At 78.4% G+C, this 57,436-nt stretch carries 45 protein-coding genes and 4 pseudogenes (1 of these 49 cut by a window edge); 25 read left to right on the top strand and 24 right to left on the bottom strand.

Annotated features, from left to right (window positions below; translation table 11 throughout):
- The 4 genes from ACFY07_RS16680 to ACFY07_RS16665 all read left to right on the top strand — a co-directional run.
- A protein-coding gene (locus ACFY07_RS16680) for an ATP-binding protein (protein ID WP_390869415.1) crosses the window boundary here: on the top strand, positions 1-331 show its final stretch. Its footprint begins 2,576 nt before the window's first position; 331 of the gene's 2,907 nt are visible here — the last part of the coding sequence; its start codon lies beyond the left edge, outside the window; the stop codon is at positions 329-331.
- A 234-nt stretch (positions 332-565) separates the two neighbouring features.
- Entirely contained in the window at positions 566-1,453 is an 888-nt protein-coding gene (locus ACFY07_RS16675; RefSeq protein WP_390869316.1) for an ABC transporter permease, read from the top strand.
- The gene (locus ACFY07_RS16670; RefSeq protein ID WP_390869315.1) at positions 1,443-2,636 is read left to right on the top strand and encodes an ABC transporter ATP-binding protein; all 1,194 of its coding nucleotides are present in this window, start codon (positions 1,443-1,445) and stop codon (positions 2,634-2,636) included. The genes ACFY07_RS16675 and ACFY07_RS16670 overlap by 11 nt, the downstream gene beginning before the upstream one ends.
- A 1-nt stretch (position 2,637) precedes the next feature.
- On the top strand, positions 2,638-3,867 hold the full coding sequence (locus ACFY07_RS16665) for a glycosyltransferase family 4 protein (RefSeq protein ID WP_390869314.1): 1,230 nt from the start codon (positions 2,638-2,640) through the stop codon (positions 3,865-3,867).
- A gap of 34 nt (positions 3,868-3,901) precedes the next feature.
- On the opposite strand, the gene ACFY07_RS16660 is transcribed toward ACFY07_RS16665, so the two are convergent.
- On the bottom strand, positions 3,902-5,080 hold the full coding sequence (locus ACFY07_RS16660) for a glycosyltransferase (RefSeq protein WP_390869313.1): 1,179 nt from the start codon (positions 5,078-5,080) through the stop codon (positions 3,902-3,904).
- A 134-nt stretch (positions 5,081-5,214) separates the two neighbouring features.
- Here ACFY07_RS16660 and ACFY07_RS16655 point away from each other — a divergent pair, with 134 nt between their 5' ends.
- Positions 5,215-6,006, top strand: a complete 792-nt coding sequence (locus ACFY07_RS16655) for a glutamate racemase (RefSeq protein WP_390869312.1) — start codon at positions 5,215-5,217, stop codon at positions 6,004-6,006.
- A gap of 102 nt (positions 6,007-6,108) precedes the next feature.
- Here the strand turns inward: ACFY07_RS16655 and ACFY07_RS16650 are convergent, their stop codons facing one another.
- Entirely contained in the window at positions 6,109-7,110 is a 1,002-nt protein-coding gene (locus ACFY07_RS16650) for a polysaccharide deacetylase family protein (protein WP_390869311.1), read from the bottom strand.
- Positions 7,111-7,441: 331 nt separating this feature from the next.
- Here ACFY07_RS16650 and ACFY07_RS16645 point away from each other — a divergent pair, with 331 nt between their 5' ends.
- From ACFY07_RS16645 to ACFY07_RS16630, 4 genes are all read left to right on the top strand, one after another.
- Entirely contained in the window at positions 7,442-8,053 is a 612-nt protein-coding gene (locus ACFY07_RS16645; RefSeq protein WP_390869310.1) for a hypothetical protein, read from the top strand.
- A 171-nt stretch (positions 8,054-8,224) separates the two neighbouring features.
- On the top strand, positions 8,225-9,058 hold the full coding sequence (locus ACFY07_RS16640; protein WP_230652703.1) for a polysaccharide deacetylase family protein: 834 nt from the start codon (positions 8,225-8,227) through the stop codon (positions 9,056-9,058).
- Entirely contained in the window at positions 9,051-10,499 is a 1,449-nt protein-coding gene (locus ACFY07_RS16635) for a glycosyltransferase (RefSeq protein WP_390869309.1), read from the top strand. The genes ACFY07_RS16640 and ACFY07_RS16635 overlap by 8 nt, the downstream gene beginning before the upstream one ends.
- A 6-nt stretch (positions 10,500-10,505) precedes the next feature.
- Entirely contained in the window at positions 10,506-11,270 is a 765-nt protein-coding gene (locus ACFY07_RS16630; RefSeq protein WP_390869308.1) for a sugar transferase, read from the top strand.
- A 207-nt stretch (positions 11,271-11,477) separates the two neighbouring features.
- Here the strand turns inward: ACFY07_RS16630 and ACFY07_RS16625 are convergent, their stop codons facing one another.
- Positions 11,478-12,569: an O-antigen ligase family protein gene (locus ACFY07_RS16625; RefSeq protein WP_390869307.1), complete on the bottom strand. Its 1,092-nt coding sequence runs from the start codon at positions 12,567-12,569 to the stop codon at positions 11,478-11,480.
- Positions 12,570-12,708: 139 nt separating this feature from the next.
- On the opposite strand from ACFY07_RS16625, the gene ACFY07_RS16620 reads away from it, so the two are divergent.
- The gene (locus ACFY07_RS16620) at positions 12,709-13,407 is read left to right on the top strand and encodes an acetyltransferase (protein WP_390869306.1); all 699 of its coding nucleotides are present in this window, start codon (positions 12,709-12,711) and stop codon (positions 13,405-13,407) included.
- A gap of 523 nt (positions 13,408-13,930) precedes the next feature.
- On the top strand, positions 13,931-14,515 hold the full coding sequence (locus ACFY07_RS16615; protein WP_390869305.1) for an NUDIX domain-containing protein: 585 nt from the start codon (positions 13,931-13,933) through the stop codon (positions 14,513-14,515).
- 42 nt (positions 14,516-14,557) lie between these two features.
- On the opposite strand, the gene ACFY07_RS16610 is transcribed toward ACFY07_RS16615, so the two are convergent.
- From ACFY07_RS16610 to dhaK, 4 genes are all read right to left on the bottom strand, one after another.
- Complete coding sequence (locus ACFY07_RS16610) at positions 14,558-15,487, bottom strand: NAD-dependent epimerase/dehydratase family protein (protein WP_390869304.1); 930 nt, start codon at positions 15,485-15,487, stop codon at positions 14,558-14,560.
- A 170-nt stretch (positions 15,488-15,657) separates the two neighbouring features.
- Entirely contained in the window at positions 15,658-16,056 is a 399-nt protein-coding gene (locus ACFY07_RS16605) for a PTS-dependent dihydroxyacetone kinase phosphotransferase subunit DhaM (RefSeq protein ID WP_230652923.1), read from the bottom strand.
- A 200-nt stretch (positions 16,057-16,256) separates the two neighbouring features.
- Positions 16,257-16,979 (bottom strand): dihydroxyacetone kinase subunit DhaL, encoded by a 723-nt coding sequence (dhaL, locus tag ACFY07_RS16600; RefSeq protein ID WP_390869303.1) that lies wholly within the window; start codon positions 16,977-16,979, stop codon positions 16,257-16,259.
- Between the two features lie 203 nt (positions 16,980-17,182).
- Positions 17,183-18,175 carry a dihydroxyacetone kinase subunit DhaK gene (gene dhaK / locus ACFY07_RS16595; protein ID WP_390869302.1) on the bottom strand — a complete coding sequence of 331 codons (993 nt, stop codon included), beginning with the start codon at positions 18,173-18,175 and terminating at the stop codon, positions 17,183-17,185.
- A gap of 361 nt (positions 18,176-18,536) precedes the next feature.
- Between dhaK and ACFY07_RS16590 the strand changes: the two genes are divergently transcribed.
- On the top strand, positions 18,537-18,788 hold the full coding sequence (locus tag ACFY07_RS16590) for a DUF397 domain-containing protein (RefSeq protein ID WP_390869301.1): 252 nt from the start codon (positions 18,537-18,539) through the stop codon (positions 18,786-18,788).
- Positions 18,789-18,908: 120 nt separating this feature from the next.
- On the top strand, positions 18,909-19,403 hold the full coding sequence (locus ACFY07_RS16585; protein ID WP_230652683.1) for a hypothetical protein: 495 nt from the start codon (positions 18,909-18,911) through the stop codon (positions 19,401-19,403).
- Between the two features lie 137 nt (positions 19,404-19,540).
- Here the strand turns inward: ACFY07_RS16585 and ACFY07_RS16580 are convergent, their stop codons facing one another.
- Positions 19,541-20,713: a phosphotransferase family protein gene (locus tag ACFY07_RS16580; RefSeq protein WP_390869300.1), complete on the bottom strand. Its 1,173-nt coding sequence runs from the start codon at positions 20,711-20,713 to the stop codon at positions 19,541-19,543.
- A gap of 429 nt (positions 20,714-21,142) precedes the next feature.
- Here ACFY07_RS16580 and ACFY07_RS16575 point away from each other — a divergent pair, with 429 nt between their 5' ends.
- On the top strand, positions 21,143-22,612 hold the full coding sequence (locus ACFY07_RS16575; RefSeq protein WP_390869299.1) for a hypothetical protein: 1,470 nt from the start codon (positions 21,143-21,145) through the stop codon (positions 22,610-22,612).
- 244 nt (positions 22,613-22,856) lie between these two features.
- Here ACFY07_RS16575 and ACFY07_RS16570 read toward each other — a convergent pair whose 3' ends face one another.
- Positions 22,857-24,014 (bottom strand): SpoIIE family protein phosphatase, encoded by a 1,158-nt coding sequence (locus tag ACFY07_RS16570; protein ID WP_390869298.1) that lies wholly within the window; start codon positions 24,012-24,014, stop codon positions 22,857-22,859.
- A gap of 348 nt (positions 24,015-24,362) precedes the next feature.
- On the opposite strand from ACFY07_RS16570, the gene ACFY07_RS16565 reads away from it, so the two are divergent.
- On the top strand, positions 24,363-25,853 hold the full coding sequence (locus tag ACFY07_RS16565; RefSeq protein WP_390869297.1) for a HEAT repeat domain-containing protein: 1,491 nt from the start codon (positions 24,363-24,365) through the stop codon (positions 25,851-25,853).
- 1,358 nt (positions 25,854-27,211) lie between these two features.
- On the opposite strand, the gene ACFY07_RS16560 is transcribed toward ACFY07_RS16565, so the two are convergent.
- Positions 27,212-28,765: a TerD family protein gene (locus tag ACFY07_RS16560; RefSeq protein WP_390869296.1), complete on the bottom strand. Its 1,554-nt coding sequence runs from the start codon at positions 28,763-28,765 to the stop codon at positions 27,212-27,214.
- Positions 28,766-28,960: 195 nt separating this feature from the next.
- On the opposite strand from ACFY07_RS16560, the pseudogene ACFY07_RS16555 reads away from it, so the two are divergent.
- Positions 28,961-30,070, top strand: a pseudogene (locus tag ACFY07_RS16555) (glycosyltransferase family 4 protein); the annotation flags it as partial.
- Positions 30,071-30,390: 320 nt separating this feature from the next.
- A complete protein-coding gene (locus tag ACFY07_RS16550) occupies positions 30,391-30,546 on the top strand; it encodes a hypothetical protein (protein WP_390869295.1) in 156 nt (51 codons plus the stop codon).
- 151 nt (positions 30,547-30,697) lie between these two features.
- Here ACFY07_RS16550 and ACFY07_RS16545 read toward each other — a convergent pair whose 3' ends face one another.
- The 4 genes from ACFY07_RS16545 to ACFY07_RS16530 all read right to left on the bottom strand — a co-directional run bounded on the left by ACFY07_RS16545 (position 30,698) and on the right by ACFY07_RS16530 (position 34,567).
- Positions 30,698-31,792, bottom strand: a complete 1,095-nt coding sequence (locus ACFY07_RS16545; RefSeq protein WP_390869294.1) for a WD40/YVTN/BNR-like repeat-containing protein — start codon at positions 31,790-31,792, stop codon at positions 30,698-30,700.
- A 183-nt stretch (positions 31,793-31,975) separates the two neighbouring features.
- Positions 31,976-32,854 (bottom strand): biotin-dependent carboxyltransferase family protein, encoded by an 879-nt coding sequence (locus tag ACFY07_RS16540; protein WP_230652921.1) that lies wholly within the window; start codon positions 32,852-32,854, stop codon positions 31,976-31,978.
- Between the two features lie 95 nt (positions 32,855-32,949).
- A complete protein-coding gene (locus tag ACFY07_RS16535) occupies positions 32,950-33,618 on the bottom strand; it encodes an allophanate hydrolase subunit 1 (RefSeq protein WP_390869414.1) in 669 nt (222 codons plus the stop codon).
- A 172-nt stretch (positions 33,619-33,790) separates the two neighbouring features.
- Positions 33,791-34,567, bottom strand: a complete 777-nt coding sequence (locus ACFY07_RS16530; protein ID WP_390869293.1) for a LamB/YcsF family protein — start codon at positions 34,565-34,567, stop codon at positions 33,791-33,793.
- Between the two features lie 158 nt (positions 34,568-34,725).
- Between ACFY07_RS16530 and ACFY07_RS16525 the strand changes: the two genes are divergently transcribed.
- Both ACFY07_RS16525 and ACFY07_RS16520 read left to right on the top strand, forming a co-directional pair.
- Complete coding sequence (locus tag ACFY07_RS16525; protein WP_230652659.1) at positions 34,726-34,959, top strand: hypothetical protein; 234 nt, start codon at positions 34,726-34,728, stop codon at positions 34,957-34,959.
- Positions 34,960-34,974: 15 nt separating this feature from the next.
- Positions 34,975-35,559 (top strand): annotated as a pseudogene (locus tag ACFY07_RS16520) (hypothetical protein); the annotation flags it as partial.
- A 476-nt stretch (positions 35,560-36,035) separates the two neighbouring features.
- Here the strand turns inward: ACFY07_RS16520 and ACFY07_RS16515 are convergent.
- Positions 36,036-36,398 (bottom strand): four-helix bundle copper-binding protein, encoded by a 363-nt coding sequence (locus ACFY07_RS16515; protein WP_230652657.1) that lies wholly within the window; start codon positions 36,396-36,398, stop codon positions 36,036-36,038.
- A 327-nt stretch (positions 36,399-36,725) separates the two neighbouring features.
- On the opposite strand from ACFY07_RS16515, the gene ACFY07_RS16510 reads away from it, so the two are divergent.
- The 3 genes from ACFY07_RS16510 to ACFY07_RS16500 all read left to right on the top strand — a co-directional run bounded on the left by ACFY07_RS16510 (position 36,726) and on the right by ACFY07_RS16500 (position 44,167).
- On the top strand, positions 36,726-38,243 hold the full coding sequence (locus tag ACFY07_RS16510) for a hypothetical protein (RefSeq protein WP_390869413.1): 1,518 nt from the start codon (positions 36,726-36,728) through the stop codon (positions 38,241-38,243).
- A gap of 148 nt (positions 38,244-38,391) precedes the next feature.
- On the top strand, positions 38,392-39,294 hold the full coding sequence (locus tag ACFY07_RS16505; protein ID WP_390869292.1) for a hypothetical protein: 903 nt from the start codon (positions 38,392-38,394) through the stop codon (positions 39,292-39,294).
- Between the two features lie 118 nt (positions 39,295-39,412).
- Positions 39,413-44,167, top strand: a complete 4,755-nt coding sequence (locus ACFY07_RS16500) for a hypothetical protein (RefSeq protein WP_390869291.1) — start codon at positions 39,413-39,415, stop codon at positions 44,165-44,167.
- 79 nt (positions 44,168-44,246) lie between these two features.
- On the opposite strand, the gene gndA is transcribed toward ACFY07_RS16500, so the two are convergent.
- From gndA to mmuM, 7 genes are all read right to left on the bottom strand, one after another.
- A complete protein-coding gene (gene gndA / locus ACFY07_RS16495) occupies positions 44,247-45,683 on the bottom strand; it encodes an NADP-dependent phosphogluconate dehydrogenase (protein WP_230652652.1) in 1,437 nt (478 codons plus the stop codon).
- A gap of 202 nt (positions 45,684-45,885) precedes the next feature.
- Positions 45,886-46,260 carry an LMBR1 domain-containing protein gene (locus tag ACFY07_RS16490; protein WP_230652650.1) on the bottom strand — a complete coding sequence of 125 codons (375 nt, stop codon included), beginning with the start codon at positions 46,258-46,260 and terminating at the stop codon, positions 45,886-45,888.
- A gap of 428 nt (positions 46,261-46,688) precedes the next feature.
- Complete coding sequence (locus ACFY07_RS16485) at positions 46,689-48,275, bottom strand: glycerol-3-phosphate dehydrogenase/oxidase (protein WP_230652648.1); 1,587 nt, start codon at positions 48,273-48,275, stop codon at positions 46,689-46,691.
- Between the two features lie 193 nt (positions 48,276-48,468).
- Entirely contained in the window at positions 48,469-50,025 is a 1,557-nt protein-coding gene (gene glpK / locus ACFY07_RS16480) for a glycerol kinase GlpK (protein WP_390869412.1), read from the bottom strand.
- A 135-nt stretch (positions 50,026-50,160) separates the two neighbouring features.
- Positions 50,161-50,373: a hypothetical protein gene (locus tag ACFY07_RS16475; protein ID WP_390869290.1), complete on the bottom strand. Its 213-nt coding sequence runs from the start codon at positions 50,371-50,373 to the stop codon at positions 50,161-50,163.
- A 693-nt stretch (positions 50,374-51,066) separates the two neighbouring features.
- Positions 51,067-51,831, bottom strand: a complete 765-nt coding sequence (locus ACFY07_RS16470; protein ID WP_390869289.1) for an IclR family transcriptional regulator — start codon at positions 51,829-51,831, stop codon at positions 51,067-51,069.
- 236 nt (positions 51,832-52,067) lie between these two features.
- The gene (mmuM, locus tag ACFY07_RS16465) at positions 52,068-53,024 is read right to left on the bottom strand and encodes a homocysteine S-methyltransferase (protein WP_390869288.1); all 957 of its coding nucleotides are present in this window, start codon (positions 53,022-53,024) and stop codon (positions 52,068-52,070) included.
- A 123-nt stretch (positions 53,025-53,147) separates the two neighbouring features.
- On the opposite strand from mmuM, the gene ACFY07_RS16460 reads away from it, so the two are divergent.
- Together ACFY07_RS16460 and ACFY07_RS16455 are read left to right on the top strand one after the other, a co-directional pair.
- Entirely contained in the window at positions 53,148-53,690 is a 543-nt protein-coding gene (locus ACFY07_RS16460; RefSeq protein WP_390869287.1) for an NUDIX domain-containing protein, read from the top strand.
- Between the two features lie 165 nt (positions 53,691-53,855).
- Positions 53,856-55,922, top strand: a complete 2,067-nt coding sequence (locus ACFY07_RS16455) for an acetoacetate--CoA ligase (protein ID WP_390869286.1) — start codon at positions 53,856-53,858, stop codon at positions 55,920-55,922.
- 126 nt (positions 55,923-56,048) lie between these two features.
- Here the strand turns inward: ACFY07_RS16455 and ACFY07_RS16450 are convergent.
- Together ACFY07_RS16450 and ACFY07_RS16445 are read right to left on the bottom strand one after the other, a co-directional pair.
- Positions 56,049-56,548: pseudogene (locus ACFY07_RS16450) on the bottom strand (transposase family protein); the annotation flags it as partial.
- Between the two features lie 92 nt (positions 56,549-56,640).
- Positions 56,641-56,925, bottom strand: a pseudogene (locus ACFY07_RS16445) (transposase); the annotation flags it as partial.
- Positions 56,926-57,182: 257 nt separating this feature from the next.
- Between ACFY07_RS16445 and ACFY07_RS16440 the strand changes: the two are divergent.
- Positions 57,183-57,436, top strand: a 254-nt coding sequence (locus ACFY07_RS16440; RefSeq protein WP_390869285.1) for a transposase family protein, incomplete at its 3' end; no start/stop codon positions are given.

Genomic DNA, 57,436 nt, shown 5'->3' with positions numbered 1-57,436 from the left:
CGTGGCCGCCGACGACCGGGAGGCCGCCGTGCTGCTGGAGGAGGCCGTGGCCCACCTCCGGCGCTCGCCCGACCTCCACGGGTACGCGGAGGCGCTGGTGGACCTTGCGCGGGCGCGGCGCCTGGCCGGCCGCCCCGGCGAGGCCGCGGAGCCCCTGTACCTGGGGGCCGACCTGGCGGTGCGGTGCGGCGCGGACGGCCTGGCGGAGCGCGCGCGGGCCGAACTCGCCGCTGCCGGCCTGCCGCCGCGCCTCCTGCGCGTCGTGGGCGGGCCGCCGGCCCCGTCCGGTCCGCCCGCCCCGTCCGGCCGGCGGGAGCCGGAGCGGCGCTGAGGCCCCGCCCTGCCCCGTCCCGGCCCGACCCGCCCTGCCCCGCCCCGTCCCGCCCCGGCCCCACCCGGCCCGGACGGTCCGCCGCACCCCGGCCCCGCCGGCCGGGCGGTCCGCACCGAGTGTCGATCACGTTCACCGAACCGCCTTCGGTCGCGCACACTCTGTGCCACAGTGGACCCGGAACCGCAGACCCGGGTCCGGGGGGACCGCCGGGGGACGGAAAGGCGGAGGTCCGTGGGGGGACGCAACGCACAGGTCGCCGACGTGCGCGCCGGGGGAGGCGCCGCGGCCGCCGACGGGCCGCTGCCCGGCACGGTGTTCAGACGCCGCCTGCGGCCGGCCACGGTGGCCCGCGAGCTGTGGGCGTCGCGCGAACTGGTCCGCGCCCTGGCCGAGCGGGACCTCAGGGCCCGCTACAAGCAGGCGGTGCTCGGCTTCGCCTGGGCGGTGCTGACGCCGCTCGCGCTCTGCGCCATCTTCACCCTGGTCTTCCACCGCGCCGTCAGGATCGACACCGGGACGGCCCCCTACGCGCTCTTCGCCTACGTCGGCCTGATCGTCTGGCAGTTCTTCAGCAACACCATGAACCAGGGCGCGCTCTCCCTGGCCAACAACCTCAGCCTGCTCAACAAGGTCTACTGCCCGCGCGAGGTCTTCCCGCTGGCGACCATGCTGGTGGCCGCCGTCGACATGCTGATCGGCGTCGGCGTCCTCGGCGTGATGTTCCTGGCCTTCTGGACGGCGCCCGCCGCCACCGCCGCCTGGGTCCTGCCGCTGCTGGCGGTCCAGTTCGCCTTCACCTACGGCGTGGCGCTGGTCCTCTCCGTCGCCGTGGTCTACCTGCGGGACGTCCGGCACCTGCTGCCGATCATCACGCAGATGGGCGTCTTCGCCACCCCGGTCGCCTACCCCCTCGCCAAGATCCCGCACCGCCTCCAGGAGCTCTACGTCGCCCTCAACCCGCTGGGCGCGGTCATCGAGGGCTACCGCCGGGCGCTGCTGTACGGCGACGCGCCCGACGCCCGGCTGACCCTCGTCGCGGCCGCCAGCTCGGTGGTCTTCCTGGTGGGCGGCTACCTCATCTTCAAGAAGCTCGAGACGGGGATCGCCGATGTCGCGTGAGCTGCCCGACGGGACCATCCGCACCGAGCACGTCTGGAAGCGCTTCCGCGCCGACCAGCAGCGCATGCTGCTCCGCGACCGGGTCGAGGCGGTGGGCCGCCGCCTGCGCGGGCGGCGCGGCGAGGACTGGCGCTGGGCGCTGCGGGACGTCAACCTGCACATCGGGCCCGGCGAGTCCGTCGGCCTGATCGGCTCCAACGGCTCGGGCAAGTCCACCCTGCTGAAGATGCTGACCCGGGTCATGTACCCGTACGCGGGCGGCATCGACGTGCGCGGCCGCATCGGCGCCCTGATCGAGATCCGGGCCGGCATCCACCCCGACCTGACGGGGCGGGAGAACATCTACCTCTTCGGCGCCCTGCTCGGCCTGCGGCGCCGCGAGGTCGCCGGGCGGTTCGACGACATCGTGGAGTTCGCCCGGCTCGGCGGCGCCATCGACCGGCAGGTGAAGTTCTACTCCTCCGGCATGCAGATGCGGCTCGGCTTCGCCGTCGCCGCCTACCTGGAGCCGCACGTCCTCCTCGTCGACGAGGTGCTGGCGGTCGGCGACGCCGTCTTCCAGCAGCGCTGCCTGGACCGCATGCGCGAGGTCCTCGACCAGGGCACCACCCTGGTCTTCGTCTCCCACGACCTGCCCGCCGTGGAGTCCGTCTGCACCCGCGGCGTCTGGCTGGAGCAGGGCACCGTCCGGGTCGACGCGGGCATCCGCGACGCCATGGCCGGCTACCGCGACTCCATCGAGGCCCAGTCGGAGGCGGGTGCCCGCGCCGGCGAGCCGCTGCAGCTGCTCAAGTACGAGATCCGCGGCGCCGGCCGGGAGAACCTCCTCACCGACGAGCCGATGACCGTCGACCTGCACCTCGGCGGCGACTACCGCGGCGACGCCACCCTCCACCTCGGGGTCAGCGAGGGCACCGCCAGCCCGGTCTTCCAGATCAGCCACGAGGTGCGGCTCACCGGCGAGGACCGCACCGTCACCTGCACCATCCCCCGGCTGCCGCTGCCGCGCGGCCGGTACACGCTGTGGACCGGCGTCTACGGCATCGGCCGCACCGACGGCGGCACCCTGATGAGCTGGCACTCCGCGGGCCAGTTCGACGTCTTCGGGCCGGTGCTGGACACCCCGCCGCGCGCCGTGGTGCTGGCCGCGCCCGTCTTCGTCCCCCACCACTGGGAGGACTGACGTGCCGTCACGCGCCGGGGCGGCGCCGCGCGACGGCCTGCGCGTCCTCGTCCACCTCAACAACCTCGCCCTCGGCGGCGCCCAGATCAACGCCGTCGACATCGCCCGCACCCTGCGCGGCCGCGGGCACCACCCGGTGCTCTTCGCCCAGGGGGTCGACGGACCGGCGCCGCTCGTCGACCGGGCCGCCGCCCACGGCCTCGACCTCGTCGTCGCCGGCGGACCGGACACCCCGCACCGGGCCGTCCGGGCCCGGCTGGAGCGGCTCGCCCGCGACCACGGCAGCGACCTGGTGCACGCCTGGGAGGTGCGCGCCGCCCGCAACGCCTACTTCGGCCCCGGCCGGTTCGGCCGCCTCCCCGTCCTCACCACCTTCTACGGCGTCCGGATGCTCCGCGGCATGCCCCGCCACCAGCCGCTCGTCCTCGGCCTGGGCGCCCTCACCGCCGAGGGCCGCGCCTTCGGCCACCGCGACCTGCACCTCGTCGAGCCGCCCGTCGACACCGGCGCCGACGCGCCCGGCGCCGTCGACGGCGCCGCCTTCCGCGCCGCGCACGGCATCGGCGCGGACGAGCACCTGCTCGTCATCGTCACCCGGCTGGTGCCCGACCTGGGCAAGGACGCCGGCGCCGAGCTCACCGTCGAGGCCGTCCGGCTCCTCGCCGACCCCCGCGTCCGGCTCGCCGTCGTCGGCGAGGGGCCCAGCCGCGGCCGGCTGCGCGCCGCCGCCGCCGCGGCCAACGCCGGGCTCGGCCGCGAGGCCGTCCTCGTCCCCGGCCAGATGCCCGACCCGCGCACCGCCTACGCCGCCGCCGACGTCGTCCTCGGCATGGGCAGCTCCGCGCTGCGCGGCCTCGCCCACGGCAAGCCCGTCGTGGTCCACGGCGCCGGCGGCTACACCGCCGTCCACGAGCCCGGCCCGCTCGCCGAGGAGCACGCCTCGCGCTGCATGTACGGACTCGGCACCGGCGCGCCCTCCGCCGCGGCGCTCGCCGCCCAGGTGCGCGGCCTGCTCGACGACCCCGGCCGCCGGGCCCGGCTGTCCGCCTGGGGCCGGGAGTGGGTCGTCGGCCGCTTCTCGCTGGAGAGCGTCACCACCGCCTTCGAGGGCCTGTACCGGGCCGCCCTCGCCGACCCGCCCGGCCTCGCGGGCTGGCTGCGCGACGCGGAGCAGATGGCCCGCTACGAGTACCTCAAGCCCGCCGGGCTGCGCCTGCTGCGCCGCGGCTGAACCGCCCCGCCCCGCCCCGGCCCCCGGTCCGCCCTCACCCGGCCTCCCCGGGGCGCGGCGCCGGGTACGTGCGGCCCTTCCACGCCGCGCCCCGGCCGCGCCGGTGCTGCACCGCCGAGTCGACCGTCATCAGCAGGTACAGCGACGCCGTGAACGGCAGCAGCACGGCCGCCGCCGCCGGCTGCCCGTAGTACCGCAGCATCGGCGCGTACGTCGCCGCCATCAGCGCCCACGCGGCCAGGCCGAGCAGCGCCGCCGGGCCGCCCCCCGCCCCCGCGGCCGCACCCGCCGCCCCGGCCGCGGCCGCCGCCGGCGGCACCAGGTACACCAGCCCCAGCCCCAGCACCGTCCCCGCCAGCAGCAGCGGCGAGTACCGCAGCTGGGCGTACGCGCTGCGGGAGACCATCCGCCACAGCTGCGCCAGCCCCGGGTACGGCCGCACGCTGTCCACGTGCTCCGCGAGGCCCAGCCAGGTCCGGCCGCCCGACCGCTTCACGGCCCGCGCCAGCGACACGTCGTCGATCACCGCGCCCCGGACCGCCGCCACCCCGCCCGCCCGCTCCAGGGCCTCCCGCCGCACCAGCGAGCAGCCGCCGGCCGCCGCCGCCGTTCGGCCGGACGGCCGGTTGGACCACCGGAACGGGTACAGCTGCGCGAAGAAGTACACGAACGCCGGCACGACCAGCCGCTCCCAGCCCGTGCGCACCCGCAGCCGCGCCATCTGCGACACCAGGTCCAGCCCGCCGGCCTCGGCCGCCGCGACCAGCCGGGCCAGCGAGTCCGGCCCGTGGGCGATGTCGGCGTCGGTCAGCAGCAGGTACTCGGCGTCCCCGGCCTCCTCCACGCCCCGGCGCAGCGCCCACAGCTTGCCGGTCCAGCCCGCCGGGGGCTCCCCGGGCGACACCACCGCCAGCGGCAGCCCGCCCGCCGCGCCCAGCTCCGCGGCGAGCGCGCCGGTGCCGTCCGACGACCCGTCGTCGACCAGCACCACCCGCGCCCCGCCCGGATAGCGCTGCGCCAGCAGGCCCGGCAGGCTCAGCGGCAGTACCTCCGCCTCGTCCCGGGCGGGCACCACCGCCACCACCGACGGCCAGCGGGCCGGGGCGGGCCGCTCCGGCAGCCGCACGTCGGTCCGCCAGAAGAAGCCGCGGCCGAGCGCCAGCCACACCCAGGACGCCAGGGACACCGCGGAGACCCACCCGAGCACCGTCACGCCCCGCAGTCTGCCGCACACCCGGCCCCGCAGGGAGCACCCGCGGCCCGGCGCCGCCCGCGGCGCCGCGGCCGGGCCCGTCCCGGCGGCCCGCCCGGGCGCCGCCGCGCGGCCATCGTCTATGGTCGGTGGTCGTGAAGATCGCACTGATGGACTCCGGTACCGGCCTGCTCCCCGCCGCGGCGGCCCTGCGGCGGCTGCGCCCCGACGCCGACCTCGTGCTCTCCTCCGACCCCGACGGCATGCCGTGGGGCCCCCGCACCCCCGAGGAGATCGCCGAGCGCGCCCTGGTCTGCGCACGCGCCGCCGCCGCCCTGCGCCCGGACGCCCTGATCGTGGCCTGCAACACCGCCTCGGTCCACGCCCTGGAGGCCCTGCGCGCGGAGCTGGAGCCCGGCCTGCCCGTCGTCGGGACCGTCCCCGCGATCAAGCCCGCCGCCGCGACCGGCGGACCGGTGGCGATCTGGGCCACGCCCGCCACCACCGGCAGCCCCTACCAGCGCGGCCTGATCCGCGCGTTCGCGGACGGCGCCGAGGTCGCGGAGGTGCCCTGCCCCGGGCTCGCCGACGCCGTCGAGCACGCCGACGAGCAGGCCGTCGAGGCCGCCGTCGCCGACGCCGCGGCCCGCACCCCCCGGGGCGTCCGCGCCCTGGTCCTCGGCTGCACCCACTACGAGCTGGTCGCCGACCGGATCCGCGCCGCCGTCGCCCCCGCCGCCGACCCCGGCCTGGTCCTCCTCGGCTCCGCCGAGGCCGTGGCGGCCCAGGCGCTGCGCCGCGTCGAGGCCGCGGCCCCGCACCGGCACGCGGCCGCGGGCGGCGGCACCCTGACCGTCCTGGCGAGCGGGCGGGAGGGCGTGCTGCCCCCGGAGGCGCTGGCCTTCGCCGAGGGCCGCCTCGTCGCGGGGGCCGCCGTCCCGAACTGACCGGACCGGCGCGCACCGGATCCGCCTCCGGGCGGGCCCGGCGTCCGCGCCCCCGGCCGCCCCGGAGGGCGCGCCCCGGGGCGCGTCCCCCGCAGGCGCCGCTCAGCGGCCGCCCCGCAGCCGGTGCACCGCGGGGTGCAGCCCCGACAGGATGGTGTCGAACCGGTCGCGGCTCGTGGAGCTGTTCACCCGCAGCCGGCTGATCCGCAGCGGGTCGCGTGGCAGCAGCGCGTCGTGCCGGTGGTCGAAGAGGAAGCCCAGCCGGTACCCCAGGTCGCGCAGGACCCGGTCGGCCCGCGGGTCCGTGCCGCCGTTCGGGTAGGCGAACGCCGTCGGGGCCTCGCCCAGCCACCGCTCCAGCGCCCGGTGCGCCTCGGTGACCTCCGCGCGCAGGGTCTGGTCGTCGCAGCGGTCCAGGCAGGGGTGGCCCGCCGTGTGGTTGCCGATCCGCACGCCGGCCCCGCGCAGGGTGTGCAGGTCCTCCACCGACAGCTGCTCCTGCCGGGGAGCCCGCCGGGAGGCGCTCACCCGCATCTCGGCGAGGCTGCGCCTGCGGTCCGGGTCGGGCATGGCCTTCATCCTCCGCACCGCGGCGCCCGGCCCGGTGCCGGGCGGCAGGGAGCGGGCCGTGCCGCCGTGCCGGGCCAGGAACTCCGCCTCCCGCCACCAGAACGGCTGGTCCCCGCCGACGAGGCCGGCCACCACGAACGCGACCCCGGGGACGCCGTGGCGGGCGAGGACCGGCAGGCCCTCGGTGACGACGGACCGGTCCCCGTCGTCGAAGGTCACGAGCACGCTGCGCGGCGGCAGCGGCCGCCCCTCGGCCACTGCCCGCTCCACCTCCCCCACGGTCACCGGGGACGCCGTGCGCCGCAGCCGCTCCATCTGGGCGGCGAAGGCCTGCGGGTCGTCGATGCCGTGGTAGGCGAGCACGGCGAGGCGGCGGGCGGCCCGCGCCCGGAAGAGCGGCTGGGCGGGCGAGCGCCGCAGCAGGGCGTCGACGCGCCGGCGGTGGGCGGCCGCCAGTCCGGCCGCCCCCGGTGCGCGCCCGGGTCCTCCCGCGGCGGTGGCCGACGGTCTCGTGGTGGTCTCCGGCTGAGGCACGGCTCCCCCTTCCACGCCCGGGGCGCGGCGGATCCTCCGGACGGGCGGACGACCGCCCGACCGGTGCTGGTGGTGCTGGTGGTGCTGGTGGTGCGGGCGGGACGGAGGGTCCCGTCCCGGGGCGGCGGCGGCCCCGGGGCGGCTCCCGACCGCCCCGGGCCGCTCAACGTAGTACAGACGACGGAGTACAGACACGGACGGACCGCGGATGGTTGTAGCCGGTCCGGCCGGAACCCGCGCACGGTGCCGCCGGGGCCGGCCGCGGGGGCCGCTGCGGCCCCTCATGCGCTTGACCGTGCCCGGCGCGGGCAGGCGGTATACCGTGAGGCCCATGGAGGATGCGGAGAGCGATCGTGAAGGCCGTCCGCACGGCGCCCCAGCGCCCGGTCCGGCCGCCCCCTCCGGCCCCGGCCTCCCGCCCGGGCCGGCCCTCCCGCACGGCCCCGCCCTGTGGACCGGTTCGGCCCGCAACCCCCACCAGTGGCTGCTGGCCGCCGTGGGCGCGGCCTGCCTGGCGCTCGGCGTGCTGGTCGCCGTCACCGTCCCGGACACCGACGGCCCCGCGGCCTGGGTCATGACCGTCGCCGGATGCCTCGCGGTGGGCGTGCTGCTGCTGGCCGGGACCCTCGCCTTCGTGCACGTCGACGTCCGGATCGACCAGGACGCGCTGGAGGTCCGCTGCGGCCACGTGGGCCTGCCCCGCCGCCGCATCCCCCTGGACCAGGTGGTCGACGCGACGTACCAGCCCTGCGCCCCGATGCACTGGGGCGGCTGGGGCTACCGCTACCGGCAGAGCCACGGCGCCGCCGTGGTGGTGCGCAAGGGGCCCGCCCTGGTCCTGGAACTGGGCGGGGGCCGCCGCTTCACCGTCACCGTCGACCACCCGGAGGACGCGGTGCGGGTGATCCGCGACCACCTGCCGCCGCGCCCCCGCGCGGCGTAGCGCACAGAGGGCGCACACGGGCGCCCTCCCGCCCCTCCTCCGCCCCTCCTCCTCGGTTCTTTCACATTTCCCGGGCGGCGGCCCCGGGACTCCCCCTATCGTGGTCCACGTCCGGCGCGGGGGACAGGCGCCGGGACGCGGCCTCGGGGAGGGGCCGCAGAGGGGGGAACGATGACCCGCACCACCGCCCCGGCGCCCTCCGCCGGAGCCAGGGCCCGGATCAAGCACCTGCTCGCCCGCACCGCCGGAGACCGCCCCGCCCGGGGCGCCACGCTGCTCATCTACCACCGCGTCGGCGGCGGCTCGCCCGACGAGCTCGACGTCTCCGCCGCGGACTTCACCGCCCAGATGGACCTGCTCGCCGGGCTCCCGGGCCGGCCGGTGGTGCCGCTGGACGAGGCCGTCGACCGCCTGGAGCGCGGCGACCGCGCCGGCACGGTCGTCCTGACCTTCGACGACGGCTTCGCCGACGTGCACCGCAACGCCTGGCCGGTCCTGCGCGAACGCGGCCTCCCCTTCACCGTCTACCTCGCCAGCGGCCACGTCGGCGGGGAGATGCGGTGGGAGGGGTCCACCGCCAAGGCCGCCGGCGCCCCCGCCCTCACCTGGGCGCAGCTCGCCGAGATGACCGCGAGCGGCCTGTGCACCGTCGCCAACCACACCCGCAGCCACGCCCGCCCCGAACTGCTCTCCACCGCCGAGCTCGACGCCTGCGGCGACGACGTCGAGGAGCACCTCGGCACCCGGCCCCGCCACTACGCGTACACCTGGGGCGTGCCCGTGCCGCACATGGAGCCCGCGCTGCGCGCCCGCTTCCGCAGCGCCGCCACCGGCGAGGTCGGCCGCAACCTGCCCGGCGCCGACCCGGTGCGGCTGCGCCGGGTGCCGGTCCGCCGCACCGACCCGCTCGACTTCTTCCGCGCCAAGCTGACCGGCCGCCTCGGCCCGGAGCGCGCCTACGCGCACCTGGTTGCCGCCGCCAAGGCGGTGGGCGCCCGTGCCTGACACGCCCGACGTGCCCCTCGCGCCCGACGTGCCCCTCGCGCCCCGCCGGACCGGCGGCACCCACCGGACGGACGGCCTCCACCGGACCGGCGGACCCCGGACCGGCGGCGCGCCGCACGCCTCCGCCGCCGGACCGGTCCCGCGCGGCCCCGGCGGCCGACCGCTGCGGGTCGCCCACCTCACCACCGTCGACATGAGCCTGCACCTGCTGCTCGGCACCGAGCTGCGCCACGACGTCGCCTGCGGCTTCGAGACGTACGGCATCAGCGCCCCCGGCCCCTACACCGACCGCGTCGAGGCGCTCGGCGTCACCCACGTGCCGCTGCCCGCCCTCACCCGCGCCTGGGACCCGCGCCGCGACGCCGCCGCCGCCCGCGAACTGCTGGCCGCGCTGCGCCGCATCCGGCCCGACGTGCTGCACACCCACAACCCCAAGACCGGCGTCCTGGGGCGGGTCCTCGGCCGCGCCGCACGCGTCCCCGTCGTGGTCAACACCTGCCACGGGCTGTGGGCGCAGGCCCACGACCCGCTCGCCCGGCGGGCCCTCGTCCTCGGCGCCGAGGCGCTGGCCGCCCGCTTCTCCCACGCCGAGCTCTACCAGAACGGCGAGGACCGCCGCACCCTCGCCCGCGCGGTGCCCGCCCGCCGCTCCCGGGTGGTCGGCAACGGCGTCGACCTCGACCGCTTCGCCGACGGCGTCGACCTCGACCGCTTCGCCGACGGCGCCGGCCGCGCCGCGGCCCGCGCCCGGGTCCGCGCCGAGCTCGGCGCCGCCGACGGCGACCTGCTCGTCGGCGGCGTCGGCCGCCGCGTCGCCGAGAAGGGGCTCCCCGAGTACGCCGCCGCCGCCCGCGCCCTCGCGGGGAAGGCGCGCTTCGTGTGGATCGGCCCCGAGGACCCCGACAAGCCCGACGCCCTCGCCGCGGCGCCGGGCGGCCCCCTCGACGGTGTGGTACTCCCCGGCGAGCGGGCCGACATGCCCGACGTGTACGCCGCCCTCGACCTCTTCGTCCTCCCCTCCCACCGCGAGGGGTTCTCCCGCTCCGCCATGGAGGCCGCCGCCGCCGGCCTGCCCATGGTGCTGAGCGACATCCGGGGCTGCCGGGAGATCGGCAACCACGGCGAGCACCTGCTGCTCGTCCCGCCGGGCGACCCCGCGGCGCTCGCCGCCGCCGTCGACCGGCTGCTCACCGACGCGGACCTGAGGCGGCGGCTCGGGGGAGCCGCCCGCCGCCGGGCCCGCGAGGCGTTCGACCAGCGGGCGGTGGCGCGCGTCTCCGTGCAGACCTACGCCGCCGTCGCCCGGGCCCGCGGCCTGGGCTGGACGACCGCGCCGTACGGCCCGGGTGAACCGGACGGCCCTGCCGCGCCGTACGCCCCGGGCAGACCGTTATCCGGCGGCACCGCGCACCGCGGCGCCGCGGACCACCGAGGGGGGTAGGAACGCATGAAGCGAGGGGGGGACCTGGCGCTCGCGGTCCTGGTCGGGATCGTCGCGATCCCGCTGGTACTGGCGATCGCGCTGCTGGTCCGGCTCACCATGGGCGGGCCGGTGATCTTCCGCCAGACCCGCTCCGGGCGCGGCGGCCAGGAGTTCGAGATCCTCAAGTTCCGCACCATGCGCGACAGCCGCTTCCCCGGGGAGCCGGACGCGCCCCGGATCACCCGCCTGGGGCACCTGCTGCGCCGCACCAGCCTCGACGAGCTGCCGCAGCTGTGGAACGTCGTCCGCGGCGACATGGCCGTCGTCGGACCCCGGCCGACCCTCCCGGAGCAGGTCGTCCACTACTCCCCGCGCCAGCGGGGCAGGCTCGCGGTGCGGCCCGGACTCACCGGCTGGGCCCAGGTCCGGGGGCGCAACTCCCTCACCTGGCCGGAGCGCATCGAGCTGGACCTCTGGTACGTCGAGCACCGCTCGCCCCGCCTCGACCTGGCCATCCTGTTCCGCACGGTCGGCGTGCTGCTGCGGCCGGCCGGCATCACCGGCGCCGGCGGCGTCAACCCCGGCTTCCCGGTGCCCGGCGAGGCGGACGGCGCCGCGGCGGCCCCGCCCGCCCCGGCCGTCCCGGCCGTCCCGCTGCGCCCGGTCCCGCCCCGGGCCGGGCCGGTCCACCCCCGCCCCGTCGTGCCGCGCCAGGGCGGCCCTGTCACCCCGATGCCGGCCCGCACCCGCTACCGGCCCGCCGCCGAGGCCGCGGAGGAGGCGTCGTAGGACCCGTCCGGCGAACGGCCGCCCGGCGGGCCCGCGGCGGCCGGGGACGCCGCGGGCACCGGTCCGGTGCGGTCCGGTGGCGGGCGACGGGTCCGCCGGACCGGACGGCCGTCGTGCGGACCCGCCCTGGACGGCCGCCCGTGGGAGCTGCCGCGCCCGACGTCCCGTCGGTCAGCCGGTTCCCGTCGGTCAGCCGGTTCCCGTCCGTCAGCCGGCCCCCGCCCGGGTGCGGGGGCGCTCCCGGCCGCCGCCGGACGCGTCCCCGGGCGCCCCCTCGCCCCCGGTGGGACGGGCGGCGGCCAGGCCCAGCAGCAGCCCCGCCCCGGCGGACACCGCCGCGAAGCTCAGCACCCAGTCGACGCACGCCTGCACGGCCAGGCCGGTCAGCGCGGCCGCGGCGGAGAGCGCCACCGCCGTCGGCCGGGGGGAGCGCAGCAGCGTCCACAGCGCCCACGCGAACGCGCACACCAGCAGGGCCAGTCCCGGCAGCCCCTGCTCCGCCGCCTGCTGGAGCGGCGCCGAGTGGGCCTTCGCCGTGTCCCGGTCGGCGCGGGCCGCCGGGCTCACCTCGCCGAACCGGCCCGGCCCCATTCCGCGCAGCGGGTGCAGCCGCACCTGTGCCAGGGCGTCGTCCCACAGCGCGACGCGCCGCTCCGACAGCCCGGCCACCAGGTGCGCCCGCAGCGGCTGCGGCACCGCACCCCGGGCCAGGGCCATCGTGCCGCCCCCGGCGAGGACGGCGCACAGCGCCAGCACGGCCAGCAGCGGGCCCCGGCGGCGCAGGCGCGCGGCGGCGCAGGACACCAGCACCGTCCCCGCCGCGGCGGCGGACCCCGCCGCCGACCCGACGGCCGCCGTCAGCCCCGCCAGGACCCCGGCCAGCACCAGCAGGCCCAGCCGTACCGGTGGGCGGCGCGCGGACCAGGCGGCGCAGCAGGCCGCCCCGGTCCCCAGGCAGAGCAGCGCGGCGTCGGCGTTGCCGTAGTGCAGCGGGGGCGCGAGCGCCCCGCCGGACAACCCGCCGGGCACCGCCGCAACCGCCAGTCCCGCCGCGACCGCCGCCGCGGCGGGCGCGGCCGCGGGCAGCAGGGCCCCCGCGACCCGCCCGGCGCCGTAGCCGGCCGCCACCGCCAGCAGGGCCAGCAGCACCCCCTCGGGCCGGGCGGCGTCGCGGCCGTGGGCCGCGGCCAGCGTCCAGACCGCGCAGGCCGCCAGTACCGCCGCGCCGGCCGCGTCCGGCCCCGGCAGCCGGGACCGGCGCGCCGCAGCCGCCCCGGAGACGTCCCCGGACCCCCTCATGCCCGCCCCCTCGCATCCCCCGGCCGGGGGAGCGCGCGGCCCGCCCCGCCGGCCCCGTGGGCGCCCCTCGCGGTCCGGCGGCGGCCGCACGGCCCCCGAGCTGTCCACACCGTAGCCCCGGACCGGGCAGGATGTGACCATGTCTCAGAGGATCGCCGTACCCGGCACCGCGACCGTCCCCCACCCCGCCCCCGCCCCGGCAGCGGAGGGCGAGGGCGACGCCGGCGGGCTGTGGATCGCGGGCGCCGGGGGAGTGGGCCGGGAGGCCCTGGACACCGCCCTGGCCGCGGGGGTCGCCGTGGCGGGCTTCCTCGACGACCACCTGGCGGGCGGTCGGGTGCGCGACCTGCCGGTCCTTCCCCCGCAGCGGGTGCCGCGCGGCGCCCGCTACCTGGTGGGCATCGCCGACCCCGCCGTGCGGCAGCGCCTCGTCCGGCTGCTGGAGGAGCGCGGCGCCCGGCCGGCGACGCTGGTGCACCCCCGCGCGGTGGTCGCGCCGGAGACCGAGCTGGCGGAGGGGTGCATCGTGCTGGGCGGCGCCTACGTCTCCAGCAGCGTCCGGCTCGGCCCGCACACCCAGGTCCACTACAACGCCACCGTGGGCCACGACGCGGTGCTGGGGGAGCGGGTCACCGTCTACCCCGGCGGCAACGTCTCCGGCTCGGTGCGGCTGGAGGACGGCGCGACCGTCGGCAGCAACGCCGTCGTCCTCCAGGGCCGCACGGTGGGCCGCGGCGCCTTCGTCGGCGCCGCGGCGGTCGTCACCCGGGACGTGCCGCCGGGCGCCACCGTGGTCGGCTCCCCGGCCCGGCCGATGCCCGGCCGCGGGGGTCGTTAGGGCGCCGCCCCGGGAGTCCCGCCCGGGGGGCGCCGCCGCAGGGGCGCCCGAAGGTGTCGACGGCGTCGACGGCCCGGTCGGCGGCGCCGGTCCACTCGGACGGCGCGGCGTCCGCGTCCCGGAACCCGGCCCACTGCCCCGGCGGGGGACTCCGTACGCGTGCGACGGTGGACCGGGCGAAGGCGGCCACGGTCGTGCCCACGCGGACGGCGCGGCGGCGGTCCCACCGCTGCAGCTGCTGCTTCCGGTCCGCGCGCCCCCGTGCGACCGGGTCGCGGAACGCGAGGCGGCCGGCACCGGCACCAGGAGCGACGCCACCGCACGCGCCACGACCGGCGCCGTGCCCGTGGAGACGAGCGACGCGCCCCGCCGTTCCCCGCCGGTGCGGCCCGCACCGCGCCGGGGCCGGCGGGCCGGTGGACCGGAACGGCACCACCCGTCCGGGTACGCGTGCCGCGGTTGCCGCGGTCGCCGCGGTCGGCCGGTCCGCCGCGCGGTCCGGGAGGACGCATAGGGTCGGGGCATGGCGATTCCCGAGTTCCTCCGCGACCTGCGCTCCCTCGTCGGCACCCGGCCGCTCTGGCTGGCCGGCGTCACCGCCGTCGTCGTCGACGACGAGGGGAGGGTGCTGCTCGGCCGCCGCGCCGACACCGGCCGCTGGTCGGTCGTCAGCGGCATCCTCGACCCCGGCGAGGAGCCCGCCGACGGCGCGGTCCGGGAGTGCTGGGAGGAGACCGGGGTGGAGGCGGTCCCCGAGCGGATCACCAGCGTCACCGTCTCCCCGATGCTGCACTACCCCAACGGGGACAGCGCCCAGTACGTGGAGATCACCTTCCGCTGCCGGGCGGTCGGCGGGCGCGCCCGGGTGAACGACGACGAGTCGCTGGAGGTCGGCTGGTTCGCCCCGGACGCCCTCCCCGAGCTGGGGGAGAGCGCCGCCCGCCGCCTCCGGCACGCCCTGAGCGGCGACCCGGAGACCCACTTCTCCTTCTCCGGTCTGGAGAGGGCCATCGCGGGGGCGGCCGCCGGCGGGAGCCCTGCGGGGAGCCCCGACGGGAGCGCCCCCGGGGGCGGTGCCGCCGGGACGGCGGACGGCCGCGAGTCCTGACCGGCCCGCCCCCCGCCCGCACCGCCCGGGCCCCGGCCCGGTTCAGGACGCGCGGAACCACTCCACGGTCCGCTCCAGCCCCTCGCGCAGCGGCACCGGCCGCACGTCGGGGAAGAGCGACCGCAGCCGGGCGTTGTCCGCCTGCGAGTCCCGGACGTCGCCGGGGCGCGGCGCGGTGTGCTCCACCGCGACGGGCCGGCCCAGCACCGACTCCAGTTCGGCGACCAGGTCGGTCAGCGAGGTGCGCGTCCCGAAGGCCAGGTTCACCGGGTCGGGGTGGACCACCCGCCGCAGCACCGCGTCGCACAGCACCCGCGTCACCGTCCCGACGAAGGTGAAGTCACGGGTCTGCCCGCCGTCGCCGTGCACCTGCAGCGGCCGCCCCGCCAGCGCCGCGTCGACGAACGCCGGGACCACCGCCGCGTAGGCGTGCCCGGCCGGCTGCAGCGGGCCGAAGACGTTGAAGAACCGGAACGGCAGCACGTCCAGCCCGTAGCAGTGGTGGAAGGCGGTCAGGTACGCCTCGGTGGCCAGCTTGCTCACCGCGTACGGGCTCATCGGCGCGGTCCGCATCGCCTCGCGCTTCGGCAGCTCCCGGTTGGCGCCGTACACGGACGACGAGGACGCCGCCGCCACGTACAGGTCCCCGGCCCGCCGGGCCGCCTGCAGCACCTCCAGGGTGCCGGTGGCGTTGGCGTGGTGGCTGGCGACCGGGTCGGCGACCGAGCGCGGCACCGACGGCAGCGCCGCCAGGTGCACCACCGCGTCGGCGCCCGCGAACGCCTCGTCCAGCAGCGCCGGGTCGAGCACGCTGCCCTCGTGCAGGGCCGCGCCGAGGCCCGCCAGGTTCGCCTTGCTGCCGGTGGACAGGTCGTCCACCACCCGGACCTCCGCGACCTCCGGCCGCTCCAGCAGGGCCCGCACCAGGTTGGCGCCGATGAACCCCGCTCCGCCGGTCACGACCACGCGCATGGGCGCGTCCCCCCTCCATGGGCCGGCCGGAAGGGTCCCCCGGGGCGGCCGGCGCTCCCCGGGCGCGATCGTAGCCCCGGGGTGTCCGCCGACGGGCGGGATCGGCCGATCGTCCCCGCCCGGACCGGTCCGCCGGCGGGGCCGCGCGGCACGGACCGGTCCGCCCGGCGTCAGCCCTTCCGGAACCGGTAGGCCTCCTCCGCGGCGTCGACCACCGCCGCCAGGTCCCCGCCCGCCGAGGCGGTCACCACCGCCGCGACCGCGCCCTCCACGAACGGCGCGTCGGCGAACCGGACCGGGAACGGCAGGCCGTTCTCCTCCGCCTCCGCGAGCAGCGCCCTGACCGTCAGCACCGCGCTCCCCAGGTCCGACAGCACCGCCACGCCCACGCCCCCGTCCACCCGCCGGGCCGCGGCCAGGACCAGCTCCGCGCTGGTGCCCAGCCGGCCGTCCTCGGTACCGCCCGCCGTGCCGACCGGCGCCGGGTCGCCCGTGCCGACCATCTCCATGGCCATGGCCGCCGTGGCGGCTGCCACCTCCCGGCTGTGCGACACCAGCACCACCCCCACCCGGGCCGGGCCCTCCCGGCCCGCACCGCCCCGGCCGCCCGCCGCGGGCGCCGCCCCCGCCGGGGGTGCGGCCGGGGACGCGGCGGACTGCGCCCCGCCGATCGGGACGACGTCCCCGCCGGCCGGGACGGCGCCGCGGATCGGAACGACCTCGGCGCCCTCCCGCCCGGACCCCCGCTCCCCCTTCCCTCCGGACCCGGTCACCGCCGCTCCTCCGGCCCGTCCGCGCCCGGCCCGTCCGCATGCTGCCCGTCCGCGCCCGGCCCGTCGGCGCCCGGCCGGGCCTCCGCCGCGTCCCGCAGGCACCCCACCAGCAGCGCCGCCGACGTGGCCCCCGGGTCCTGGTGGCCGATGCTGCGCTCCCCGAGGTAGCTGGCGCGCCCCTTGCGGGCCAGCAGGGGCACGGTCGCCTCCGCCCCGGCCAGCGCCGCCCCCGCCGCGGCGTCCAGCGCCGCGGCCACGCCCAGGCCGTCCGCCAGCGCGCCGGTGTACGCCTGCGAGGCCGGCAGCAGCGCGTCGACCATCGTCTTGTCGCCGGGTTCGGCGCCCCCCAGCTCGCGGACCGCCGCCACCGCCGCCGCGAGCGCCTCGCCCAGCTCGGGCGGGGTGGCCTCCGGTGCGTCGCCCAGCGTCAGCCCGGCCCGCCGCAGCGCGGTCCCGTACAGCGGCCCCGAGGCGCCGCCCACGCTGGAGATCAGGGTCCGGCCGACGGCCACCAGCAGCCCGCCGGGGCTCTGCGGCGGGTCCTGGAGCACCGCGAGGCGGGCCGCGGTGAAGCCGCGGTCCATGTTGGTGCCGTGGTCGGCGTCGCCGATGGGGGAGTCCAGCTCGGTCAGCCGGGCGCTCTCGCGGCGGACGGTGTCGGCGGCCAGCTCCAGCCAGTGCCGGAAGAAGGCGGTGTCGAGGACGGGGACGGTGGGCATCCGGTTTCTCCGCTCCTGCCTGGGGCGCCCGGCGGCCGGGCACCCCGCTGTCGGCTCTCCTGCACCGCGGTCCGGTCCCGGACCGCCCGGGACCGGGCCGGCGCCCGCACCCGGGCCGGGCCGTTCACGCCGGGCCTCCGTCCGGCCGCTGCGGGACCGGCCCGGCGCGACCGGCCCGGCCCGGCGCGACCGGTCCGCCGTGGTCAGCACCCCCAGCGCAGCGCGGGTGTGCGCACGGGGGCGTCCCACAGCCGCAGCAGCGCGTCGTCGACCCGGCACAGCGTGATTGAGCAGCCCGCCATGTCCAGGCTGGTCACGTAGTTCCCCACCAGGCAGCGCGCGACCTCCACGCCGCGCTCCCGCAGGATCCGGTCCACCTCCCCGTACAGCACGTACAGCTCCAGCAGCGGGGTGGCGCCCATGCCGTTGACCAGGGCCAGCACCGGCCCGCCCGGCGGGAGGTCGGCCAGCACCGCGTCCAGGACGGCCTCGGCGATCTCCCGGGCGGACATCATCGGACGCCGCTCCCGGCCGGGCTCCCCGTGGATGCCGATGCCGAGCTCGAGCTCGTCCGCCGGCAGGTCGAAGGTGGGGGTCCCCTTCGCCGGCGTGGTGCAGGCGGTGAGGGCGACCCCGAAGCTGCGGGAGCACGCGTCGACCCGCCGGGCCACCGCCGCCACCTCGGCGAGCGGCGCGCCGGTGTCGGCGGCCGCGCCCGCCAGCTTCTCCACGAACACGGTGGCGCCCGTGCCGCGCCGCCCCGCCGTGTACAGGCTGTCGGTGACGGCCACGTCGTCGTCGACCACGACCTGCCGGACCTCCACGCCCTCGTCCTCGCAGAGCTCGGCGGCCATCCGGAAGTTGAGCACGTCGCCGGTGTAGTTCTTCACGATGTGCAGCACGCCCGCGCCGCCGTCGACCGCGCGGGTCGCGGCCGCCATCTGGTCGGGCACGGGGGAGGTGAACACCTCGCCGGGACAGGCGGCGTCCAGCATCCCCGGTCCGACGAAGCCCGCGTGCAGCGGCTCGTGGCCGGTGCCGCCGCCGGAGACCAGGCCGACCTTGCCCGCGACCGGCGCGTCGCGGCGGACGACGGTGCGGGCGGCCACGTCCACGGCGAGCTCGGGGTGGGCGGCGGCCAGTCCGCGCAGGGCGTCCGGGACCACCTGGTCCGGGGCGTTGATCAGCTTCTTCATCGCCGGCTCCTCTCGTGCCGCGCGGGCACCGGCCGGCCGCCCCGTCGGGGCTGCGACCGCTCCTCACCACTCTCGCAAAGCGCGGGCCGCTCCGGAACCGCCGGGAGGGCCCGGCTCCCAGCGTCCCCGCGCCCCCGGGGGCGCCGCAACCGCTGCGGGGCCGTGCGGTGGCGCGGCCCGGCGCGGCATCCGGCGGCCCGTCCCCGTGCGGAGGCCCCGCCGCCGCCCCGCCGCGGGCCGGTCCCGCCGCCGGTCCCGCCGCCGCCCCGCCGCGGAGGGTGGTCTCCGTGCAAAGGCCTGCTGCGCCGCCGCCGCTCTGGCTACGCTGGCCACCGCGGACGACGGCGGGAGGAGCAGGGACGTGTCGGGTGACAGCACAGAGGTCCTGGCGGCAGGGGTTCCGGCGGACGGGCGCAAGCCGCGGCTCGACCTCAGCGGGGCGGAGTGGCTCTCCAGCAGCCAGGGGGTCGGCGACGTGCAGATCGCCTTCGTGGAGGGGTACATCGCGATGCGGGACGGCCGCAACCCGGACGGTCCGTCGCTGGTCTTCACCCCGGCCGAGTGGCGGGCCTTCGTGCTCGGCGCGCGCGACGGCGAGTTCGACCTCACCTGAGCCCCGCCCCGCCTCCCGGCCGCCCGCCGAGGCGCGCGGCCGGGAGGCGGGGCGCCGCCGGCGGCGGGCCGCGCCGGTACGGCTGCACGGCCGCTCCGGGCGGCCCCGTACGATGTCCCCATGCCGTTTCTCCGCCGCCGCTCCGGCACCCCCGCGGGCCCGGACTTCGACGTGCTCGCGATGGACCCGGGCGACTGGCCCGGCCACTTCGGCGCCGCCATCCTGGCCGGCGCCGACGGCACCTGCCAGGGGATCTTCCTGCGCTACGACCTGTTCGGCGGCCGCGGCCCGGCCATGCTGATCGGCAACCTCCCGGAGGGCTCCCCGGCGCGCGACCCCGAGGACGGCGTGCCGTTCGAGGTCCGCCAGCTGCTCGCGGCCCTGGAGAACGACGAGCCGGTCAGCGTGGTCTCCAGCGAGGACTTCCCGGTGATGCTCGGCGACGACCTGCTGATCGTGCGGAAGGTGAAGGTGAGCGAGGGGCGCGTCGCCTGCGCCCAGTTCGGCCGCAGCGACGGCGTCCAGGTCACCATCGCCTCCTGGGACCGCCCCATCTCCGACGACCTGTACCAGCTGCTCAAGCCGCTGCCGGCCGACATGTTCCAGCAGGGCTGACCCCCCGGGGCCCCCGGGGCACCCCCTCGCGCCGCGCCACCGCCGGCGCGGGGCGCCGTGCCCCCCGCACGGCCGCCCCGCGCCGTCCGCGCCCGACCCGCCCGCGCCCGCCGCCCCGTCCGGCGGGCGCAGGCGGGTCAGCGGGTCCCGACGGCCGCCCGTACCGCCCGGCGCGCCAGCGACGCGTCGTCGTGCAGCCGCCGGATGAGGATGCGCTGCTCCTCGCCCGCCCCCGGCACGTCGTGCATCCGGATCTCCCGCATGAGCACCAGGATCAGGTTCACCAGGAAGGCGTCCCGCACCACCGTGCCGGAGGCCTGCGCCAGCTGGCTGATCTGGCGGCGGGCGGCCGTGTCGCCGGACAGGACGCTCCACAGCACCGCCAGGTCGTAGCCCGGCAGGTACCAGCCCGCCCGCTCCCAGTCGACGAGCACCGGGCCCGACGGGGCGAGCAGCACGTTCGACAGCAGGGCGTCGCCGTGGCAGAACTGCGCCGGGGTGTGCGCCAGACCGTGCAGGAGCTGCTGCAGGTCGCCGGCGTCGCGGTCGGTGAGCAGGCCCAGCGCGTGGTACCGGGCGATCTCCACCGGGTAGTCCAGCGGGGCGTCGAAACCGGACGGCGGGCGCCACAGGTTCAGCGCCCGGACCGCGCCCAGCACGGCGCGCACCTCGCCCGGGGTCGGCGCGTCGGCGGGGTGGCGCTCGCGGGCCGCGGTCCGGCCCGGCACCCGCTCCAGGATCAGCACGCAGCGGTCCGGGTCCGCGGCCACCAGCTTCGGCAGCCGCACCGGAGGCCGGTGCCGCACGAAGGACCGGTAGGCGGCGACCTCGTGCCGGAAGCCCTCCACCCACGGCATGTCCTCGTCGTGGCGCTCCGCCCGCGGGGTGAGGCACTTGGCCACCACCGGCGTGCGGCCGACCGTGCCCGCCACCAGGATGTGCCGGTCGTCGGCGCGCAGCAGCCGGCGCGGGGTGAAGGCGGGGCATATCCGCGTCACGTGGGCCATGGCGGCCCGGACCGCGGGGGTCTGCAGCGCGGCGGTGTCGGGGCGCCGCTCGGCGGGCTGGGGCGGCCGGCCCCGCAGGCCGGCGTCCCCCCCGGGCCTGGGCAGCAGGGCCGTCCCCGCGGGGGCGCCGGGCCTGCGGACGGCCAGCGGTGCGCAGGCGGACGCCGCGGCGCGCGGATCGGCCGCGCGCGGATCCAGGACGCGGCCCCCGCGTGCCGGGGCGGCGGGGGCGCCGATCGTGCGCCGCAGGGCCGCGGGGGCGCGCAGGGGCGAGGGGGACGTGACGGTGGCTGAGGGGTACATGGGGGCGGTGGGTCCCTTCCTGCGGGCCGGCTCGGCCACCGGTCCCGGCCGGGACGGCGGCCGGGGGTGGCGGACTGGGGTGGCGGACGGGGTGGCGCCAGGGCGCCGGACACGGACCGCGGAGGAGGCTCCGCCGCGCTGCCGCCGCACCCTGGGGAATGCGGCGGCCGCCCGGCGTGCGGCCGTGTCCGGCGCCCTCGCGCCACCCTCTGCGCCACCCCTCCGCCGCGAGGACCGGGAGGCCGGCCGCGGAGGGGGAAGGCCCTGGTTCGCGGCGGCTCCCGACGGTGGTCGGGTGGCGCATGTCTACATCACACCGGGTGACGGGTGGCACACCATCTGGCGCACCCTGGCGAACCCTGGCGAATGGTCGCGGGGCACATGACACCCCGTTAATGTCGAAGGTGCCGAGGAACCTGGGGGCTTGACGTGAGCAGAGAACCCAACACCCGACTGGCCGACCTCTTCGCCCTGACCGGATGGTCCAAGGGCGAGCTGGCCCGGATGGTCAACCGGCGGGGTGCCGCCCTCGGACAGCAGCAGCTGTCCACCGACACCTCGCGGGTCCGGCGCTGGATCGAGCAGGGGGAGATCCCCCGCGATCCCGTGCCCAGGGTGCTGGCCGCCCTGTTCACCGAGCGGCTCGGCCGAGTCGTCACCATCGATGACCTCGGCCTGGAACGGCACCGGCGCAGCAGACCGGGCGCATCCGACAACGGGATGCCCTGGAGGCCGGAGCAGACGGCCGCGGTCCTCACCGAGTTCACGGGAATGGACCTCATGCTCAACCGACGCGGTTTGATGGGCGCGGGCGCGGCACTCGCGACCGGATCCGTCATCACCGACTCCCTGCACGGCTGGCTCACCGGGGAGCCCGCCGCCCCCGCCGTCCCCCGGCCCGCCGGCCGCCGGGGGTCCGTCCTCCCGGCCGCCGAGTCCTCCCTGGACCTCTACGAGGCGGGCCCGGTCGGCACCGACGAGGTGGAGGCCCTGGAGCGCTCGGTGGAGGTGTTCCGCGCCTGGGACGCCTCCCGGGGCGGCGGCCTCCAGCGCAAGGCCGTGATCGGCCAGCTCAACGAGGTGGGCGGGATGCTGACGTTCCGCCACCCCACGGAGCTGGAGAAGCGGCTGTGGATCGTCGCCGCCAACCTGGCGGTCCTGGCCGGCTGGATGTCCCACGACGTGGGCCTGGAGCCCACCGCCCAGCGGTACTTCGTGATCGCCGTGCACGCCGCGCGCGAGGCCGGGGACAAGCCCCGGGCCGGCGAGGCGCTCTCCCGGGCCGCGCGCCAGATGGTGCACCTCGGCCGTGCCGACGACGCCCTGGACCTCATGCGGCTCGCCCGGTCCGGCAGCGGCGAGCAGACCCTGCCGCGCACCCGCGCCATGCTCCAGACCATCGAGGCGTGGGCGCAGGCGTCGCTCGGCCGCTCCCAGGCCACCCGCCGGGTGCTGGGCGAGGCGGAGGAGCTGTTCACCGCCGACCGGGGGGAGCCGGGCCCCAGCTGGATGCAGCTGTTCACCGAGGCGGAGCTCCACGGCATGGAGGCGCTGGTCTACCGGACCCTCGCCGAGCACGACCCGAAGGCGGCCCCCCTCGCCCAGCGCCACGCCCGAATGGCGCTGGACCTGCGGGCCAAGGAGGGGATGGAGCGCTCCACCGCCTTCGACCGCATCTCGCTGGCGTCCGCCTACTGGATCGCCGGGCAGCCGGACGAGGCCGCCGTGCAGGCCAAGCTGGCGCTCGCGCTGATCCGCGACACCTCCTCGCACCGCACGTGGGACCGGCTGCGCGAGATGTACCGGCTGACCCAGCGCTACAAGGGCCTGCCGGAGGTCGCGGACCTGCGCGAGCAGATCCGGCTCGCCGTGCCGCAGCAGCGGCGCCAGATCGTGTGAGCCCTCCGGCCCGCCGGGCCCTCCGGGCCGCCTCCGCGGGCTGCGGCCCGCCGGCGCACCCGCCGCCCCGCCGGGAGCAAGGGCCGGGAGGAGCAGCGGCCGGGAGGGGCGGGGGAGGACGACGCCTCCGGAGCCGTCTCCCCGACGTGCCGGGCCTGCCTCCGCCCCGCTTCCGGGGGCACCGCACCCGGGTTCGCCGGCCCTCGCGGGCGCCGGACCTGACCGGACCCGACCCGATCCGGGCTCAGCCCACCCGCAGCACGGCCAGCCGCAGAGCCGCGCCGGGCCGCTCTCCCGCCGCCGACCGCAGCAGCCCCAGGGCGAGGTCGGCGCACTCCGCCGCACTGCCCGCCCCTGCGACCCGCGGGCCCAGGACGTCCGCCAGGTCTGCCGGGTCCGGCGCGCCGCCCTCCGGGCCGTCGGCGCCGTCCGGACCGCCGGTCCAGCAGAGCACCACGTCCCCCCGCCGCAGCTCCGTCCGGCCCGCCCCGTGCCCGCCCCCGGACGGTCCGCCCAGCGGCCGTCCGCGGTCGGAGCCGGCCGGGAGCCGCACCGCCGCGCCGCCGCGGAGGACGAGCGGACCCCGCAGCCCGGCCTGCGCCCACGCCAGGACGGCCGGCCTCCCGGGGTCCCCGGCCTCGTACCGGCAGCAGAGCGCCGCGACGGGGCCGCCGGAGCCGCACTGCGGCAGCATCCGGTCCAGCAGCCGCAGCATCCGTGCGGGTTCGGCGCCGGTCATCGCCATGCCGCGCAGCGCATCGCGCAGCACGGCCGGTCCGCTGCCGCCGCCCGCGGCGGGCCCGGCGGGTCCGCCCAGGGCGAGCAGGGCGCCCCCGCCCGGCAGGGGGAACGCGTCCGCCCAGCCGTCGCCGCCGTCGGCGGGGCCCCGCGCCGCGAGCTCCGGCGGGGCTGAGGGGCCCGGCCCCGGAGCGGGGGCGGCCGGCGGCCGGCTGCGGGCCTCGCCGCGGCCGCGTACGCCGCCGGGTCCGCCGGGGAAGCCCGGTCCGTTCGGTCCGCCGAGGTCGCGCAGGGAGAGCCGGAGCGACTCCGCGTGCCCGTCGCCGCCCATCACCGGGCCGCCGCTGCAGCGGACGGCGCGCACCGTCCCGTCCGGGCGGACGATGCGGAACTCGCCGACCAGGGCATGGCCGTCGACCAGTGCGGCGGTGACCATGCCCTGCAGGGGGAGCTGGTCCTCGGGCAGGAGCTGGGCGGGCAGCTGGTCGAGGGTGAGCCCGCCGGCGTCCCGGTCCCGTCCGAAGAGTGCGAACACCTCGGGCGACCACAGCACCTCGTCGGTCGCCAGGTTCCACTCGGCCAGGCCGGTCGCGGCCGGCGGGGCCTCCGGGCGGGCGCCGTTCCTCGGGGTGGCCGTGCTGTCCGGGTGCGCAGCGGGATGCATGAGGGTTCCCACGGGTCGGCGGACGGGGGGGCGGTGACGACTCTGACACAGAGAGCCACCGACCGTAAGGGTTTCGGCCGACTCCGGCGATGTTCCCGGGGCATATGCCCGAACTTGGGAGCGTGCGCCGCCCTCGTGCGCCCTGCCCTGCGGCCTCGCGCGCCCGCCTGTCCTCCGGCGGTCCCGCACCCCCCGCGGCGGCGGCCCTGTGTGCGGACAAGCCCCGCGAACGGTACCCTTCGGTGCTTCCGGCCCAGGCCGGGTCCCGGCCCCGTCCGCCGGCCCGCCCGGGACCCCGGCAGCGGAAATCCCGTTGCCACCAGGACCGCCGCAACGGATGCTGACCTCATGTTCGAGCCCGACATAGCGCCCAGTGCGACCCTTCTCGGCCTGCTGCAGCGGGGCCGCGGGGACGGCACCCTGCACGCGCTGGCGGCCGAGCGGCCGGACGCCCTCGCCGCCCTGGACGCGTGTGTCACGTGCGACCCCCGCCGCGACTGGCGGACCGAGAGCCGGTCGCTGTACTACGCACGCCTCTACTCCGAGCTGGAGGCGCCCCTGGACGGCATCGAGGCCCACCTCTTCCACCCCGAGGACCTCGCCGCCGGCGGCACCGGCGACCCCTCCGCCGGCACCGGCGGTGCCGGGTCCGGCCCCGACGAGTCCCGCACCGGCCTCGCCCTGTCCGTCCTCGGCCACCTCGCCGCCTACGGGCGCCGCGACGCCCTGGGCCTGCTGCGGCGCTACACCGCCTCCGGCGCCAACTGGGCCTGGGCCCTCGACGAACTCGCCCTGCGCGACGACGACGCCGCCCTGATGCGCCTCGCCCCGGCCGTCCTCGACCGCTTCCCCGCCGGCCCCGAGGGCGACGCCGCGCTGCGCGCCGCCGTCCGCGACGCCTACGAGCCGCGCCCGTGGCGGCTGTGGGCCGCCGCCCACCCCCGGATCGCAGCCGCGGGGGAACAGGCCCCCTTCGACCTGTGGCAGCGCCAGCTGAACCGGACCTCGGCCGCCCCCGGCTGGGGCGCCGCCGAGGTCCTCGCCTGGGCCGACCGCGCCGCCGAGGACGACCCGGCCGTCCCCGCCCGCGACGCCGTGCGCCGCCGCGCGGCGGCCGCGGCCCGCTGTCTCGCCGCCGTCGCGGGCCCCGACGACCGCCCGCTGCTGGTGGACGCCGCCCGCTGCGGCGCCGAGGGCGCCCGCCGCGCGGCCCTGCGCCACCTCCTCGACCGCGACGACCCCGCCGTGCCGGGCCTTGTTGAACTCGCCGCCGTCGACCCGGACCGGAGGATCGTCGAGGCGGCGCTGGAACTCGTCGGCCTGATGCGCGGCCCCGCCGCCGTCGGCCACGCCCGCCGCTGGGCCGACCCGGCCACCGGCGGCGCCGACAGCGCCCTCGGGGAGGCCGCCGCCCGGCTCCTCGCCGACGCCGGCGACGAGCGCGACGCCCCGCTGGTGACCGACGCCCTGCGCCGCTGGATCGCCGCCCGCGGCGCCGACGGCGACGGTCTCGGCTGCCTGGTCGACGGCGCCGGACGGCTCGGCGCGGCCGGTGCCGTCGCGGCGCTGCGGTACGTGTATGCGGAGACCGTCTCCTCGCAGCTGCGCGGGCGGGCCGCCCGCGCCCTGGCCGCCACCGACCCGTACTTCCCGGCGGGTCCGGCGGTGGAGTGCCTCTGGGACTGCGAGGAGTCCACCCGCGAGCTCGCCGCCCGCCACGTCGCCACCACGGGGGACGCCCGGGTCCTGGAGCGGCTGCGCCGCCTGGCCGCCGACCCGGCCGAGGAGGCCGAGGTGCACGCGGCGGTCCGCGGCCGCCTGACCTCCGCGCCCCGCTGACCCCCGCGCCCGGCTGACCTCCGTTCCCCGTCCCGGCCCCGGCGCCCCGGTGGGCCCCGGGGCCCACCGGGGCGGCCGTCGGTCCGGCCGCGGGGCGCGTCCGGTCAGGGGCGCAGCAGCTCCTGCAGCAGCTCCGCCAGGACGCCGGTGTCCGCCGCCGCCCCGCCCGCCGCCGCCCCGCCCGCCGCCGCCCCGCCCGCCGGGGCCCCGGACAGCCCCGCGCCCCCCGACGCGGCGCCGGTCCGCCCGGGCCTGACCGGCCCCGCGGACGTGCTGCGCCCGGTGGCCACGGTGCTGACGGTGGGCCTCGTCTTCGTCAGCGTCTTCCTCGCCGCCTTCCCCACCCCGAAGGCGCACCGGCTGCCGGTCGCCGTCGTGGCCTCCGACCAGGGCGCCGCCCCGTTCGACGTCGGGCTCCAGCGCATGGAGCCCGACGCCTTCCGGGTGGAGCGCTACGCGGACGAGGGCGGCGCGCGCTCCGCCCTGCTCCACCGCAGGGTCTACGCCGCGTACATCGAGCACGGCGGCACCCGCCGGGTGCTCTTCGCCGGCGCCATCGGGCTCGCCGTCCAGGCGCTGGTCGCGCCGCTCGGCCACACCCTGCAGGGCGCGGGCGGGAAGGTGCACACCGAGGACGTCCTCCCGCTGTCCGGCGGCGACAGTCGCGGCCTCTCGGTCTTCTACGCCTCCTTCGGCCTGGCCCTCGCCGGGTTCCTGTTCGGGCGGATGACCCACCAGACCGCGCCCCGCCTGTCGTTCCGCCGGCGGATGGCCGGCCTCGGGATCTTCGCCGTGGTCGGCGGCCTCGCCACCTCGCTCATCGCGCACACGGTCTTCGACGCGATCCCCGGCCCCTTCCTGGGGATCGCCGCCGTCGTGGCCCTGATGTCCGGGGCGGTCGCAGCGGCCACCGTCCTCCTGATCCGTGTCTTCGGGGCGCTCGGGGTGCCGCTCGGGTCGATCTTCATGCTGGTGATGGGCAACGCGACCAGCGGAGGGGTCCTGCCCCCTCGTTCCTGCCCGGCTGGCTCCAGCCGATGGCCTCGGTCATGCCCCCCGGGGTGGGGGTGCGCGCCCTCAACGGGCTGGCCTGCTTCCGCCACGACGGGGTCGGCAGCGGCCTGGTCGTCCTCGGCCTGTGGCTGCTGGTCTGCGTGGGCGGGGTCTTCACCCTCGACCGGATCGCCGTGTCGTCGGGCATCGTCCACGCCGCGCAGCGCGGGCGGCCGGCCGCGGTGCACCGCCACCGCCGGAAGGGCGAGACCGCCTGACCCCGACGCCGCCCCGCGCCGCCCGGGCGCCCGGTCCGGCGGCCTCCCCGCAAGGGGCGCCGCCGGTCCCGGCGTCCTGAGCCGGAGTCACTTCGAGCTGCGGGTCCAGGTCAGGCCCCAGCCGTACGCGTCGTCCACCATCCGCTGGATGGAGACCGCCGACCGCTGGAAGTACCGGCCCTCGCGGCGCACCACCAGCTCCCCGCCGACGTTCTCGATCACGGCGATGGCGCACCCGACCGCGGGGAAGCCGCACTCGTCCAGCCGCACCTCGACGGGCAGGCCGGACGCCGGGTACAGCGTCGCCACCGCGTCCAGCCCCTGGAAGCTGCCCGTCCCGCCGTAGACGAAGGCGAAGACCAGCAGCCGCCGGAACCGCTGGGCGAAGTCCAGGTTGATCCACAGGTTCTCGCCGCCCGCAGCGGCGCCGGTGCGGTCGTCGTTGTCGAGGAACACGTACGGCGGCGCGTACAGGTCGCCGAAGGTCCGGCCGACCGCCTGCACGATGCCCTTGGTGCCGTCCTGGAGCTCCCAGAGGCAGGCGAGGTCGAGGTCCCGGCCGACGCCGGGGGCGCCGGCCCCCGCCAGCTTGCGCAGCCAGCCCCCGCCCGTGGCGGCCTGACCGCCCCGGGCCTGCCAGTTCAGGTTGACCCGCATCGCGCCGCCGCCTGCGGCGTGCTTCGTCAGCGACACCGCGGGGGCGTCCTTGGTCAGCGACAGCCGGGTCGGCGCCGCGCCGCCCGCGGCGGGCGCGGGTGAGGGGCCGCCGGGCGCGCCCGGCGGCGGCGCCGGGACGTACGGGGGCGGCTGCGGCGCCCCGTACGGCGTCGGCGCGGACGGACCGGAGGGGTGGGGCGGGGCGGGGTACTGGCCGCCGGGGTACGGGCCGCCGGGGTGGGGGGCGGGCGGCTGCGGGGCGGAGGGGTGCGGGGCGGGCGGCGGCGTGCCCGGCGGGAACGCCTGGCCCGGCGGGAACGCCTGGCCCGGCGGGAACGCCTGGGGCGCGGGCGGCTGCTGCGGCGGGTGCGGGGCGGTCTGCGGAGGCGGCGCGTACGGTGCGGCGGCGGGCGCCGGGGGAGGGGCGGCCGGGCCGGACGCCGGTGTGCCGGCCCCCGGCTCCTCGTCGACCCGGATGCCGTACTCGGTGGCGAGCCCCGCCAGGCCGGAGTCGTAGCCCTGCCCGACCGCGCGGAACTTCCACCCGCCGCCCCGCCGGTACAGCTCGCCCAGGACGAAGGCCGTCTCCGTGGTGGCCCCCGTGTCCTCGAACCGCACCAGCTCGGCGCCGCCCGCGGCGTCCTGCACCGACAGCCGCAGCCCCGGCAGCGCGCCAAACGGACCGCCGTCGCTGGAGGCCGCCAGCACCACCGCCTCCACCGCGGGGTCCAGTGCGGCGAGGTCCACGGCGAGGGTGTCGGCGGTGCCCTCCGGGGTCTGCCGCTTCCCCTCGTGCCGGACCGCGCCGGAGGCGTCCCGCGGCTGGTTGTAGAAGACGAAGTCGGCGTCGCTCCGCACCCTGCCGCCGCTCAGCAGCAGCGCGGAGGCGTCCGCGTCCGGCACGCCCGCACCAGGCTGCCAGCTCAGCACCACCCGCACGGCGGCCGCCGTGAGCGGCGTGTTCGCACCCTTGCCGACCAGCATGACCGTCCCTCCGCCGACGCCCCCGGAGCGGATGCCCCGGAGCGGTCGCCCCGGGGCCGGAACCCCTGGCCGGCGTCCCCGGGCCGCCGCCCGGCCCAGCCTATCCCCGCCCCGGGGGCGAACGCTCATACGACGTTCGCCCCCGGGAAAGATCCCCTTGGCCGCGCCCACGCCCTGCCCGGACACAACCGGGACATGCGCGTCGCCATCGTCACCGAGTCCTTCCCGCCCGAGGTCAACGGCGTCTCCCACACCGTGCTGCGCACCGCCGAGCACCTCGTGCGCCGCGGCCACCGGCCCCTCGTCGTCGCCCCCGCCCCCGCGCGGGGCGGCGGGCGGGCCGCCGCCGACGACCCCTGCCCCGTGGTCCGCGTCCCCTCCGTGCCGCTGCCCGGCTACCCCCAGGTCCGGGTCGCCCTGCCCGGCGCCCCGCTGGAGGCCGTCCTCGCCGTCCACCGCCCCGACCTCGTCCACCTGGCGAGCCCCTTCGTGCTCGGTGCGCGGGCCATGGCCGCCGCCCGGCGGCTGGGCCTGCCGGCGGTCGCCGCCTACCAGACGGACCTGGCCGGGTACGCCCGCGCCCACCATGCCGGCTGCGGCCTCGGGGAGGCCCTGGCCTGGCGCCGCATCCGCTCCGTCCACGGCGCCGCCGCCCGGACCCTCGCCCCCTCCACCCCGGCCGCCCAGGAACTCGCCGCGCACGGCGTCCCCCGGGTCCACCTGTGGCCGCGCGGGGTCGACTCCGGCCGCTTCCACCCCCGCCACCGCGACCCGGCCCTGCGCCGCGCGCTCGCCCCCGGCGGCGAGGTCCTCGTCGGCTACGTCGGCAGGCTCGCGCCGGAGAAGCGGGTCGACCTGCTCGCCGGGGTGTGCCGGCTGCCCGGCGTGCGCGTCGTCGTCATCGGGGACGGCCCCAGCGAGCCTCCCCTGCGCCGGGCGCTCCCGGGCGCGGCCTTCCTCGGGCGGCGCACCGGGGACGACCTCGCCCGCTGCTTCGCCGCCCTCGACCTGTTCGTGCACACCGGCCCGCTGGAGACCTTCTGCCAGACCGTGCAGGAGGCCATGGCCAGCGGCGTCCCCGTGGTCGCCCCCGCCGCCGGCGGCCCCCTCGACCTGGTGGCCCACCGCCGCACCGGCCTGCTGGTCCGCCCCCGGGACCCGCAGGCCGTCACCGAGGCCGTCGCCCGGCTCGCGGCGGACCCCGCGACCCGGGCCGCGTACGGGCGTGCGGGCCGTGCGGAGGTGGCCGCCCGCACCTGGGAGGCGGTGGGGGACGAACTGCTCCGCCACTACGGCGAGGTCCTGGGCCTCCCGCCCGCCGCGTCCGTGCCCGCCGGGCTCGTCTCCGCCGCGTCCGTGCCCGCCGTCACCGTGCCCGCCGTCCCCCGGCCCGCCGGTCCTCCCCCGGTCACCGCCCCTCCACCGGACGGGCCCGCTGTCGCGGCCGCCACCGGCCGGTCCGCCGCGTCGGAGACGCCCCCTGCCGCGCGCGTCCCGTCCCCCCGCTCCCCGCAGACCCGCACAGCGCCGGACGTCCCGGATACCCCGGGCGTCCCGGGCACGCCTGCGGCCCCCGCGGCGACGGCCCCCGCCGTGCCGGTCGCGGCCCGTGAGGAGAGGCCTCGATGACCTGCGGCGCGTCCGGCCCGCGCACCGTGCGGACCGCCGCCTCCGCCACCCCCGTCCCGGGCGGCCCGCGCACCGCGCTCCGCCGGCGCGGCGCCGACCACCCGGTGGCCGGGCACCACCCCGTCCGGGCGGTGCCCCGCCCGGAGCGCTGAGACGCGTGGACCGCCCGGGGCCGCGTCACCACCCTGTCCGGACCGGAGGTCGCCGGCACCGGCGGCCACCGCACCCCGGCCCGCCGTGCCGCCCTGCGGCACCTCCCCTCCGTCCGCACACCGATCCGGAGGGAGGGGCTCGTCCCTCGTCTCAGCCGATCGCGACGGCCCGCACGCACAGCACGTCCGGCAGGTGCGAGGCCAGCAGGGACCAGCTCTCGCCCTCGTCGGCGCTCCCGTACACCTCCCCGTTGCGGTTGCCGAAGTACACGCCCGCCGGGTCGGCGTCGTCGACGGACATCGCGTCCCGCAGCACCACGCCGTAGTGGTCCTCCTGCGGCAGCCCGGCGGAGAGGGCCTCCCAGCTGCCGCCCGCGTCCTGGGTGCGGAACACCCGGCAGCGCAGGTCCGGGGGCAGACGCCGGTAGTCGGCGGTCAGCGGGAAGACGTAGGCCGTCCCGCCCCGGTGCGGGTGCGCCGCCACCGTGAAGCCGAAGGAGGCCGGAAGCCCCTTGTCGACCGCCTCCCAGACGGCACCCCCGTCGTCGCTGCGGTAGACCCCGCCGTGGTTCTGCAGGTACAGGCGGTCCGGATCCTGCGCGTCCCGCGCGACCTTGTGCACGCACTGCCCGAACTCCGGGAACTGCGACCCCTCCGGCAGGAAGGCCGCCCGGACGCCGGCGTTGGACGGCGACCAGCTCCGCCCGCCGTCCGCCGACCGGTACACGCCGCCCGTGGAGACCGCCACCGTCAGGGCGTCCGCGTCGCGCGGGTCGGTGAGGACGGTGTGCACGGCCTGTCCGCCGAAGCCCGCCTCCCACTGCTCCCGCTGCGGGTGGTCCCACAGCGGCTCCACCAGGGAGAACGACTCCCCGTGGTCCTCGGAGCGGAAGAGCGCGCCCGGCTGCGTCCCCGCGTACACCACGCCCGGGGCGTCCTCGCCCGCCGGGACCAGCTGCCAGACCCGCTCCAGCGACGCCTTGGTGTACTCGGGGAACCGGACCGCGGGGGAGGAGGGCTCCTGCCACGTCGCCCCGAGGTCGTCGGACCACCACACCGACGGGCCCCAGTGCGAGCTGTCGGCTCCCGCCAGGATGCGCGGACGGGCGCCGCGCCGGTCGACGCCGACCGAGTAGACGGCGTTCATCGCGAAGTGGGGACCGGTGAAGTCCCACGTCCGCCGGTCCCGGCTCCGCCCCAGGAAGAGCCCCTTCTGCGTCCCCACCGCCAGCAGTACCTCGGCCATGCTCCGCACCTCGTCTCGCGTGGAGGCCCGCGCCGGCCGGTCCCGCACGGCAGCCCCACCGGGAGTGTGCACCCGACCACTGACAGGTGCCGTCCCGCCGCGCCCCGACGCCCGGTCCGGCGGGCGCACGGCGGCCCGGCGCGCGCCCGCAGCCCGGGCCCGGCGGTCCCCGCGCCGCCCCGGCTACGCCGCCCCGGGACCCGCCGGCCCGAAGCCCACCGGCACGAACCGCAGCGGCGTCCCCGGCGCCGCCTGCGCCGCCGCCCCCAGGTCCTCCTCCGGCACCACCCCCACCACCGGGTAGCCGCCCGTGGTGGGGTGGTCGGCCAGGAACACCACCGGCAGCCCGTCCGGCGGCACCTGCACGGCCCCCAGCACCATCCCCTCGCTGGGCAGCTCCCCGCCGCGCGTCCGTTCCAGCGGCGGCCCCTCGGTGCGCAGGGCCACCCGGTTGCTGCGGGCCGCCACCCGGTACCGGGCCCGGCCGAGCAGGGCCGCCGTGCCCGGCGCGAACCAGTCCGCGCGGGGCCCCGGCAGCAGGTGCAGCACCAGCTCCGCCGGCGGGGCCGGCAGCGGGACGGCCTCGGCCCGGGGCGCCGCCCCGGCCGCCTCGCCCAGCGGCAGCCGGTCGCCCGCCGCGAGCGGGGCCGGGCCCAGGCCCGCCAGCAGGTCGGCCGACCTGCTGCCCAGCACCGGCGGCACCGCGAGGCCGCCGGCGAAGGCCACGTAGCTGCGCACCCCGTGCGTGGCGGCCCCCACCTCCAGGACCGCGCCCGCGGGCACCGCCACCGCCGTGCCCCACGGCACGGGCCGGCCGTCCACGGCCACCGCCGCCGGGGCGCCGGTGACGGCGGCGACCAGCGGGACCGACCCGCGCACCGCCACCCCGCCGAGCGTGGTCTCCAGCACGGCGGCGTCCCCGCGGTTGCCCACGAGCCGGTTCGCGGCCCGGTACGCGGCCTGGTCCAGCGCCCCGGCGCGCGGCACGCCCAGGTGCGCCACCCCGCGGCGGCCCGCATCCTGCACGGTGGTCAGCGGGCCGGGCCGCACCACCTCCAGCACCCGTGCGCGCGGCTCCCCGCCGCCGCGCTCCCCGTCCCCGGACGCCGTGCCTCCGGGCGCCCCGTCCCGCGCCTCCGCGCCGCCCGCCGGGCCGTTCACGCCGGGCCCCCCGCGTCCGCACCCGCGTCCGCACCCGTGCCCGCAGCCCCGGGATCCGCCGGGACGAACCGCACCCGCGTCCCCGGCGCCAGCAGCGCCGCCGGCTGCCGCCCCGGGTCCCACAGGCGCAGGCCGGTGCGCCCCAGCAGCCGCCACCCACCGGGCGACGCCTGCGGGTACACGCCGGTGTACGGGCCCGCCACCGCCACCGAGCCCGCCGGCACGCTGGTCCGCGGCGTCGCCCGCCGCGGCACCGACCAGCGCTCCGGCAGTCCCGTGAGGTAGCCGAAGCCGGGGGCGAACCCGCAGAACGCGACCCGGTACTCGACCGAGGAGTGGATGCGCACCGCCTCCTCCACGGCGACGCCCCACAGCGCCGCCACCTCCGCCAGGTCCGCCCCGTCGTACACCGTCCGCACCTCCAGCAGCGGCCCCCCGCCGGTCCCGGCCGGCGGCACCCGCCAGCCGGTCAGCTCGGCTGCGAGGGCGGCGGCGTCGGCCAGGCCGTCCAGCAGCACCGTGCACGCCGCCGGCACGATCTCCGCGTCCGCCGGGAGCCGGCCGGCCGCGCGCCGCCGCAGCAGCTCGGCGTGCCAGGCCGTCACCCGTTCGGCGGAGTCCACCTCCAGGAGCAGCGCCCGGCGGCCCACCGGCCGCACCCGCAGCCCTGCCTCCCCCAGTCCTGCCTGCCGCGCCCCGCCCGCTCCGGCGCCGACCGCTCCGGCACCGCCCCGCTCCCGCCCGTGCGCCGCTCCCGGCCCGTGCTCCCCGGCCACCACCGGCCTCCTCACTCCCTGCCCGCCGGCCCGTCCGCACCCCCGGCGGGCCGCTCCCGCCTCACGTGAACGCCTCCACCCGGACCCCCGCCCCCACCAGCGCCTCCCGCAGCCGCACCGCCAGGTCCGCCGCACCGGGCGTGTCGCCGTGCACGCACAGCGAGCGCGCCCGGACCCGCACGGCCTCCCCGGTCACCGCCGTCACCCGGCCCTCGCGCGCCATCGCCACCGCCCGCACCAGCACCGCCTCGGCGTCGTGCACCACCGCCCCCGCGTCCCGGCGCGGCACGAGGGTGCCCGCCGCCGTGTACGCGCGGTCGGCGAACGCCTCGGCCACCACCGGCAGCCCGGCACCGCCCGCCGCCTTCAGCAGCTCCGAACCGGGCAGCCCCAGCACGGGCAGCGGGCCTCCGCACAGCGCCCCGGCCCGCGCCACGCCCGCCACCACGGCGGCCGCCTGCTCGGCGTCGGCCACCACCCGGTTGTACAGCGCGCCGTGCGGCTTGACGTACGAGACCCGGGAGCCCGCCGCGCGGGCGAACATCTCCAGGGCGCCGATCTGGTAGGCGATCTCGTCCGCCAGCTCCTCCGGCGGCACCTCCATCGCCCGCCGTCCGAAGCCCGCCAGGTCGTGGTACGAGACCTGCGCGCCGATCCGCACCCCCCGCTCGGCGGCCCAGCCGCACACCCGGCGCATCGTCGAGGGGTCGCCCGCGTGGAAGCCGCAGGCGACGTTGGCGCTGGTCACCACGGACAGCAGCGCCTCGTCCTCGGTCAGGGTCCAGCGGCCGAACCCCTCGCCGAGGTCCGCGTTCAGGTCGATCACCGCGTCCGCCATGCCAGCCGCCTCCCGCCCGCGCCGTCCCCGTACCGTCCGATGCCTCCGCACCGTCCCCCTGCCCTGATCGTAGGCCGCCGCGGCCCGCCCGCGGGCGGGCGGGAACGCGGGTACGGTGGAACAGGGGCCGATCCCCGGGGGGCCGCAAGGAGGACGCGATGCCCGGTTCCGTCACCATCAGCCGCCACCACGAGGCCGTCATGGTCGACCACACCGACGCGCAGCGCCTCGCCGCGGTGCTCGGCGAGGTCGCCCGCCTGCTGGAGGAGGCCGGTCCCGACCGGCTCACCGACGCGCAGGTGGCCGCCCTGTGCGGCGGGCAGCCCCACCACCGCGAGGAGCTCGACCGCTGGATCCGCGCCCTCGCCGGGGACCTGCACCACCGGGTGTGATCCGCCGCGGGACCGGTGCGCGGAAGTGCCCCTGACGTGCGGTCAGGGGCGGAGCCGCCCGTGCCGCCGCCGGAGGAACCCGCGTCGCCACCGGCCACCCGCCCCGCTCCGGACGTCGCCGGGGCGGGCGCGCTGCTGCACCGCCGGCGCGGGCGCCGCCGCCTCAGCCGGCTCGACCCGGCCCTCGCCGCCGACAGCCCGGCACAGCAGCTGCATCGGACCGGCCGGTCCCGGCCCGGCCGCGGGACGGTGCTCCCCCTCGCCGAGCACCTCGACGGGCCGCTGCGCGACCGGAAAGCCCCGCCGGCCGCCACCGGCCACGCGCCCGCCCGCCGCGAGTCGTCCTTCCGCAACCCTGACGACCCCGACGACCCCGCGACGGCCGCCCTCCGCGACGCGGCCGGGCTGCCGCTGCGCGGCCACGAGCCGTACCCGGCGGTCGTCCTCGACGCGCACCTCGACGTGCTCGCCGCCGACGACGGCACGGCGCTCCTGCTGGACGGCCTCCCCGAGCACCTGCTGCGGCCGCCCCTGAACCTCGTCGGCCTCGCCCTGCACCCCGAGGGGCTCGCGCCGCGGACCGCCGACCTCGCCGGGGTCCGCCGCCACCTGCCGGACCGCCCGGAGCGCGACCGCGCGCTGCGGGGGACCGAGCGGCTGCGCCTGCCGCACCGGGAGGTCGGCGGCTACCCGGCCCCCGAGGGCGACCCGCCGCCGGCGCCGACGCCGGCCGCGGCGGCGGCGCTGCCGGCGCGGCTCCGCACGGACCGCGGCGAACCGGCGTTCACCAGCACCGTGGCGGCCTTCCCCACCCCGCTGGACGTCGTCGTCCCCGAACCCGCCGTGGAGCTCCTCCTGCCCGCCGGCCGGGCCACCGCCGAGGCCGTCCTCCGCGGCCGCCGGGACGGCGACGGCGGCCCGCCCGGCGGCCCGGCGCAGCCCCGGCGCGGGACCGCACCGTCCGACCCCGGGCCTGCCCGTGCCCGCCCGCACGACTGCGGCCGGGGGCGGAACCCGTCCGTCCCCGGCCGCCGCGGCCCGGCCGGCGCACCCGCCGCGCCGGGTCCCTCACCGCATCAGGCGCGGACGCCCGTCATCGCGCGGCACTTCTCGGCGCAGCGGGCGGCCGCCTCGGCGCACCGGGCGAGCTGCTGGTCGTCCGGCACGCTGCGACACGCCTCGGCGCACATCTCGCACGCCTTGGCGCACATCGCGCTCACCTCGGCGGCCAGCGGGGACCGGCGCATCATCATGTCGGCGCACATCCGCGTCATGTCCGTGCAGTCCATGAGGGCGCGCATGATGCGCGCGTCCATCCGCCCGCCCTGCTGCAGGCAGTAGCTCATGGTCTCCTCGCACATGCTGTGGCACGCGAGGCACGCGTCCACGCACTCCTGCATCTCCTTGCTCATCCTGGCCATCCCGCCGGTCTGCTGCATGACGCCTCCTGGGCGCACGGGGGAGCCGCTTCCTCGCGGCTCCGGGTGCTTCCGTCCTACGTCCGCCGGACCGCCGCGGCAACGCGGGAGGGCCGGGCGGGGAGGGTGGTGCAGGGCCGGGCGGGGAGGGGCGGCGCAGGGCCGGGCGGGGAGGGTGTCGCAGGGCCCGGCGGGGAGGGTGTCGCAGGGCCCGGCGGGGAGGGGTGCCGCGGGGCCCCGGAGAGCCCCGGCGGCGCCCATTCGGGGCGTTTGGGACGTTGTCCGTCCCTCCCTCTAGGCTTGACCCCCGTGACCAGCACCGCCGACCACACCGCCGCCCCCTCGCGGGTGCGGCCGACCGTGCCCGCGGCCCCCTCCGCGCCGGGGGCGGCCCGGCCCGCGCCCGGCCCCGCCGCCGACGAGGGCCTCGCCCGGCGGCTCAAGGCGCTGGCCTGCACCGCCCCGCTCCACGACCTGGACGCCCGCAAGGTCAACCTGGCCGGCGAGTACTCCGCCTACGCCATGGCCGAGGTCGGCCTCGCCGCGATCGACCTGGTCACCCTCCACATGGACTTCGACACCGGCGCCGACCGCGACCTGGTCCTGGCCCGGATGCTGCCCCGCGTCGCCGCGCAGAACCCGGGCCGCCCCGCCGCCGAGCACGAGCGCGTGGCCCGCTGGGTCCTGGAGTCGCTGATCAACGTCGGCAGCGTCGACCGCGGCTTCCGCGCCGTCTACGGCACCTTCGGCCCCGACGGCTCCTACGTCCGCCGCGACTACGACTTCAAGCTGGTCGAGGAGGTGCCCGGCCCCGACGGCGGCGTCTACCTGCGCACCACCGACGAGGCCGTCAACGTCCTCGTCGGCGCCCTCGACACCGACGTCACCTCCGCCCAGATCGCCGCCGAGGTCAAGCTGGAGGTCCTCATCCGCCGGGGCCGCCTCGCCGACGCGCAGCTCGCCGCCGAGCAGGCCCGCTACCGCACGGTCCAGTACGCCGAGACGCTGCGCCGCGCCCTGGAGGCCACCCGGCGCAACGTCCGGGCGGTGGACTGGGCGGTCGCCGTCCCCGACATGATCGCCGAGGCGCTCGACCACGTCGCCGACCGCTACCGCCACGAGAACGCGATCCTCACCAACATCCGCCGTGCCCGCGACGAGTCCGAGGACCCCGAGCACAAGCGCCGCGCCGCCGAGCTGGTCGACATCGTCCAGGACTGCATCCGCCGCCACACCCAGCTCCAGACCCGGCTGCTGGAGGCCGGGCCGCTGTTCCGCGCCGAGCAGGACCGCCAGGCCTTCGCCGCCCCCGCCGCCCGCTCCGGCATCGACCTCTACGGCCAGCTCCTCGCCCCGCTCCTCCCGCTCCCCGTCGAGCGGGCCACCCGCCCCACGGACGCCTTCTTCGCCCGCGGCGCCGGCCTGCGCACCCCGTCCGCCGTCCGCGTCGCCGACCTCGTCGGCCTGCTGCTCACCCCGCCGCCCGAGCGCGAGCACCTCGGCGCCGAGCTGCCCGAGCCCGACCTGGTCGCCACCCCGGACGACAGCCGCTTCTCCGAGGAGCAGCTGGAGGCCGCCCTGCACCTGCTCGACCTGCCCGCCGACGCGCCCCGCCGGCTCTCCGGCCTGCTCGCCGACGCCCGCCGCCAGGACCCCGAGCTGCCCTACCTGGTGGCGCTGCTGGCCGTGCACGCCGCGAGCCCGCCGGTCGGCACGGCCTACCGGCAGGGGGAGGGGCGGCTGCTCTTCGCCGTCGACGACGGCACCCCCCTGCGGGACCCCGAGTTCGGCGGCGCCGACCTCGTCGTCGGCAGCGCCCTGCTGGACTCCGCCGGCATGGCGGCCGAGCGTGCGGAGGCCGGATGACGTCCCCGGCACCCTCCCCGCCCGCGGCCCTCCCCCCGTCCGCGGCACCCTCCCCGTCCCCGGCCCGTCCGGCCCCGAGCCCCGCCGGTGCCGCCCGCCCCGCGCCGGCCCGCCCCGTACCCGCAGCCACCCGCCAGGAGCACCGCCCGTGACCACGTCCGCCGACGACGGCGTCCCCTTCGCGACCGACCCGGGCCCCGGCGAGGCCGGCCGCGGCGCCGACCGCGCGGCGGCCCTCACCCCGGGCGACGTCGCCGACGCCTCCCGCCTGGTCTCCTTCGGCATCCAGCCCAAGCTGCTCCCCGCCCGCGACGCCGAGTACGGCGAGCTGGTCCGCCGCTACCGCGAGGACCCGCCCTTCGCCCGCCTCGCCGACGCGGTCGCCACCGGCCTCGGGCTGGTCGTCCTGGAGGTGTCGCCCCGGGCCGGCATGGCGGTCGCCGCCGCCGAGGACTCCGTCTTCGCCGTCCGGATGGGCGACTACTCGCGCCGCGCCGCCTCGGAGTCCACCGACCGCTTCCTCCACGGCCTCGCGCACCTCGCCGTCGCCGCCCTGGCCTTCCCCCGTCCCGAGGACCTCGCCGACGACGGCTACATCGGCCGGATCAGCGTCAACGGCGTCGACGCCTTCGTCCGCCAGGCCTGCCGCCGCCTGGAGGAGCAGGCCGCCGCCGACGGCGCCAACACCGACCCCGAGAGCGACGCCCCCGGCCTGGAGGCGGCCTGGCGGGTGTGGGCGCGCCGCAGCGCCACCGGCGCCACCAAGGACGCCCGCCGCCTTTCCGGCTCCACCACCGGCATCGTCGGCAAGGCCGTCGCCTTCCTCGTCGACTCCGGCTTCCTCCAGAAGGCGTCCGACGACTCCGGCGGCACCTACCGCACCACCGCCCGCTACCAGCTCCAGGTCCGCGACCTGGCCGGGAGCGCCGCCATGGCCGAACTGCTCGACCTCGGCGTCGTCCCCGTCAGCGACGGCACCGCCACCCTGCTGCCCGCCGACGAGTCCGAGGAGCTCGTCGCCGACGCCGGCCTGCCCTTCCACAACCTCTGACCCCGGTGCCGGGCCGCCCCCGGCCCGGCACCGGGAGCCGCACGGCGGACCCGCAGACCGCGGGCCGCGCCCGCCCCGAACCCGACCCCCGCACCAGCCGCTCAGGAGACCCCGCCCCATGTACGAGCTCAACCGGGTCCGCCTCTACTCGATCGGGCCCGCCGGCGCGCGCTACGCCGACACCGTGCTCGATCTGCGCGGCGTCGGGGAGCCCGTCAGCGACCCCGCCCCCCGGCAGCCCGGCCTCTTCGGCGAGGAGCCGGACGGCCCGCCCCGCCGCCCCGCCCCGGCGGGCGTGCTGTTCCTGGAGAACGGCGGCGGCAAGTCCGTCCTGCTCAAGCTGATCTTCTCGGTGATGCTGCCCGGCCACCGCAACACCCTCGGCGGCGCCAGCTCCGGCGTGCTGCGCAAGTTCCTCCTCGCCGACGACTGCGGCCACGTCGCCCTGGAGTGGCAGCACACCGTCACCGGCGAGACGGTCGTGGTCGGCAAGGTCAGCGAGTGGCGCGGCCGCCAGGTCTCCTCCGATCCGCGGAGGTTCGCCGAGCTCTGGTACTCCTTCCGCCCCGGCCCCGGCATGAGCCTGGACTCCCTGCCCGTCGCCGAGCGGGTCGTGCTGCCGCCCGTCCCCGGCCCGGACGGCTCCGGGGCCGCGGCCCCCGTCTCCCGCGGGCGCCGCCGCACCATGAAGGGGTTCCGCGACGCCCTCACCGAGGCGGGCCGCGCCGACCCCCACCTGGAGGTCACCTTCGAGGAGGTCCACGACCGCTGGAACGAGCACCTCGGCGCCCTCGGCCTGGACCCCGAGCTCTTCCGCTACCAGCGCGAGATGAACGCCGACGAGGGCGAGGCCGCCGGCCTGTTCTCCGTCAGGAACGACTCCGACTTCACCGACCTGCTGCTGCGCGCCGTCACCGACACCCGCGACACCGACGGCCTCGCCGACCTCGTCCACGGCTTCGCCGCCAAGCTCGGCCGCCGCGCCGAGCTCACCGCCGAACGCGACTTCACCGCCGGCTCCCTCGGCCTGCTGCACCGCATCGCGGACGCCGCCGGCGCCCGCGGAACGGTCCGCGAGGTCCACCGCGCCGCCGACCGCCGCACCCGCCGCCTCGCCCGCGCCCTGGCCGCCCGCGGCGGCGTCGAGCGCGACCGCGCCCACGACCTCGCCGTCGAGGTCGCCGCGGCGGCCTCCGCCGTCACCGCCGCCGAGGCCGACCGCACCCGCCACTCCCTCATCACCGCCGAACTGACGCACCGTCATGCGACGCTCGGCCTTGCCGCCGCCACCGCCGACGCGGCCGCGCTGCGCCGCGAGCTCACCGACGCCCGCACCCTGCACTCCGCCTGGCAGGCCGCCGAGGCCGTCCTGCGCCACCGCGCCGCCGCCGACCGCTCCGCCCGCGTCGCCGCCGCCATCCGCGACGCCGAGCGCGACGCCGCCCCGGCCCTCGCCGCCCGCGCCCGCGCCGCCGCCGCCCTGGTCCGCGCCCTGGAGTCCGCCGCGGCCGACGCCGAGGGGCAGGCCGACCGCGAGGACGCCCGCGCCGCCGCCCTCCAGTCCGACGGCGAGACCGCCCACCGCGACGCCACCGACGCCGCCACCGCCGCCCAGAAGGCCCGCAGCGAGGCCGACCACCTGCGCCAGCGCCTCGCCGAGGTCGAGCAGGAGACCCGCGCCGCCGTCGAGGCCGGCTGGATCGCCGACACCCCCGGGGGCGGGGGCCCCGCAGACCCGGCCGACCCCGCCCGCGCCGCCCTCCAGGCCGCCGACGCCGAGAAGGCCGCCACCGCCGCCCTCGGCCAGGCCCGCGCCGCCGCCGAGCAGGCCGCCGCCCGCACCCGCGAGGCCGCCGCCGCCGAGTCCCGCGCCGAACTGGCCGCCGCCCGCGCGGCCGACGCCCGCGCCGCCGCCGAGCGGGCCCTCGCCGCCGAGCGCCGCGCCGCCGCCCGCCTCGCCGCCGAGCCCCGCCTCGCCGCGCTCCTCTCCCTCGACCCGTACCCGTTCGACCCCCACCGGGACGACGACGCCGCGGAGGCCGCCGCCGCCACCGGCGTCCTCACCCCCGACCTCCTCGACACGGCCGCCGAGGACCTGCGCGACCTCCTCGACGAGGCCGTCGCCACCGCCGAGCGCACCCTCTTCGACCTGCGCACCGCCGCCGCCGACGACTCCCGCATCCTCGCCGCCCTCGGCGACGGCGGCCTGCTGCCGCCCGGACCCGACGTCCTCGCCACCGTCGAGCACCTCGGCGAGCACGGCATCCCCGCCCTCCCTGGCTGGCGCTACCTCGCCCAGTCCGTCGACCCCGCCGACCACGACCGCATCCTCGCCACCCGCCCCGAGCTCGTCGACGGCGTCGTCGTCACCGACCCCGGCGCCCTCGGCCGCGCCCGCGAGGCCCTCGCCGCCGCCGCCCTGCTGCCGCGCTCCGCCGTCGCCGTCGGCACCGCCGCCGCCCTCATCGCCCCGCCGCCCGCCGACGGCCCCCGCGACGTCTTCCTCGTCCCGCCGAACCCCGCCATGCACGACGAGCGGGCCGCCGACGACGAGCGCCGCGAGCTGCGCACCCGCGCCGCCGCCCGCGAGGAGCACATCCGCGAACTCGCCGCCCGCCTCGGCGGCGACCGCGCCCTCGCAGCCCGCCTCGCCTCCTGGCGCACCGGTTGCCCGCCCGGCGGCCTCGCCGAGCTCGCCGCCGCCGCCGGGCAGGCCCGCGACGCCGCCGGGCTCGCCGCCGCCGAGCTCGCCGCCGCCCGCGAGGAGCACGCCGAGGCCGAGGAGGAGCGCGCCTCCGCCGCCGCCGTCCACGAGGAGCGCCGCGACGCCGCCCAGCAGGCCCGCCGGTCCGCCGACGCCCTCGCCGGCCTGGCCTTCCGCCTCCGCGAGCGCGACACCTGGAACCGCCGCCTGCGCGAGCTCGCCGCCGACGCCGCCGCGTACGAGCAGCGCCGCCAGGTCTGCGCCGACCGCGCCCGCACCGCCGACGAGGACCGCCGCGCCGCCCAGCGCACCGCCGACGACGCCCGCCGCACCGCCCGCGCCCTGCGCGCCGAGCGCGCCGAGATCACCGGCACCGACCGCCTCGGCCCCGCCGACGCCGACGCCGGGACCGGGACCGCGACCGGGACCGACGGGGGCCCCGCCGGGACGGAGGCCGCCCCGCGGCCGTCCCTCCCCGCCCTGCGCGAGGCCTACCGCGCCGCCTCCCAGCTCTACGAGAAGGTCGGCGTCGGCGCCGACCTGCGCGCCGAGCAGGCCCGCGCCGAGAGCGCCGAGACCGCCGCCCAGGCCGAGCTCGACCGCCTCACCAACAGGGTCCGCGCCCGCGCCGAGGACCTCCTCGGCGGCCCCGAGGGCGCCGACGCCCCCTCCCGCCAGGCCGCCGCCGCCCGCGCCGAGGACCTCGTCCAGCTCATCGAGGCCCGCTCCGCCGCCGCCAGCGAGCAGCTCGGCCGCCTCCGCGGCGAGGCCGAGCGCTCCGCCCCCGCCGCCGGGGACGCCCACACCGGGCTGCCCGACCACCTCGTGCCCGCCGACCCCGACCACGCCCAGGCCCTGCTGCGCAGCGCCACCGCGGACCTCGCCGAGCGCACCGAGCGGCTGGAGGCCGCCCGCACGGAGCACGCCGAACTGGTCCGCGCCCACGACACCGCGCAGGCCGCCGCAGCCGCCTTCGAGGAGGCCGCCGCCCAGCTCCGCGACGGCCTGCGCGACCCCGCGGCCGCCGACGAGCCCGAGCAGCCCGCCGAGCCCTGGCCCGGCACCCTCGCCGAGGCCCGCACCGCCGCCGCCGACGCCCGCCGCGCCCTGCGCGCCGCGGCCGCCGACCTCTCCGCCGCCGAACTCGCCGTCCGCGACGCCTCCGACGTCCTGGTCCGGCACGCCAACTCCGTCCGCTACGAGGCCGTCCGGACCCCCGCCCGCCAGCAGATCCGCGAACTGCCCGCCGCCGCCCTCCCCGAGCACGCCGCCGCCTGGGCGGAGGCCTTCGCCCCCCGCCTGCGGGTCCTCACCGACGAGCTCCAGCAGCTGGAGCGCAACCGCGACTCCATCGTCGACCGCCTCCGCGGCCTGGTCGAGACCTCCCTCACCACCCTGCGGGCCGCGCAGCGGCTCTCCCGCCTCCCCGACGGCCTGGGGGAGTGGTCCGGCCAGGAGTTCCTGCGCATCCGCTTCGACGACCCCGACCACGCCCTCCTCGTGGAGCGCCTGGGCGAGGTCGTCGACGAGGCCACCCGCGCCGCCGTCCGCAAGAACAGCGACCTGCGCCGCGACGGCATGTCCCTCCTGCTGCGCGGCGTCCACGCCGCCCTCGGCCCCCGGGGCGTCTCCGTGGAGATCCTCAAGCCCGACGCGGTCCTCCGCGCCGAGCGGGTCCCGGTCAGCCAGATGAACGACGTCTTCTCCGGCGGCCAGCTCCTCACCGCCGCCATCGCCCTGTACTGCACCATGGCCGCCCTGCGCGCCAACGACCGCGGCCAGGCCCGGCTGCGCCACGCCGGCACACTCTTCCTCGACAACCCCATCGGCCGCGCCAACGCCACCTACCTGCTGGAGCTCCAGCGCGCCGTCGCCGACGCCCTCGGGGTCCAGCTCCTCTACACCACCGGCCTGTTCGACACGACCGCGCTCGCCGAGTTCCCGCTGATCATCCGGCTCCGCAACGACGCCGACCTGCGCGCCGGCCTCAAGTACATCTCCGTGGAGGAGCACCTGCGCCCCGGCCTGCCCGTCCCGCCCGAGCCCGACGCCCCCGCCGTCCACGGCGAGATCACCGCCACCCGCATGTTCCGCCGCCCCGCCGAGGCCCCCGAACGCGCCCAGGCCCCCGCACGTGCGGAGCCCGCCGGGCCCATCGCGGCCGGCTGACCCGACCGGCCCCGGACACACGGGAGGCCCCCGCCGCACCCGGCAGGGGCCTCCCGCGCAGGAGCGCGGAGGGCGCCCCCTACGCCCCGACCTCCCGCCGGTCCCCGCCCCACAGCGTGTGGAACGCGCCCTCCCGGTCGACCCGCCGGTAGGTGTGCGCCCCGAAGAAGTCCCGCTGCCCCTGGATCAGCGCCGCCGGCAGCCGCTCCGCGCGCAGCCCGTCGTAGTACGCCAGCGCCGCGGAGAAGCCCGGCACCGGCACGCCCAGCTGCGTCGCCGTCGACACCACCCGCCGCCAGGAGTCCTGCGCCCCGCCGAGCGCCTCGGCGAAGTAGTCGTCGGCGAGCAGCGACGGCAGGTCCGCCCGGGTCTCGTACGCCGCCCGGATGCGGTCCAGGAACTTCGCCCGGATGATGCAGCCGCCCCGCCAGATCGTCGCCATCGCCCCCGGGTCGATCCGCCACCCGTACTCGGCGCTGCCCGCCTGGATCTGGTGGAAGCCCTGCGCGTACGCCACGATCTTCGACGCGTACAGCGCCTGCTCCACGTCGTCCGCGAACCGGTCGTGCGCCGCGCTGTCCAGCCACGTCTCCCCGGGGCCCGGCAGGTGCCGGGCCGCCGCCCGCAGGTCCGCGTGGCCCGACAGCGACCGGGCGAAGACCGCCTCGGCGATGCCGCTCACCGGCACGCCCAGGTCCAGTGCGATCTGCACCGTCCACCGCCCGGTGCCCTTCTGCTCCGCCCGGTCCTGCACCACGTCCACGAACGGCCGGCCCGTCTCCGCGTCGGTGTGGGCCAGCACCTCCGCGGTGATCTCCACCAGGTAGGAGTCCAGCCGTCCGCCGTTCCAGGTGCGGAACACCTCCGCGATCTCGGCCGGCTTCATCCCGCCCACGTGCCGCAGCAGGTCGTACGCCTCGCCGATGAGCTGCATGTCCGCGTACTCGATGCCGTTGTGCACCATCTTCACGAAGTGCCCGGCGCCGTCCGGCCCCACGTGGGTGCAGCACGGCACCCCGTCGACCTTCGCCGCGATGTCCTCCAGCAGCGGGCCCAGCGCCGCGTACGACTCCTCCGAGCCGCCCGGCATGATGCTCGGCCCGTGCAGCGCGCCCTCCTCGCCGCCGGAGATGCCGGTGCCGACGAAGTGGATGCCGCGCTCCCGCAGCGACGCCTCGCGCCGCCGGGTGTCGGCGAAGTGGGCGTTGCCGCCGTCCACGATCATGTCGCCCGGGTCGAGCAGCGGCGCGAACTCCTCGATCACCTCGTCCGTCGGCCGGCCGGCCTTGACCATCACCACCAGCCGCCGGGGGCGCTCCAGCGAGGCGACGAACTGCTCCGCCGTCTCCGCGGGGAGGAACACCCCCTCGCTGCCGAACTGCTCCACCAGGTCCCTCGTCCGGGACGGGGTCCGGTTGTGCACCGCCACCGGATGCCCGTGCCGGGCGAGGTTGCGTGCCAGGTTGCGGCCCATGACCGCCAGTCCCGTGACCCCGATGCGTGCCTGCTGCGCCATTGCCGAAGCTCCCGCCTTCTCGTCCGCCGCCTGTCGTCCCGTCCACCAGCCTGCCTCCCTCCGGCCGCCGGTGCACGCGGACTCAGCCCCTCGCTACGCAGCGCGACCCGGCGGTGGTTCACGGCGACCTGCGCGTACGCCCCCGGGGTCCGTACGCCGGGGGCGTACGGACCCCGGGGGCGCAGGGGCCCTCGGGCCGCTCTCAGGCCGGGCTCGGGTGGCGGCGGCGCCGCGGCCGGCGTCCGGCGCCCGCGGCCCCGGCCCACGCCGTGGCGGTGCCGCTGCCCCAGGTGCGCTGGGCGGCGACCTGCCGGGCGATCCAGACGTCCAGCAGCCCCCAGGTGGAGGCCAGCACGCTCGCGGCGGTCACCAGCAGCGAGGGCAGGAAGAGCCAGGTGTGGCCCAGGGCGGCCAGCACCGTCACCATGAGGCAGAAGAGGGTGAAGGAGAAGGCCATCCAGGCGCGGACCGCGGCGGACCTGACCTCGTCCGGCAGGCGGCGGCGCACGGCGCCCTCCCCCTTGTCGCCGGTGCTCCTGCCGTCCCGGGTGCTCCTGTCGTGCCGGGTACGTCCCACGGGTGACCCCCTCCGAAGTGCGACGGCCGGGCGGTGCTGCTGACGCACCGTCCGTCCGGCACCCTGCCCGGTGCCATGGGGTTCATGCCCGGATCTGCGCCGGAACCACCCGGTCCGGCCGCCGCATCCCGCCCGCCCGGCGGTACCGCGCCACCCGGACGGCCCCCGTCGGACAGTCCTGACGGAGCGTCACCCGCCTCGCGCCCCCTGCCCCGTCCTCGCGCCCCCTGCCCCGTCGGCCCCGCTCCCTGCCCCGTCGGCCCCGCCCGCCCCGGCACGGAGGGCGGCCGCGCCCCGCGGGGCACCGACCGCCCTCCGCCGCGCGCCGGGCCGCAGCCCTCAACCGCCGGCCCGGGCGCGGCCGGGAGCAGGGCCGGCCGGCCCCGCCCCCGCTCCCCGCGGGACCGGCCGCACCGGTCCCGCGCGCCTCACAGCCCCTGGCCCCGCTTCTCCAGGAACGCCCCGACCCGCTCCCGCACCTCGGGCGTGTCCAGCCCGCGGACCGTCATGGTGGTGCGCCGCCGCAGCACGTCGTCCACCGTGTACGCCCACTCCCGGTCGGCCGCGAAGGCGGCCTGCGCCCACACGTCCGGCCCGTCCGGGTGGATCGGCTCGCCCAGCGCCGGGTCGTCGGCGATCAGCCGGGCGATGTCGAAGGCGAGCGTGCCGTAGTGCGAGGCGAGGTGCCGGGCGACCAGCGGCTCCATCCGGGCCCCCGGCTCGCGGTCGACGAGCAGCCGGTGCGCGACGGCGTCGGGCGCGCCGACGCCCGGCAGCGGCACCGTCCGCGGGAACTCGGCCATGTCCTCCGACAGCCCCACGCCCGGCACGTTCCGCAGCTTCTCCAGCACGGTCCGCCCGATGTGCCGGTAGGTGGTCCACTTGCCGCCGGCCACCGACAGCATGCCGCCGCGGCCCTCGGTGACCACCGTCTCCCGCTTGGCGGCGGCGGTGTCGCCGGGTCCGCCGGGCAGCACCCGCAGGCCCGCGAAGGAGTAGGTGATCAGCGACCGGTCCAGGTGCTCGTCGCGGACCGCGTGCCCGGCCTCGCCGAGGATCTGGTCGATGTCGGCGTCGGTGGCCCGCACCTCCGCCGGGTCGCCGGTGTACTCCTCGTCGGTGGTGCCGAGCAGGACGTGGTCCTCCCACGGGATCGCGAAGGAGACGCGGTACTTGTCGATCGGGATGGTCAGCGCGGCCCGCCACGGGGTGCGCCGCTTCACGACCACGTGCGCGCCCTTGGAGAGCCGGATGCTGGGTGCCGCCCCCGCGTCCTCCATGCGGCGCAGGTGGTCCACCCACGGCCCGGTCGCGTTGAGGACCAGGCGGGCGTCCACGCCGAACTCGGCGCCGTCCAGCCGGTCCCGCAGCTCGGCGCCGGTGACCCGGCCGCCGGTGAAGCGCAGCCCGGTGACCTCGGCGTGGTTGAGCACGACGGCGCCGGAGTCGACGGCGGCCCGCACGGTCATCACGGCGACCCGGGAGTCGTTCATCTGGTGGTCGCCGTAGACGGCGACCGACCGCAGGCCCTCGGTGCGCAGCGCGGGCACCTGCTGGGCGGCGTGGGCGGCGGTGGAGACCCGGCCCATGCCGTCGCGGAAGGCGGAGAGCGCCGAGTACAGGAAGACGCCGGCGCCGAGCTTGGGCGCGCTGTGCGGGCCGCCCTTGTACACGGGCACGAAGAAGGTCAGCGGGTTGACCAGGTGCGGGGCCACGTCGGTGGCGAGCGCCCGGCGCTCCTTGTGGTTCTCGGCGACCAGCTTCACCGCGCCGGTCTGCAGGTAGCGCAGGCCGCCGTGGACGAGCTTGGAGGAGGCGCTGGAGGTGGCGCCGGCGAAGTCGCCCGCGTCGACCATGGCGACCTTCAGCCCGGACTGCGCGGCGGTCCAGGCCACGGCGGTGCCGAGGATGCCGCCGCCGACGACGAGCAGGTCGTAGGTGGTGCTGCTGAGGAGTTCGCGGGCCTGCGCCCGGGTGGCGGTGCGCTGGGAGCCCTGGGTCGGGATGGTGGCCATGGTGTGGTGTACGGCTCCGGGGTCTTCGCGGGGCCCGCGGGGGCCGTGTCTCCTCTCTCGGATGTGCGGTGCGGCGCGCCCGCACGGGTTGGTGCGGTGCACCGTCGTTCGGCGGGCCGCCCGCCCGTGCGCACGCGGTGCGCCGGCGGGCGGCCCGGGCCGGGGGCGCGGTCCGCGTCCCCGGCCCGGCGGGTCAGTGGTCGGAGGGGTCGTCCTCCTCGTCCTCGACCCACCCCTTGGTTCGCTCGACGGCCTTGATCCAGTTGCGGTACTCGCGGTCCCGCGTCGCCTCGTCCATCCGGGGCGTCCACTCGGCGGCGCGGTGCCAGTTGGCCCGCAGCGTCGCGAGGTCCGGCCAGAAGCCGACGGCGAGGCCGGCCGCGTAGGCGGCGCCCAGCGCCGTGGTCTCGGCGACGTACGGGCGCTCGACGGGCACGTCGAGGACGTCGGCGATGTTCTGCATGAGCAGGTTGTTGGAGGTCATGCCGCCGTCGACCTTCAGCGAGGTCAGCGCCACCCCGGAGTCCTTCTCCATGGCGTCGACGACCTCGCGGGTCTGCCAGGCGGTGGCCTCCAGCACGGCCCGGGCCAGGTGGCCCTTGGTGACGTACCGGGTGAGGCCGGCGATGACGCCGCGGGCGTCGGCGCGCCAGTACGGGGCGAAGAGGCCGGAGAAGGCGGGCACGATGTAGGCGCCGCCGTTGTCCTCGACGGTCGAGGCGAGGGTCTCGATCTCGGCGGCGGTGGAGATGATGCCGAGCTGGTCGCGGAGCCATTGGACCAGCGACCCGGTGACGGCGATGGAGCCCTCCAGGGCGTACACCGGCTTCTCCCCGCCGATCCGGTAGCCGACGGTGGTCAGCAGGCCGTGGTAGGAGTTGACGATCCGCTCGCCGGTGTTGAGCAGCAGGAACGTGCCGGTCCCGTAGGTGGACTTGGCCTCGCCCTCGTCGAAGCAGGTCTGGCCGAAGAGCGCCGCCTGCTGGTCGCCGAGCGCCGACGCGACGGGCACGCCCTCGAGGTCGCCGACCGCGTGGCCGTACACCTCGGCGGAGGAGCGGATCTCGGGCAGCACCGCCATCGGCACGCCCATCGACTCGGCGATCCTCGCGTCCCACTCCAGGGTGTGGAGGTTCATCAGCATGGTGCGGGAGGCGTTGGTGACGTCGGTGACGTGGACGCCCCCGTCCGGGCCGCCGGTGAGGTTCCAGATCACCCAGGTGTCCATGGTGCCGAAGAGGATGTCGCCGGCCTCGGCGCGCTCGCGCAGGCCCTCGACGTTGTCCAGCAGCCAGCGGATCTTGGGGCCGGCGAAGTAGCTGGCCAGCGGCAGGCCGGTCTCGCGGCGGAACCGGTCCTGGCCCACGTTGCGGCCGAGCTCCCGGCAGAGCGCCTCGGTGCGGGTGTCCTGCCAGACCAGGGCGTTGTGCACCGGCTCGCCGGTGTGCCGGTCCCACAGCAGCGTGGTCTCGCGCTGGTTGGTGATGCCCACGGCCCGGATGTCGTGCCTGGTCAGCCCGGCCTTCTCCAGGGCGCCGCGGACGACCGACCGCACCCGGGTCCAGATCTCGGCGCCGTCGTGCTCGACCTGGCCGGGCTCCGGGAAGATCTGGCGGTGCTCCTGCTGCTCGACGGAGACGATGCGCCCGTCCGCGCCGAAGACGATGCAGCGGCTCGACGTGGTCCCCTGGTCGATGGCGGCGACGTAGCCGGCCCGGTGCCGGTCGCCGGTCGTCCGGTCGCCGGTCAGCGGGTCGTGCGTCGCCCGGTCCGGGGTCGCCTGGTCGTGGGTCATGGGAGAGGCCTCATTCGGTGGGGGGAGGGCCAGGACGGGTGGTGCCGACGGTGTGTCGTTCCCCGCCGCCGGGCGGAGGGCAAACCAGGGTCACGGCGCGGCGTGGCGGAGCAGGCGGCCGGGCACCCCGGCGGCGGGGTTCCGGGAGCGGTCCCGGTCGGGGCCGCCCCTCCCCGTGCGGGCGCCGAACGCCCCGGCTCCCCCGAGGGGCGCGGCGGCGCGGGCGCGGCCGCCCGTGAGGATCGGCGCGGCCGCATCGACGGTCTCGCCGGCGAGGATGCCGCCGTCGGAGTACGCGGACACTGTGACTCCCTTGTCCCTGTCCGGCGGGTCGTTCCCGGCGTCCGCCCCGCGGTGCGGGCGGGGCGGCGGTGGTACGGCTCGTCGCCGAGCGTCGGAGGCCCGCGGCGCGGTGCCGCGGCCCTGCGGGGCGGCCCGGTCCCGGGGACGCCCCTGGTGGTGCCCGGTGCGGGAACGCCCGGGCGGTCGGCGGACGCCTGCCGCGGCGGTGCGGGGCGCGCGGAGCGCCGTCCGTCCGTCGTTCGACATTGTCGACCGTCATCCGGCAGTTTTTCCCGACGGTCCTCCTGGAGTCAAGGGCGCCGGCCCGTCTGTGACGCACGGATCCCGCCCCACCCTCCGGCCGGGAGGGTTCGGGCGCACCCGTCCGCGCCGCTCCGGTGCGCCGCGCGGCGGCTCCGGAGGGCCCGTCCGCCCGCATGCGGGGCGGCGGTGGCCGACGGGGCGCGGACCTGCCCGGGGGGTGTCGCCGCAGGCCGGAGCGCGGGTCCGCGGCGCCCGGGCCGGGGCGCGGGGTCCTCGACCGGCGACCCGCGGCGTCGTGCGCCGGGCACCCGCGGGGGCCCGCGCCGGGGCCTGAGGGCCGGAGCCTGCGCGTCGGGGCCTGCGGGCGCGCCCGGGACCTCCCCGGCCGCCCCGTCCGGCCGGCCGCAGCGGGACGCCCCCGCTGCGGCCGGCCGGACGGGGCGTACGCGGTCAGAAGCGCGCCGCGCCCAGGTCCCGGGAGATCGACCGTGCGGCGTCCCGCACCGAGGCCACCAGCTCCGGCCGGACGAACCCGGCCTCGCACACCCGCTCCACGGCCCCGCTGACGCCCACCGCGCCCACCGGGTTCCGCCGCCGGTCCCTGATCAGGGCCGCAGCCGAGGCCACGCCCTCCCAGGTCTCCTCCACCGCCCCCGCCCAGCCCCGCTCCCGGGTCAGCGCGCACTCGGCGTCCAGGTCCGCCAGGTCGGTCAGCGTGCGCGGGGTGTACGCCTCCAGCTCCGCGCCCTCCAGCTCGCCGCGCGCCACCGGGTCGTACGCCAGCAGCACCTTGCCCATCGCGGTGCCGTGCAGCGGCTGCATCGAGCCGACCTCCAGGACCTGGCGGCTGTCGTCCGGCCGGAAGACGTGGTGGACGATCAGCACCCCCCGCTGGTGCAGCACCCCCAGGTAGACCTGCTCGCCCGTGGCCCGGGCCAGGTCGTCCGCCCAGACCAGGGCGCGGGCCCGGAGCTCGTGCACGTCCAGGTAGCTCTGACCGAGCCGCAGCAGCTCGGCGCCCAGCTGGTACCGGCCGCTCTCCGGGTCCTGCTCGACGAACCCCTCCAGCTGGAGGGTCCGCAGGATGCCGTGCGCCGTGCCCTTGGCCAGGTCCAGCGAGGCCGCGACCTCCGACAGTCCGAGCCTGCGCTCGCCGCCGGCCAGCAGCCTCAGGATGGCCGCCGCGCGCGAGAGCGACTGGATCGGGCCGGGCATCGCACACCTCCGCTGGGACGGCGGTCGACAATGCCGAACGGCATCAGGTCATGTCGACCGCATCGCTGTCCCCAAGAGTGTGCCAGGCCGGACGCCGCCGCTCCATCTCCCCGTTGCGCCCGCCCCGCAGGCCCCGCTCCCCGCCGGCCGCTCTCCCCGCCGTGCCCGCTCCTGTCGTGCCCGCCCCGCGCCGACGACGCGGCCACCGCCCCGCCCCGCCCGGCCCGGTCCGGCGGTCACCCGCCCCGCCGCCCCAGCGCCTCCGCCACCCCGGCGATCCCCGCCGGCCCCACCCGGCAGCAGCCCCCGACCAGCCGTGCGCCCGCTGCCGCCCACGCCGCCACCCGCTCCGGCCCGAACGCCGGACGCCCCCGCCAGGCCCGCGCCGCCGCGTCCCACACCTCACCGCTGTTCGGGTACACCACCACCGGCTTCCCCGTGATCCGGGCCGCCGCCGCCACCGCCGCGTCCGCATCCTGCGGCGCGCAGCAGTTCACCCCCACCGCCACCACCTCGCCCGCGTCCGCCGCCGGCCCGAACGCCTCCTCCAGCGACTGCCCGGCCCGCGTCCGCACCCCCGCCGACCCGCCCTCCACCGTGTACGACAGCCAGACCGGGACCCCCAGCCCCCGCACCGCCCGCAGCAGCGCCCGCCCCTCGTCCGCGTCCGGCACCGTCTCCAGCGCCAGCACGTCCGGCCCCGCCTCCGCCAGCGCCTCCACCCGCGGCCGGTGGAACCGCTCCAGTTCGTCCACCGACAGCCCGTACCGGCCCCGGTACTCCGACCCGTCGGCGAGCATCGCCCCGTACGGGCCCACCGACGCGGCCACCCACAGCGGCCGCACCGCCCCGCGCGCCCGCGCCCGCGCTGCCGCCTCCCGGCCCAGCTCCACGCTGCGCCGCAGCAGTCCGGCCGCCGCCTCCCGGCCCACGCCCCGGCGGGCGAACCCCTCGAAGGTCGCCTGGTAGCTCGCCGTGGTCGCCACGTCCGCACCCGCCGCGAAGTACGCCGCGTGCGCCTCCACCAGCGCCTCCGGGCCGTCCGCCAGCAGCCGCGCCGACCACAGCGCGTCCGACAGGTCGTGGCCGGCCGCCTCCAGCTGGTTGGAGAGGCCGCCGTCGAGCACGACCGGGCCGGCCGCCAGCGCCTCGGCGAGCGGGGGAGCGGGGGAGGGAGAGAAACGGTCCGCCATGATCCCCACCGTAGTCCGGCGGACGGACCGGCCCGCCCGGGCCCGACCGCCCCCGCCGTGCCCCCGCCCGGGCCGCCCCGCCGTGCCCCCGCCCGGGCCGCCCCTCGCCGGTACGCTCCCCCCATGCCCGCCGACGAGGTCACCCACTGCAGCCGCTGCGGCTCCCCCTACGCCCCCGGCACCGACGCCTGGCCCCGCACCTGCCCCGCCTGCGGCGCCACCGCCTACCGCAACCCGCTGCCCGTCGCCGTCGCCCTCCAGCCCGTCCGCACCCCCGACGGCGCCACCGCCCTGACCGCCGTCCGCCGCACCATCGAGCCCGGCCGCGGCCTGCCCGCGCTCCCCGGCGGCTTCGTCGACCACGGCGAGACCTGGCAGCGGGCCCTCGTCCGCGAACTCGCCGAGGAGACCGGCATCCGCGCCGACTCCGCCGCCGTCCGCCTCGCCGACACCCTCAGCGACCCCGAGGGACGCCACCTCCTCGTCTTCGGCCTCCTCCCGACCCTCCGGGAAGCCGACCTGCCCCCCTTCACGCCCACCGGCGAGACCGACGACCGGCCCCTCCTCACCGCCCCCGCCGACCTGGCCTTCCCCCTCCACACCCGCGCGGCCCGCACCTGGTTCGCCGGCGGCTACCCGCCCCACCCCGACGACCCGGCCGCCTGACCCGGCGGTCCCGGCGGTCCCGGCCGCGGCCCACCCGCCGCGGCCCCCGGCCCCTCTGGCGCGGGCACCGCCCGCATGGCAGGGTCAGCCACGTCAGGACCCCACGGGCGGGCCGCCGCCACAAGCACCGCACCCGCCCCACCCTCCGGCCGGGAGACCACCACCGTGAGCACAACGCCGCAGGACGACACGGCGACCGCGCCCCTCTGGCGCCCCGACCCCCAGCGGGCCGCCGCCACCCACATCGCCGCCTTCCAGCAGTGGGCCGCCCGTCACCACGGCGCCCCCGCCACCCCCCTGGCCCCGGCCGTCGACGACGCCGACGCCGCGGCCCGCTACGCCGCCCTGCACGCCTGGTCGGTCGAGGACCCGGCGCGCTTCTGGGGCGCCGTCACCCGGTGGTTCGACGTCCGCTTCAGCACCCCGCCCGAGGCCGTCCTCGCCGACGACGCCATGCCCGGCGCCCGCTGGTTCCCCGGAGCCCGCCTCAACTACGCCGAGCACGCCCTGCGCCACGCCGACGCCGACCCCGACGCCCCCGCCCTCCTGCACCTCGACGAGACCACCGCCGAGCCGCAGCCCCTCAGCTGGGCCGAGCTGCGCCGCCAGGTCACCGCCCTCGCCGCGGAACTGCGCCGCCTCGGCGTGCGCCCCGGCGACCGGGTCAGCGCCTACCTGCCCAACATCCCCCAGGCCGTCGTCGCCCTCCTCGCCTCCGCCGCCGTCGGCGCCGTCTGGACCTCCTGCGCCCCCGACTTCGGCGCCCGCAGCGTCCTCGACCGCTTCCGGCAGATCGACCCCGCCGTCCTCTTCGCCGTCGACGGCTACCGCTACGGCGGCAAGGAGCACGACCGCACCGCCGCCGTCGCCGAGCTGCGGCGCGAACTGCCCGGCCTGCGCGCCGTCGTCCACGTCCCCGTCCTCGGCACGCCCGCCCCCGAGGGCGCCCTGCACTGGGACGACCTCACCGCGGCCGCCCCCGGCGGCGCGGCACCGGACGGCGCGGCACCGGACGGCGCGGTCTTCGAGCAGCTCCCCTTCGACCACCCCCTGTGGGTGCTCTACTCCTCCGGCACCACCGGCCTGCCCAAGGCCATCGTGCAGAGCCAGGGCGGCATCCTCGTCGAGCACCTCAAGCAGGCCGGACTCCACCTCGACCTGGGCCCCGGCGACCGCTTCCTCTGGTACACCTCCACCGGCTGGATGATGTGGAACTTCCTCGTCGCCGGCCTGCTCACGGGCTCCACCGTCGTCACCTACGACGGCAGCCCCGGCCACCCCGGCACCGGCGCCCTGTGGGAAGTGGCCGCCCGCACCGGCGCCACCGTCCTCGGCACCTCCGCCGCGTACGTCGTCGCCAGCCGCAAGGCCGGCCTGCACCCCGGCCGCGACCTCGACCTCTCCGCCGTCCGCTGCATCGGCACCACCGGCTCGCCGCTGCCCCCCGACGGCTTCCGCTGGATCTACGACGAGGTGAAGAGCGACGTCTGGCTCGCCTCGGTCAGCGGCGGCACCGACGTGTGCAGCTGCTTCGTCGGCGGCGTCCCCACGCTCCCCGTGCACGTCGGCGAGATCCAGGCGCCCTGCCTCGGCGCCGACGTCCAGGCCTGGGACCCCGCCGGGAGTCCCGTCGTCGACCAGGTCGGCGAACTCGTCGTCACCCGTCCGCTGCCCTCCATGCCCACCGGCTTCTGGAACGACCCCGACGGCGCCCGCTACCGCGCCAGCTACTTCGAGACCTACCCCGGCGTCTGGCGCCACGGCGACTGGATCACCGTCACCCCCCGCAACACCGTCGTCATCCACGGCCGCTCCGACTCCACCCTCAACCGGCAGGGCGTCCGCATGGGCTCCGCCGACATCTACGAGGTCGTCGACCGCCTCCCCGAGATCCGCGAGTCCCTCGTCATCGGCCTGGAGGAGCCCGGCGGCGGGTACTGGATGCCGCTCTTCGTCGTCCTGGAGGAGGGCGCCGTCCTCGACGACGCGCTGCGCGGCCGCATCCGCACCGCCCTGCGCGAGCAGCTCTCGCCGCGGCACGTCCCCGACGAGGTCGTCGCCGTCCCCGCCCTCCCGCACACCCTCACCGGCAAGCGCATCGAGGTCCCCGTCAAGCGGCTGCTCGCCGGCGCGGCCCTCGACCAGGCCGTCAACCCCGGCTCCGTCGACAACCCCGACAGCCTGCGCTTCTTCGAACGCCTCGCCCGCGAGCGCGCCGCCGACCGGTCCTGAACCGGCCCGCCGGGCAGCCGCGTCCGCGAGCACGGCCCGGCGGGCACCCGCCCGCCGGGCCGCCGCCGCGACCCGGCACCGCCGTGGGCCGGCCGCCCTGCCTGACTGACTGACTGAGCACTTTCGGCGTTGCCTCTCCAGGGCGGGTATGGCCTCGGCTGCCGACGTGAGCCGGTTGGGGCTGCAGCGGGCGTCGCGGACGATCCGCCGGCTCCTCACGGTGGCCGTGCCGCGTTCGACGGGGCAGCGCAGGCGGGCGTGGGCCCGGTTCCGCGCCCTCCGGCGGGTGGTGAGGTCCTGGCCGGGGCGGTCGCACTCGGCGAGGGTGTTGTCGGCCAGGACGTCCTCGGCGTCCGCTTCGCGCAGGGCGCGGGTCAGGCCGGGTGCGTGGCGGGCGAGCAGGCCGGTGACGGAGCGGACGTAGGCGTGGGCGGTGCCGACGCTGATGCCGAAGCCGGCGGCGATCTGCGCGAGGGTGCCGTGCCTGCGCAGGTGCACCAGCGCGACCAGGGCCTGCTGGGAGGGGCGGAGCTTGCACCGGCGGTGACCCTCGCGGGTGACGATGAGCACGGCCACCGCTCCACGAGCGCATGCGGCAGGTCCAGTGCCGCAGGACAGAGGACCATCGAGGCTCCCCAGTGGGCGGGTCGAGGCGTCGGCACCTCGCTCAACCGCCCGGGAGCCTCGTCCGTACCCTGTCCCAGTCCTGGCGGCCCGCCAGAACGGTGTTCGAGCGGACTCCGTCACGGCTGTTGCCGCTGCCCACGCCGGCCCGGTCGTGCTTCTCATGGCCGAGGTGGTCGGTGATCTCACCGTCGAGAGCGGACTCCGGCACGCACTTGGTCAGTTGCTGCAGCAGGCCGCCCTCGCCCGTCAGCTGCAGGCCGCTCGCCCGAGCCCGGTCGACCGGCTGCCCGATCAACCGGTCGTCCAGCAGATCCGCCGCCACCTCGGCCGGACGGACCTCTTCAACCGCCTCAGCCGAGGCAGTCACGTCGTTCATCAGGTGCTGCTTCCATGATCGGGAGTTGCGCCGAAGACCCTACAGACCCTCCTCACCCTGGAGCAGCACCGCTGAAGATGCCTACTGTTCCGCGGTGTGCCTGCTGTCTTCAACGATGCCGATGACACGATGAGCCGTTTCAGCGGGGGCTCGATCGGGTGACGTCCGAGCAGCGCTGGAGGGGTGCAGAACGGACGAGGCTCCCGGGCGGTTGAGCGAGGTGTCTGACGCCTCAACTCGTCCACCGGGGAGCCTCGTTGGTCCTCTATCCTGCAGCACTGGACCTGCCGCATGCGCTCGTGGAGTGGGTGACCATGCTCATCGTCACCCGCGAGGGTGACCGCCGCTGCAAGCTCCGCCCCTCCCAGCGGGCCTTGGTCGCGCTGGTGTACCTGCGCAGGCACGGCACCCTCGCGCAGATCGCCGCCGGCTTCGGCATCAGCGTCGGCACCGCCCACGCCTACGTCCGCTCCGTCACCGACCTGCTCGCCCGCCACGCACCCGGCCTGAC

Origin of the sequence: Streptomyces sp. NPDC001380 (assembly GCF_042895785.1) — a bacterium.
Classification (GTDB): domain Bacteria; phylum Actinomycetota; class Actinomycetes; order Streptomycetales; family Streptomycetaceae; genus Peterkaempfera.
This window is presented reverse-complemented; position numbering and strand designations above follow the sequence as displayed.

What these genes read in the sequence shown, in the direction of transcription:
- ACFY07_RS16585 (WP_230652683.1), top strand. Translation starts at nt 18,909, where the DNA reads ATGCCGTTTCTCCGCCGCCGCTCCGGCACCCCCGCGGGCCCGGACTTC.
- ACFY07_RS16630 (WP_390869308.1), top strand. Translation starts at nt 10,506, where the DNA reads ATGAAGCGAGGGGGGGACCTGGCGCTCGCGGTCCTGGTCGGGATCGTC.
- gndA (WP_230652652.1), bottom strand. Translation starts at nt 45,683, where the DNA reads ATGGCGCAGCAGGCACGCATCGGGGTCACGGGACTGGCGGTCATGGGC.
- ACFY07_RS16580 (WP_390869300.1), bottom strand. Translation starts at nt 20,713, where the DNA reads ATGTACCCCTCAGCCACCGTCACGTCCCCCTCGCCCCTGCGCGCCCCC.
- ACFY07_RS16640 (WP_230652703.1), top strand. Translation starts at nt 8,225, where the DNA reads ATGACCCGCACCACCGCCCCGGCGCCCTCCGCCGGAGCCAGGGCCCGG.
- dhaK (WP_390869302.1), bottom strand. Translation starts at nt 18,175, where the DNA reads ATGAAGAAGCTGATCAACGCCCCGGACCAGGTGGTCCCGGACGCCCTG.
- ACFY07_RS16620 (WP_390869306.1), top strand. Translation starts at nt 12,709, where the DNA reads ATGTCTCAGAGGATCGCCGTACCCGGCACCGCGACCGTCCCCCACCCC.
- ACFY07_RS16610 (WP_390869304.1), bottom strand. Translation starts at nt 15,487, where the DNA reads ATGCGCGTGGTCGTGACCGGCGGAGCGGGGTTCATCGGCGCCAACCTG.
- ACFY07_RS16570 (WP_390869298.1), bottom strand. Translation starts at nt 24,014, where the DNA reads ATGCATCCCGCTGCGCACCCGGACAGCACGGCCACCCCGAGGAACGGC.
- ACFY07_RS16485 (WP_230652648.1), bottom strand. Translation starts at nt 48,275, where the DNA reads ATGGCCACCATCCCGACCCAGGGCTCCCAGCGCACCGCCACCCGGGCG.
- ACFY07_RS16545 (WP_390869294.1), bottom strand. Translation starts at nt 31,792, where the DNA reads ATGGCCGAGGTACTGCTGGCGGTGGGGACGCAGAAGGGGCTCTTCCTG.
- ACFY07_RS16470 (WP_390869289.1), bottom strand. Translation starts at nt 51,831, where the DNA reads ATGCCCGGCCCGATCCAGTCGCTCTCGCGCGCGGCGGCCATCCTGAGG.
- ACFY07_RS16515 (WP_230652657.1), bottom strand. Translation starts at nt 36,398, where the DNA reads ATGCAGCAGACCGGCGGGATGGCCAGGATGAGCAAGGAGATGCAGGAG.
- ACFY07_RS16625 (WP_390869307.1), bottom strand. Translation starts at nt 12,569, where the DNA reads ATGAGGGGGTCCGGGGACGTCTCCGGGGCGGCTGCGGCGCGCCGGTCC.
- ACFY07_RS16565 (WP_390869297.1), top strand. Translation starts at nt 24,363, where the DNA reads ATGTTCGAGCCCGACATAGCGCCCAGTGCGACCCTTCTCGGCCTGCTG.
- ACFY07_RS16560 (WP_390869296.1), bottom strand. Translation starts at nt 28,765, where the DNA reads ATGCTGGTCGGCAAGGGTGCGAACACGCCGCTCACGGCGGCCGCCGTG.
- dhaL (WP_390869303.1), bottom strand. Translation starts at nt 16,979, where the DNA reads ATGCCCACCGTCCCCGTCCTCGACACCGCCTTCTTCCGGCACTGGCTG.
- mmuM (WP_390869288.1), bottom strand. Translation starts at nt 53,024, where the DNA reads ATGGCGGACCGTTTCTCTCCCTCCCCCGCTCCCCCGCTCGCCGAGGCG.
- ACFY07_RS16530 (WP_390869293.1), bottom strand. Translation starts at nt 34,567, where the DNA reads ATGGCGGACGCGGTGATCGACCTGAACGCGGACCTCGGCGAGGGGTTC.
- ACFY07_RS16670 (WP_390869315.1), top strand. Translation starts at nt 1,443, where the DNA reads ATGTCGCGTGAGCTGCCCGACGGGACCATCCGCACCGAGCACGTCTGG.
- ACFY07_RS16615 (WP_390869305.1), top strand. Translation starts at nt 13,931, where the DNA reads ATGGCGATTCCCGAGTTCCTCCGCGACCTGCGCTCCCTCGTCGGCACC.
- ACFY07_RS16460 (WP_390869287.1), top strand. Translation starts at nt 53,148, where the DNA reads ATGCCCGCCGACGAGGTCACCCACTGCAGCCGCTGCGGCTCCCCCTAC.
- ACFY07_RS16525 (WP_230652659.1), top strand. Translation starts at nt 34,726, where the DNA reads ATGCCCGGTTCCGTCACCATCAGCCGCCACCACGAGGCCGTCATGGTC.
- ACFY07_RS16500 (WP_390869291.1), top strand. Translation starts at nt 39,413, where the DNA reads ATGTACGAGCTCAACCGGGTCCGCCTCTACTCGATCGGGCCCGCCGGC.
- ACFY07_RS16550 (WP_390869295.1), top strand. Translation starts at nt 30,391, where the DNA reads ATGACCTGCGGCGCGTCCGGCCCGCGCACCGTGCGGACCGCCGCCTCC.
- ACFY07_RS16645 (WP_390869310.1), top strand. Translation starts at nt 7,442, where the DNA reads ATGGAGGATGCGGAGAGCGATCGTGAAGGCCGTCCGCACGGCGCCCCA.